Origin of the sequence: Dickeya sp. ws52 (assembly GCF_007210685.1) — a bacterium.
Classification (GTDB): domain Bacteria; phylum Pseudomonadota; class Gammaproteobacteria; order Enterobacterales; family Enterobacteriaceae; genus Dickeya; species Dickeya chrysanthemi.
In genome coordinates, this window is the sequence record NZ_SZVX01000011.1 from 1 (window position 1) to 57,671 (window position 57,671).

Here is a 57,671-nt window from a genome sequence, read left to right on the forward strand (position 1 = left end):
AAAAAATGATGAGGCTATTGTCGTCTACCCACTGGATCGTTCAACCGATCATTTGCTTAACCGATCGGTGTTAGCCAATTGGCGGGTTTTTGCTATCACGTGGAAATGTCGTGACAGAATAGCAAGGGCATCATGTCACGCCATTTTCTTATACTTGATGCGATGCGGTTCCAGCGCTTCGGCACCCAGCGTGCGTTTTTTGTATTCTTCGTATTCCGTGAAGTTGCCTTCAAAGAATTCCACTTTACCTTCATCCTGGTAATCGATGATGTGGGTAGCGATACGATCCAGGAACCAGCGGTCATGGGAAATCACCATCGCACAGCCGGGGAATTCCAGCAGGGCGTTTTCCAGCGCGCGCAGGGTTTCGATATCCAAATCGTTGGTCGGTTCGTCGAGCAGCAGCATGTTGCCGCCGACTTGCAGCAGCTTGGCCAGATGTACGCGGCCGCGCTCACCACCGGAGAGTTCCCCGATCCGCTTACCCTGATCGACGCCTTTGAAGTTAAAGCGGCCGACATAGGCGCGGCTTGGGAGCTCGAAATTACCGATACGCATAATGTCCTGACCGCCAGAGATTTCTTCCCATACGGTCTTGCTGTTGTCCATTTTGTCACGGAACTGGTCTACTGACGCCAGTTGAACGGTTTCACCCAGTGAGATAGCACCGGAGTCCGGCTGCTCTTGGGAAGACAACATGCGGAACAGCGTCGATTTACCTGCGCCGTTGGGGCCGATAATCCCGACGATGGCGCCTTTCGGAATCGAGAACGACAGGTTATCGATCAATACCCGATCACCGTAGGATTTAGTGAGGTTCTCTACATCCAGCACCTTGTCGCCAAGACGCGGACCCGGCGGAATAAACAGCTCGCTGGTTTCATTACGTTTCTGATATTCCACGCTGTTGAGCTCGTCAAAGCGGGCCAGACGTGCTTTGCCTTTAGCCTGACGCCCTTTCGGATTCTGGCGTACCCACTCCAGCTCTTTTTCAATCGACTTGCGTCGGGCGGCTTCGGTCGAGGCTTCTTGCGCCAGGCGCTGGTCTTTCTGCTCCAGCCAGGATGAATAGTTACCTTCCCATGGAATCCCTTCGCCACGGTCCAGTTCCAGAATCCAACCGGCGACGTTATCAAGGAAGTAACGGTCATGGGTGATAGCAACGACGGTGCCTTCGTAGTCGTGCAGGAAACGTTCCAGCCAGGCGACGGATTCCGCATCCAGGTGGTTGGTCGGTTCGTCGAGCAGCAGCATGTCGGGTTTTTCCAACAGTAAGCGGCAGATAGCGACACGACGGCGTTCACCACCGGAGAGGTTGGCGATTTTGGCATCCCACGGCGGCAGGCGGAGCGCATCGGCAGCGCGTTCCAATTGGTTATCAAGGTTATGGCCGTCGTGAGCCTGAATAATGGCTTCCAGCTCGCCTTGTTCTTTCGCCAGCTTATCGAAGTCGGCATCCGGATCGGCGTAAGCCGCATAAACTTCGTCCAGACGAGTCAGAGCACGCTTCACTTCGCTGACGGCTTCTTCAATCGCTTCGCGGACGGTATGTTCCAGATTTAACTGGGGTTCCTGGGGGAGATAGCCGATCTTAATCCCCGGCTGCGGACGCGCTTCGCCTTCGATGTCTTTATCAATGCCCGCCATGATGCGCAGCAGGGTGGATTTACCCGCCCCGTTTAAACCCAGTACGCCGATTTTGGCCCCCGGGAAGAAACTAAGGGAGATGTTTTTCAGGATATGGCGCTTCGGCGGGACAACTTTACCGACGCGATGCATGGTGTAAACGTATTGAGCCACGTTGCTCTGAGCCTCTTTCTGTCCAGTTTAGCGTTATGCCATTAAAAGCATGGCGCCTATAGGGGCATGATGCCGGAAGATCATGGATGCTCCGCCGACAAAAGGAAATTATTGTCGACGGAGTTTAGCTGTTTTCGCCTCATGATCCCAGCTATCCGGTTATTGTGTTGCCGACTCTGCGAAGCGGCTTGCGCCTTTATTGGCACAATCGCGACGAGTATCAACAGAAACGTCGAGCTCTGTTGATAAAAAGAAAAAAACACGGTGAATTTCGCTCTGTTTTAAGGCGCTTTCGGCGTATCGTTGCCGTGCCGGATATGCCACACTGATTTAATTGAAAAAAGCCTGAAGTAGTCGGTGTACGGCGGTCGTAGTGACCGGATGGATGGTTGAGAGCATTGATGACGGCATCAGATTTGGCAGCAAAACAGAAACGATAACGAGTGAGGTCTGGGCAGTATGTTCAAAATAGGGTATTGGCGATATGTGGCCGCCGTGCTGTGTCTCGTTGGAGCCTCCTGCCAGGTGTTGGCAGATTCGCTGGATGAGCAGCGGCAACGTTACCAGCAAATCAAGTCCGCCTGGGATAACAATCAGATGGACGTGGTTTCGCAATTGATGCCGACACTCCGTGATTACCCGCTTTATCCTTATCTGGAATACCGTGCGTTGACGCAGGATCTGTCGACGCTCAGCGCCGCTCAGGTCAGGCAGTTTATCGCCGCACACCCGACGCTGCCTGCTGTGCGTACGCTCAATAACAGCTTTATCAATGAGCTGGCCCGCCGTCAGGATTGGAATGGCTTGCTGGCCTTCAGTCCGAACCAGCCAAAACCGGTCGCTTCACTCTGTAATTACTTGTACGCCAAAGTTATGGTCGGGCAGTCGCAAGGCGTCTGGGAGCAGACGCGTGACATCTGGCTGACCGGTCGCTCTTTGCCGCCTACCTGCGACAAGCTGTTTTCCAATTGGCAGCAACAAGGTGGGCAGACATCAATCATGGTGCTTGAGCGGATGAGGCTGGCGATGGATGCCGGCAGTGCAGGTCTGGTCAATCATCTCGCCAGACAACTGCCGGCAGAGTACAGAACCATCACCGATGCGTTGCTGAAATTACAAAACAACCCTAAAACCATTGAGCGATTTGCCCGGTCGGTCGGCCCGACGGATTTCACCCGCAGGGCGGTATTGTCGGCGTTTGGCCGTATTGCGCGTCAGGACCCGGATGAGGCTCGTGCGCTGTTGCCGCAGTTGGTTCGTCTGCAGAAAATGCGCCCGCAGGAGCGCCAGAGTATGGAGGAGGATGTCGTCTGGCGCATGATGGGGAGCGATGTCACCGATGAGCAGGCCCGCTGGCGCGATGCGGTGATTTTGCGTAGTACTTCCGCCCCACTGCTGGAGCGGCGTGTTCGTATGGCGTTGGGGCAGGGAGATAAAGCCGGCCTGGCGCAATGGATAGCCCGACTGCCGGCCGATGTGCAACAAAAGGATGAGTGGCGCTACTGGCGAGCCAGCTTGTTGCTCGATCAGGGGCAACAGCAAGAAGGTGAAAACCAATTGCGCGAGCTGATGAAAATCCGTGGTTTTTATCCGATGGCGGCGGCGCAGAAGCTGAATGTCAATTATCCATTGACGGTTGTTATTGCCGCTAAACCAGAGCGAACGATTGGGCAGTTACCTGAGGTGGCGCGGGTACGCGAACTGATGTTCTGGGGCTTGGAAAGTTTGGCTCGCTCTGAATGGTCTGGCTTGGTCGCCAGCCGGGAACGGCCGCAACAGGAAGCACTGGCGCGTTTTGCCTTTGAACAGCGTTGGTATGATTTGAGTGTGCAGGCCACCATTGTGGCGAAGCTGTGGGATAATCTCGAAGAGCGTTTCCCGCTGGCATGGAATGACGATTTCCGCCAGGCAACGCAAGGTAAAGGAATCAGCCAAAGTTATGCGATGGCGATTGCGCGTCAGGAAAGTGCCTGGAATCCACAGGCGCGTTCTACTGTGGGCGCGTCTGGGTTGATGCAACTCATGCCGGCTACCGCCCAGCATACCGCCGAGATGTTCAACATCGCCAGTTATACCAACAGCAGCCAACTGCTGGACCCGCAGATGAATATCCAGATTGGCACCAGTTATCTGGACTATGTTTATAATGCATTTGGTCAAAACCGTATTCTGGCGTCGGCCGCTTATAACGCAGGGCCGTCACGAGTGAGCAGTTGGCTGAAAGACAGCAACGGCCAGATTGATGCCATCGCGTTTGTGGAAAGTATTCCGTTTTCCGAGACGCGCGGATATGTTAAGAACGTGCTGGCGTATGATGTTTTTTACCGTAGTTTGATGCAGCAGCGTCAGACAGCCCTGTTGATGGATAACGAGTGGCGGCGGCGCTACTAAGCGGTTATTGAGCGACAGCAGTGACGAGAAACGTTTTAATGGCGATGAGCGTCGTCATACAGAGCGTGATTCTCTGAACCTCCGCCTTGCCGAGGCGGAGGTTATCCTGTTTTCTATGCTTTTTTTCTTCATGAAGAGTATGTTATGCTGATTGTACTAGTTTAATAGTATGGTGACTTTATGACATTACCTTCATCGCACGACCCCGGTTTTTCCGAACAAGATGATGTGCACTGGCAAGCTTTTGTCAGCCTGTTGCAGCAGGCGATAGCAGAAGGGTTGGAGCAGCCACTGCTGCTGTTGTTGTTAACACCGGATGAGCGAGCCTCTTTGGGAACGCGAGTACGCATTATTCAGGAGCTGATGCGAGGTGAAATGAGCCAGCGTGAATTGAAAAATGAGCTGGGCGCGGGTATCGCCACCATCACCCGAGGCTCCAACAGCCTCAAATCTGCTCCAGCCAGACTAAAAATATGGCTGGAGGAGCAACTGTTGCCGGAGAATAAGGCGTAGCGTTTGGGGCGCTATCACACGGATGCCGTGTGAATGGGGTGTTGATAAACCGGGTTATGAAAAGGCACCAAAGCCAGTAACAGCGCCTGATAATACACGCTGGTTCTGGAGAGTTTGCCATCTGTGAATACCCCGATCGCCCCTCCCTGACGCTTGATATCCTGAATGCCGGTAATGCGTGCCATTTCATCACCTAATTCACGGCCTTCGCCAATACCCCGCAAAATACTTTCAGGTAATACCAAACTGGCTGAGCGTGATTCACCGCGAATAGTGGCGTTTTCAATCACCATCCAGGCGAACGTCATACTTTCCTCGATACCGGCTTCCACCCCAACCCAGAAGTCGGCTTCCGGGCGAACCTGGCGAGCTCTCATCACGCGATTTCTTGCACCTGTTCGGGTTTCAACCGATCCGAGTGGTTGACTGGGGACGCCACTGTCTACATCAACCCCTTCTATACGGCAATTATCTGCACCAAATACGTCGGCAAATGCTAAAGTGATAGCACTAATCTTGGCCGGGTTGGTCGTAGATGCGACAACATGGTACATAGTGTTTCCCTACCTTGTAGTTAGTTTGACGCAGTATAACGGAAAAAGATCATGTTACAGGTATATCTTGTTCGCCACGGTGAAACTGAGTGGAATGCGGCGCGACGCATTCAGGGGCAATCGGACAGTCCGTTAACCCTTGGTGGTGAACATCAGGCTCGGTTGGTGGCGGACCGGGTTAAAAAATTGGGCATTACCCATATTTTTACCAGCGATCTCGGACGTACCAGACATACAGCCGAGATTATCTCGCAGGCATGCGTCGGTTGTTCGGTCATTCTGGAACCCGGTCTGAGAGAGCTTAACATGGGGGTGCTGGAGGAACGGCTGATTGATTCGCTGAGCCCGGAAGAGGAACGCTGGCGTAAGCAATTGGTGGACGGTACGCAAGATGGCCGTATTCCAGGTGGAGAGTCGATGTCGGAGCTGGCCCGTCGTATGCATCTTGTGCTGGAAAGATGTCTTGCTTTGCCGGAAGGTAGTCGGCCACTGTTAGTGAGCCATGGTATTGCGCTGGGCTGTCTGTTAAGTACGTTGCTGGGATTGCCTGCCTGGGCGGAGCGTCGTCTGCGGCTACGCAACTGTTCGCTGTCTCGCGTTGATTATCAACAAAGCCCTTGGCTGGCGCCGGGATGGATAGTGGAAACGGCCGGAGATGTCTCGCACCTTGACGCTCCGGCGTTGGATGAACTGCAACGTTAACGCTGGATGGGAATCAGATATTCACAGCGTATGATTTTAGGGGGCTCGGCGTCGGCGTCCCCTTTGGGATGAAAACGTTCGGCATCGAACCCTTTGCGCCGGGTCAGTTTATAGGTCGGCAGGCAGGTGTCGTACAGCGTGATGATGAAATCCTGCAAATCGTCTGCCGGGCCTTCGTAGATAAACAACGCGTAATCGCCGCCAGGAAATGTTACCGGTTCGCCGGGGTGTACGCCTTCCGGTACATGATGAGGTTCCAGCGCGGTGGTATACAGCACTTCGTGTTCATCATCCTTCTCCGTACTTGGGCGAGAATGATGCAACCCGTACAGTACTGGTGGCACCTGTTTCACTTCTCCCAAATACTGGCGCCAGAAATGAATGCGTATTTCAGTGCGAAAACAGGTAATTTCCTCCAGATTACAGGTATAGCTCTGCGTCAGGCCAACTAACTGCGTCTCTGGCATGGTGATGAATTGCGGTTGCGGCATGGTAAACGTCCCCAACCGAATCGGTGGGTGGATACCAAAGGTATTCCAGTCATCCGCGCGGCGGTAGGAGGCTGGTGTCTGTGCAAATTGCTTTTTGAACGCCCGGGTAAACGTCTGTTGCGAGTCAAAACGGTACTGTAAGGCGATATCAAGAATAGGGCGGCTGGTTAGACACAGCGCAACAGCCGCTTTGGTGAGCCGACGGGCACGAATATAGGAGCCGATGGCATGACCCGTTACGTCCTTGAACATTCTCTGCAAATGCCATTTGGAATAGCCGGCCTTGGCTGCAACATTATCCAGCGATAAAGGCTGGTCCAGATGACCCTCCAGCCAGTTGAGCAGGTCACGTATGATACTGGCTTGATCCATAGATCGTCCTCATAGAACACACCGAGAGCTAAGCGTATAAGCCCGGCATGATAGCAACTTTTTTCCTGTGGCACTTACCAAGTTTTTGTGCCTTATGCATAAAGAATTTGATTAACATAGGCCGCTAAAGAACTCTATCCGACAAACGGTCTTTGGACCACAGAAACTACACCATGGGCAACAAAGTGAGGGAAAGGCAATGATGAAAAAGCGAGTTGTGTTGACGTTTGCGGCCTTGCTCTGCGGCGTGACGTCAGCCTGGGCCGAGGAGATAGGCTCAGTGGATACGGTTTTCAAATTGTTAGGGCCGGACCATAAAATTATCGTAGAAGCGTTTGACGATCCCGATGTGGCGAACGTGACCTGCTATCTGAGCAGGGCGAAAACGGGGGGAATCAAAGGGGGGCTTGGTCTGGCGGAGGATACCTCGGACGCTGCGATTTCCTGTCAACAGGTGGGGCCCATTACCCTGAGCGATAAGATCACCGGCAGTAAGGGAAAAGGCAACGTGGTGTTTCAGCAGCGTACCTCGCTGATTTTCAAAAAATTGCAGGTAGTACGTTTTTACGATGCTAAACGCAACGCGTTGGTTTATCTGACTTATTCCGATCGCTTGGTCGAGGGCTCGCCAAAAAATGCGCTCAGCGCGGTGCCGATTCTGCCTTGGAGCAAGTAACAAGCGCTCTTAACGTGCATAAAAAAGCCGGGAGGGTATCCCGGCTATTGCATGTGCTGTAAGGTGCGGGTAATCAGTCTTCCAGATCGCCGCAGAAGCGATAACCTTCACCATGAATGGTGGCGATGATTTCCGGCGTATCGGCGGTAGACTCGAAATGTTTACGGATACGACGGATGGTCACGTCTACCGTACGATCGTGCGGTTTCAGCTCACGGCCGGTCATTTTCTTCAGCAGCTCGGCACGCGACTGAATTTTCCCCGGATTTTCGCAGAAATGCAGCATGGCGCGGAACTCGCTACGCGGCAGCTTGTACTGTTCGCCGTTCGGGCTGACCAGCGAGCGGCTGTTGATATCCAGTTCCCAGCCGTTGAAACGGTAGCTTTCTACCAGACGGCGCTCTTCCGTGCCACCGCCCAGATTCATGGTGCGAGACAGCAAATTGCGCGCGCGGATGGTCAGTTCACGCGGGTTGAACGGTTTGGTGATATAGTCATCTGCGCCGATTTCCAGGCCCAGAATCTTGTCGACTTCGTTATCGCGCCCGGTCAGGAACATCAGTGCGACGCTTGCCTGCTCGCGCAGTTCACGTGCCAGCAATAAGCCATTCTTGCCCGGCAAGTTGATATCCATAATGACCAGATTGATATCATGCTCGGATAAGATGTTATGCATCTCGGCACCGTCGGTGGCCTCGTGAACAACATATCCCTCAGCCTCAAAAATGCTTTTGAGAGTGTTACGAGTTACCAACTCGTCTTCGACAATAAGAATGTGGGGGGTCTGCATGTTTGCTACCTAAAATTGCCAACTAATATAGAGATTCGAAAGTACAGAAGTCCTGGTTCTCTCGGGCGCTTTGGGAAATCGTGTTCACCGTTTTTTCGCCGACTGACTCAAGTACGTAAATACGTTTTGATGCACTTGTTTCCACCTGACGCGCGGCCTGATAACAGGTGGCGATGAGGCTTTTCAACAGAGCCTATTGTGGCGCACAGTTTAACCTTATTAACAGCAACATAACAGTGAGCACTGATTTCGCCGACTGGCAAATCTACGGTTCCATTGACATATATCAAACTTCATTGTAGCACGTTAGTAATTTGTGGAAAACGCGCTGCGAATGCCGCTATCTATCACAATTTAACATTTTTATATTCACCACGGCATAATAAATGCTGATAGCTGAAGCGTTTCCATTTTCGCCGTGTCATTCGACGGCAGTCGTGTGCCAGGACGGCGTTTCAGGTCATCGGCCGGAGGCGTCAAATCCCGGTATGGACTTATGTTCCAGCGTAAATCATCGCTACATTTTGAATCGTCAGCGCACCTGCCAGGTGCCGGCTGGGAGGTTGTGTGCAGTTTTATATCATTTTGGTGGCGCCTGCCCGGGCCGAGAACGTGGGAGCGGCGGCACGAGCTATGAAAACCATGGGATTTGGCCGGTTGCGGATTGTGGATAGCACCGCGCATCTTGAACCTGCGGCGCGTTGGGTGGCGCATGGCTCCGGCGATATTCTTGACGGTGCGGAGGTCTTCCCGACGCTGACCGACGCTCTGGCGGATGTTGAGTTCACCGTGGCGACTACCGCCCGTAGCCGGGCGCGTTTTCATTACTATTGTTCGCCGGCGCAACTGTTGGGGGTGCTGGAGGAAAAACGGCAATGGGTGAAGTCTGCTGCGCTAGTGTTTGGTCGTGAAGACTCCGGGCTGACCAACGAGGAGTTGGCGCTGGCGGACATTCTGACCGGCGTGCCGATGGCGGCGGATTATCCTTCATTGAATCTGGGTCAGGCGGTAATGGTGTATTGCTATCAACTGGCCTCGTTGATGCAGGTTGCAGCGGCCGAGCCGACACCGGCTGAGTCTGGGCAATTGTCTGCATTGCGCGATCGGTTTGCGCGTTTGCTGGTTCGGGTCGGTGCGCAGCAGGATGAAAAACTGCGCGACTGGTTACAACAGCGTCTTGGTTTGCTGGAGCAACGGGATAACGCCATGCTGCATACGCTATTGCATGACGTGGAAAAAACGTTGTCGGCAGAAGATAAGGAAGAATGAAGCTAATGCGGCGAAACATTTTGGTGTGCTGATTTTTCTGAATTATTGTCCGGTTTTTTGTTTTTTATGTAGAGATTTTGTCCGGCAAGATTGGTGCGGCGCGAGCAGCGAAATGAAGAAATCCGTTGACTTAGCAAGGCGATTGCCCTAACTAATAGGGCAGATAATTTTTCGGTTTACGAGAACGTTACGCAATGCATTACATCAGCCTGGTTACCACCACCATTATTATTACCACCGGTACTATCAGTAACGGTGCGGGCTGACGCGTAATAGATGAATCCAGAAAAAGCCCGCACTTCACAGTGCGGGCTTTTTTTTTAACAGTTACTGCGGGTTTAATTTTGGCCCGTCAACGATACAAGGCCGTTTGCAAACGGTTTTCAAAAACGCTACCGGCGTTTTTGGTCACTGAAAATTCAGGAGAATAGACAAAAATGCGAGTGCTGAAATTTGGCGGGACCTCGGTAGCCAACGCAGAACGATTTGCGCGTGTCGCCGATATCATCGAAAGCAATGCACGTCAGGGACAGGTCGCTACGGTACTGTCGGCACCGGCGAAAATCACCAACCACCTGGTAGCCATGATTGAAAAAACTGTGGCTAAACAGGATATCCAGCCAAATATCATCGAAGCGGAAGTCATTTTTGCCGATTTATTGCAGGGGTTGGCGCAATCTCAGCCCGGTTTTGCGTATGACCGGCTGAAAGCGCGAGTGGATGAAGAATTTGCCCAGCTCAAACAGGTACTGCATGGCATTGCCTTGCTGGGGCAGTGCCCGGATAGCGTTAATGCCGCTATTATTTGCCGCGGCGAAAAACTCTCCATCGCCATTATGGAGGCGGTATTTCAGGCGCGTGGCTATCAGGTGTCGGTCATCGACCCGGTGCGCCGCTTATTGGCGCAGGGGCATTACCTGGAGTCTACGGTAGATATCGCCGAATCTACTCGTCGGATTAACGAACAAGCGATCCCTGCTGACCATGTCATCCTGATGGCGGGCTTTACCGCCGGTAATGATAAGGGCGAACTGGTGGTGTTGGGGCGTAACGGCTCCGATTATTCAGCGGCGGTGCTGGCGGCGTGTCTGCGGGCCGATTGTTGTGAGATCTGGACTGATGTTGACGGCGTCTACACCTGTGACCCGCGTCAGGTGCCGGATGCGCGATTGCTGAAGTCGATGTCCTATCAGGAGGCGATGGAATTATCCTACTTCGGCGCCAAAGTTCTCCACCCCCGCACTATCGCCCCCATCGCTCAGTTCCAGATTCCCTGCCTTATCAAGAATACCGAAAACCCTCAGGCCCCCGGCACGCTGATTGGGCTGGAAAGCAACGATACGCAATATCCGGTCAAAGGTATCACCAACCTCAATAACATGGCGATGATCAACGTCTCCGGCCCTGGTATGAAAGGCATGGTCGGGATGGCGGCGCGCGTATTCGCCGCGATGTCCCGCGCCGGTATCTCGGTGGTGCTCATTACCCAGTCTTCTTCTGAATACAGCATCAGCTTCTGCGTATCCCAGAATGAGTTGCCGCGTGCGCGCAAAACGCTGGAAGACGAATTCTACCTGGAACTGAAAGAAGGCGTGCTGGAGCCGCTCGATGTGGTGCAGCGGCTGGCGATCATTTCGGTGGTGGGTGATGGTATGCGCACGCTGCGTGGCCTGTCGGCGCGTCTGTTTACCGCGCTGGCCAGCGCCAATATCAACATTGTCGCCATCGCGCAGGGCTCATCCGAGCGCTCGATTTCGGTGGTGGTGAATAACGATGTCGCGACCACCGGCGTGCGGGTAGCGCACCAGATGTTGTTCAACACCAATCAGGCGCTGGACGTGTTCGTGATTGGCGTCGGCGGCGTCGGCGGCGCGCTGTTGGAGCAGATCCAACGTCAGCAGTCGTGGCTCAAGCAAAAACATATCGATGTGCGGGTATGCGGCATCGCCAACTCCAAAGCGATGTTGACCAACATGCACGGCATTCCTATGGATCGCTGGCGTGACGAGTTGGCGCGTGCGCGTGAACCGTTCAGCCCGGCCGCGCTGAGCCGTCTGGTAAAAGAGTATCACTTGCTGAACCCGGTGATCATTGACTGTACCTCCAGTCAGGCGGTTGCCGACCAATACGTCGATTTCCTGGCGGAAGGTTTCCACGTCGTCACGCCCAACAAAAAAGCCAACACCGGCACGCTGCGTTATTACCACCAGTTGCGCCAGGTGGCGGCGAAGTCACGCCGTAAATTCCTGTATGACACCAACGTTGGCGCAGGCTTGCCGGTGATCGAAAACTTACAGAACCTGCTGAACGCCGGTGACGAGTTGATTCGTTTCAACGGTATTTTGTCGGGTTCGCTGTCCTTTATCTTCGGCAAACTGGATGAGGGCATGTCGCTGTCCGCCGCAACGCTGCTGGCAAAAGAAAAAGGCTTTACCGAGCCGGACCCGCGTGACGATCTGTCCGGTATGGATGTGGCGCGTAAGTTGCTGATTCTGGCGCGTGAAGCGGGTTATGAGTTGGAGCTGGACGACATTCAGGTCGATTCTGTGCTGCCGCCGGAGTATGCGCAAGGCGATGTCGCCGGTTTCCTGTCGCGCCTGCCGGAGTTGGACGCCGAGTTTGCCCGTCGGGTTGAGGCGGCGCGCGCAGAAGGTAAAGTGTTACGCTACGTCGGTAAAATCGAAGACGGCAAATGTCAGGTAACGATCAGCGCCGTAGGCAGTAACGATCCGCTGTTTAAGGTGAAAGACGGTGAGAATGCGCTGGCGTTTTATAGCCGCTACTATCAGCCGTTGCCGCTGGTGTTGCGGGGGTACGGGGCAGGTAATGATGTGACGGCGGCCGGGGTATTTGCAGATCTGCTGCGTACGCTGTCGTGGAAGGTGGGAGTGTGAGAATGGTGAAGATTTATGCCCCGGCATCCATCGGGAATGTCAGCGTGGGGTTTGATGTGCTGGGTGCGGCGGTATCGCCGGTGGACGGCTCGCTGCTGGGCGATTGCGTCACCGTGCGGCAAGCGGATCTGTTCAGCCTGCACAATGAAGGGCGTTTTGTCAGCAAGCTGCCGGATAATCCGAAAGAAAACATCGTTTATCAATGCTGGGAACGCTTTTGTCAGGAGATTGGCAAGACTGTGCCGGTCGCGATGACGCTGGAAAAAAATATGCCGATTGGCTCTGGGCTAGGTTCCAGCGCCTGCTCGGTGGTTGCCGGGCTGATGGCGATGAACGAATTCTGCGGCAAGCCGCTGGATGATACCCGGTTGCTGACGCTAATGGGTGAACTGGAAGGGCGCATTTCCGGCAGTGTGCATTATGACAACGTGGCGCCGTGCTTTCTGGGCGGAATTCAACTGATGGTGGAAGAGATGGGCATCATCAGTCAGCCGGTGCCGGGATTCGACGACTGGTTGTGGGTGATGGCCTATCCGGGCATCAAGGTATCCACGGCTGAAGCGCGGGCGATTCTGCCGGCACAGTATCGTCGGCAGGACTGCATCAGCCACGGCCGTTATCTGGCGGGCTTCATCCATGCCTGCCATACCGGCCAGGCGGAACTGGCGGTGAAACTGATGAAAGACGTGATCGCCGAGCCGTATCGCACACGTCTGTTGCCCGGTTTTGCCGAGGCGCGTCAGGCCGCCGATGAATTAGGCGCGCTGGCCTGCGGCATTTCCGGTTCCGGGCCGACGTTGTTTTCCGTGTGCAATGACATGGGCGTTGCGCAGCGTCTGGCAAGCTGGCTGCGGGAAAACTATCTGCAGAACGACGAAGGTTTTGTTCATATTTGCCGTCTGGATACCGCAGGCGCGCGACAATTGGGATAACGCATGAAACTGTACAATCTGAAAGATCACAATGAACAGGTGAATTTCGCCGAAGCGATCCGCAAAGGGCTGGGAAGCAATCAGGGCCTGTTTTTCCCGTTGGAACTGCCGGAATTCGACCGCACCACGATTGATGAGCTGCTGGAGCAGGATTTTGTCACTCGCAGTAGCCGTATTCTGTCGGCGTTCATTGGTGATGAAATGTCCGAGGAAACCGTCTACCAGCGCGTTAAAGCGGCGTTCCGTTTCCCTGCGCCGGTGGTGCCGGTGAGTGAGGACATCGCCGCGCTGGAGCTGTTCCACGGCCCGACGCTGGCATTCAAGGATTTCGGCGGCCGCCTGATGGCGCAGATGCTGGCGGAAGTGGCGGGCGATCAACAGATCACGATTCTGACCGCGACCTCGGGCGATACCGGTGCCGCCGTCGCGCACGCGTTTTACGGCCTGAAGAATGTACGGGTGGTGATCCTGTATCCGAACGGCAAGATCAGTCCGTTGCAGGAAAAACTGTTCTGTACGCTGGGCGGCAACATTCACACCATCGCTATCGACAGCGATTTCGACGCCTGCCAGGCGCTGGTGAAGCAGGCGTTCGATGATGAAGAACTGAAACGCACCATTGGGCTGAATTCCGCCAACTCTATCAACATCAGTCGTCTGCTGGCGCAGATCAGCTACTATTTCGAAGCGGTGGCGCAGTTACCGCAGGACGCGCGTAATCAACTGGTGGTATCGGTGCCGAGCGGTAACTTCGGCGATCTGACCGCCGGCCTGCTGGCGAAATCGCTGGGCTTGCCGGTGAAACGCTTTATCGCCGCCACCAACGCCAATGATACCGTACCGCGCTTTCTGCGAAGCGGCGCCTGGCAGCCGAACCCAACGGTGGCGACGCTCTCCAACGCTATGGATGTGAGCCAGCCGAACAACTGGCCACGCGTGGAAGAGCTGTTCCGCCGTAAGAACTGGCAACTGAAAGAGCTGGCGTTCGGTGCGGTGAGCGATGAAACCACCAAAACCACCATGCTGGAACTGGATGCGCTGGGCTATACCTCTGAGCCACATGCGGCGATCGCTTACCGTTTGTTGCGCGATCAGTTGCAGCCGGGTGAATACGGCCTGTTCCTGGGAACCGCCCATCCGGCGAAATTCAAAGAGAGCGTGGAAGCGATTCTCGGTAAAACATTGCCGTTACCGCCGGCGCTGGCCGAGCGTGCCGAACAGGCGTTGCTGTCGCACTACTTCGCGCCGGATTTTGCGCAGTTGCGTAAATTCCTGATGGAACTGCCGCGCTAACGCTGCAAGGTTGCTCAGTCGGAAATGTAATACGGCCGGAAAACGGGAAACCGCGTTCCGGCCGTATTCGTTTATGGCGCTGCGCGCCGGTGTTATTCGGCGTTGCGCTCGTGTCGCCTGAAGATCAGTTCGTCCGCCGAGGAAGCGGCGGCATCAAAGTAATAACCTTCGCTGTCGAATTCTTTGAGTTGTTCCGGTTGCGTCAGACGATTTTGAATGATGAAACGGCTCATCAGGCCGCGTGCTTTCTTGGCGTAAAAACTGATTACCTTAAACTTGCCGTTCTTTTCATCCAGAAAGACCGGTTTTATCAGCCGAGCCTGAAGTCTGGCCGGTTTGACGGATTTAAAGTATTCGTCTGAGGCCAGATTGATCAGCACATCGTCGTTCTGTGCGGCTAACGCCTGATTGAGCGTTTCGGTAATGGTATCGCCCCAAAACTGATACAGGTCGTTGCCCACGTCGTTTTTCAGGCGGATACCCATTTCCAGCCGGTAAGGCCGCATCAGGTCTAGCGGCCGCAGCACGCCGTACAAGCCGGACAGAATACGTAAGTGTTGCTGGGCAAAATCGAAATCCGCTTCGCCGAACTCTTCCGCCGCCAGCCCGGTGTAGACATCGCCTTTGAATGCCAGCAGCGCCTGACGCGCGTTATCCAGCGAAAATTCCGGATCCCATTCCTGAAAACGAGCGGCATTCAGGTCTGCCAGTTTGTCGCTGATCCCCATCAGCGAGGCGATCTCCGCCGGCGTCAGTTGTTTGCAGTGCTGTATTAATCGCAGGGAATACGCCAGCAGAGCGGGCTGCGTGTAGCGTTGAGTAGGCAGCGGACTGGTGCAATCCAGCGTTTTGGCAGGTGAAAGCGTGATAAGCATAGACGTATCCCGTTGGTGTCTTGAATGGCCTTACTGTAGCAAAAGTCGGTAAAAAAGGGGCGATGGCTGTGACAGGCGCCATAAATCAGCGTTGTTTGAGGCATCGTGCGATTTTTGGTTAAAAACAGGAAATAATAAAAATGAATAGCATTTATTTTATTGATTTTTAATCTTAATTTTTTATTTATTCACCTTTTCGGTTTTTTGCTGGTCCGCTTGCGCGGTCTTGGGCGCGTGTTATTATCAGGCTCTGGCGACAGTTCCTGCCACCAGTTCATGCACAAACAATGAGAAAGGCCAACATGACGGATAAACTGACTTCCCTACGCCAATTCACCACCGTAGTGGCGGATACCGGCGATATCGCGGCAATGAAGCTTTACCAGCCGCAGGACGCCACTACCAACCCTTCCCTGATTTTGAATGCCGCGCAGATTCCGGAATACCGTGCGCTGATTGATGACGCGGTGGTCTGGGCCCGCGCGCAGAGCAGCAAACGCGAGCAGCAGCTTGTTGATGCGACTGACAAACTGGCGGTTAATATCGGTCTGGAAATTCTTAAGCTGATTCCGGGCCGTATCTCTACCGAAGTTGACGCCCGTCTTTCCTATGATACCGAAGCTAGTGTCGCCAAGGCGAAACGTCTGATCAAACTGTATAACGACGCCGGTATCAGCAATGACCGTATTCTGATCAAGCTGGCATCCACCTGGCAGGGGATCCGCGCGGCTGAGCAACTGGAAAAAGAAGGCATCAACTGTAACCTGACCCTACTGTTCTCGTTCGCCCAGGCACGTGCTTGCGCAGAAGCCGGCGTATTCCTGATTTCTCCGTTCGTGGGCCGCATCCTGGACTGGTACAAGGCCAATGGCGACAAGAAAGAGTTTGCCCCGCACGAAGATCCGGGCGTTATCTCAGTGACCGAGATTTATGAGTACTATAAAGAACACGGTTATGAAACCGTGGTTATGGGAGCCAGCTTCCGTAACGTCGGTGAAATTCTGGAACTGGCGGGCTGCGACCGTCTGACCATTGCGCCGACCCTGCTCAAAGAACTGGCGGAAAGCCAGGGCGACGTAGTGCGTAAACTGTCTTATCAGGGCGAGGTGAAAGCGCGTCCGGCTAAGTTGACCGAATCCGAGTTTTACTGGCAGCACAACCAGGATCCGATGGCGGTAGACAAACTGGCCGACGGCATCCGTAAGTTTGCCGTAGACCAGGAAAAACTGGAAAAAATGATCGCCGAACTGCTGTAAATTTGACGTCAGACGGCAGAAAACGGTCAGCCAATGCTGGCCGTTTTTGTTTCCGTCATATCCTGCCAGGCCAGCGTGGGCGGCGTGGTGATGGTACAGTTGCGCGTTCGCTTTGCCCGATACAGGTTGACGTCCGCACGGCGGATGATTTCATCCAGCTCTTCATCCGGCAATTCGGCAGCCACCAGCCCGATGCTGACGGAAATTCCCGGCGATATTGATGAAGCGCTTTGCCCGAATTCGTAGATACCTTCTCTGACGCGCTCTGCCACACGTATTGCATTTTCCTGCGTGATGTTGGGCAATACGACGGCGAATTCGTCGCCGCCCAGTCGGCAAATAATGTCGCGATTGCGAAATGAGTGCCGAATGATATCCGCAACGGCTTTTAACGCCTTATCGCCAGCCGCATGTCCCAGCGAGTCGTTCACCTGCTTGAAGTGGTCGATATCAATCAGCATCGCGCAGAGAGGCGAGTTTTCCTGATCCGCGGTTTTCAGCGCCCGTTGAGATAACTGATAAAATGCATCCCGGCGCAGAAAACCGGTGAGATCGTCATAACGCGCGGTGGCAGGGAGTTCAATCAAATATTTTTTCGCCACCAGCGACAACAGGCTGCCCATAACGGCAATCATCAAGCTAATGCAGCCCAGCGTGATGATTTCAGGAGAGGACGTGAGGAGCGTGCCAACGCCGGGAGCGGGGCTTAATGTGGTGATGCGTATACGTGCGCCAATCAGTTTATCGGTTGGCGATAGAATCGGCATGATGGTAATGAGTTGATCTTTTTCCTGCGCATTACCGGATGAAGACAACAGATTCTGACAAACCCGGATGATCGCCATGTCGCTGAGCGGCAGGTTGAGCTCCGACAAGCGGTTGATGCATTCATGGCTGGCGTCACGCGTGTTGAACGCCATAGTACGCACCTGCGATAACATCGCGTTGCCGACTTTGTAGTATTGGTCGCTTTCAGTGACGTCGCTAACGGCATTATAGGATTCATACAGCCGAATAATATTGTCGAAATTGCGCTTTTCTTCCTGCCAGTCTTTTTGATGGGAGTTAAGCAACAACAGGCTAATCAGGGCAACCGAAAACAAACCGAACAGCACGAAAGCGGAAAACGGATTGGCAAACAATCTTACAACGTGACTTTTAATTATATTCATTCACTTTTCCTGCTCTGCCCGGAAACCCGGAATGGCTTGCAGAGTCTGCCCGTGAAGGTGTTGTGCCTGCCGGATAGCATTCGGGTGGCACCCGGAATCAACACACGGTATTCACGTTGTGGTTTCCGTTCACTTTCCCTGTTCAATCTGGCTGCGACAATCATGCAGTCTGGGATAGACTCTTAATTATTGTTATGGTCAGAAATATTAACCAGTAATTTAGGATTAACTCCTTGAATCATTAGATATTGTGTATGGTTGTATCGCGCTGTTTTTGGGGGCCGCGCAGATCTTGAGCATTGTCTCATTAGTAAGCAAATTTTTGAATGGATTTAATGCATCGGATAATTAATCGGGCTGATAGAATAAATTTTTTGATAAACAAGAGGGGCTTATGAACGGTCTACGTGTTGGTTTGGTATCCATTTCTGATCGCGCGTCCAGTGGTGTCTACCAGGATGAGGGGATCCCGGCTCTACAGGCATGGTTGACGGAAGCACTGACGACGCCTTTTGAGGTACAAACACGCCTGGTGCCGGATGAGCAGCCGCTGATTGAACAGACGCTGTGTGAGCTGGTGGATGAATGTGGCTGCCATTTGGTCTTGACCACCGGCGGTACCGGTCCGGCGCGGCGGGATGTGACGCCGGACGCCACTCTGGCGGTAGCTGATCGTGAAATGCCGGGGTTTGGCGAGCAAATGCGGCAGATCAGCCTGCGTTTTGTTCCTACGGCGATTTTGTCGCGTCAGGTCGGGGTTATTCGCAAACAAGCGTTGATTCTCAACCTGCCCGGACAGCCGAAGTCTATCCGTGAAACCCTTTCCGGTCTGAAAGACTCAACGGGGCAGGTTATCGTGCCGGGTATTTTCGCCAGTGTTCCTTACTGCATCCAACTGTTGGAAGGACCTTACATCGAAACCAATCCGGATGTGGTAGCGGCTTTTCGTCCTAAAAGCGCGATACGCGATATAAAAGACTGAAATTATCCCGTTTTGTTTGTAATCATCGTGCGGTGCTGGTGTGTCGAAAATCTTCCGCTATAGTAATTTTTTATTTACACGATAATATGAATTTATTTTCTTATTCGTACTGGTATTGCGCGGTGATTTATGGCTGGTGAACAGCATCGTCGATTGAATCGACACGATTATCAAACCCTTTCTTTGGCGGCGTTGGGCGGCGCGCTGGAGTTTTACGACTTCATCATCTTCGTCTTTTTTGCCGCTGTTATCGGCGATCTCTTTTTTCCAGCCGACATTCCCGAGTGGTTGAGACAGGTACAGACCTTTGGCATCTTTGCCGCCGGTTATCTGGCCCGTCCGTTGGGCGGTATCGTAATGGCGCATTTCGGCGATCGGGTTGGCCGCAAGAAAATGTTTAGCCTGAGTATCTTGCTGATGGCCTTGCCTACGCTGGGGATGGGGATGTTGCCGACGTACGCTTCCATCGGCATCGCCGCGCCATTGCTGTTGTTGTTGATGCGGGTGCTGCAAGGGGCGGCGATTGGGGGGGAAGTGCCGGGAGCCTGGGTATTCGTCGCGGAACATGTTCCCCGTTCACGTATCGGTATCGCCTGCGGCACGCTGACCGCCGGCCTGACGCTCGGCATCCTGTTTGGTTCGATGATTGCTACGTTGCTCAATACCCTGTTGCCGCCTGCGCAAATCTCTGCCGGTGGTTGGCGCATCCCATTCTTTATCGGAGGGATTTTCGGGCTGGTTGCGTTGTATCTGCGTCGCTGGTTACAGGAAACGCCGATTTTTCGCGAGATGCAGGCACGCAAGGCGCTGGCTGCCGAATTGCCGCTGAAGACCATCGTATTTCGTCATAAAAAAGCGGTGCTGGTCAGCATGTTGTTGACCTGGATTCTGTCTGCCGGGATCGTGGTGGTGATCCTGATGGCGCCGGTGTATTTGCAGAAGTTGCACGGCATCCCGGCGGCGTTGACATTACAGGCCAACAGTCTGGCCACGGTGACCTTGATGGTCGGCTGCATTCTTGCCGGGGTGGCGGCGGATCGCCTTGGCGTCGGCCGCACCTTTGTCATCGGTAGCCTATTGTTTGCCGTAACGAGTTGGTTCTTTTATTCCTATGCCGCACAGAGTCATTACTTGCTGTTTATCAGTTATGCGTTGGCGGGATTGGGCGTCGGTGTGGTCGGTGCCGTGCCTTACGTGATGGTGCGGGCGTTTCCGGCAGCGGTGCGTTTCTCCGGTATCTCTTTCTCGTACAACATGGCGTACGCTATTTTTGGCGGCATGACGCCTATTTTCGTCACGTTACTGATGAAATTAACGCCGCTGGCACCTGCGCTCTATGTGCTGGCGTTGTGTTCATTAGGGCTGGTGCTGGGGATTTATCTGCAAAGTCACACCCATCGAGAAGTAGAAGCGAAGGCGGAGATGGCATCCCCTGCAAGCGTATAGGCGCGATGCGGGTGTGATGTAACAAAAAAAGAGAGGCACGAAAAGGCGCCTCTCTTTTTTATGTCATGGCGTTAGCCGTGTTTGTCCGTCAGTGTGCGCCGCGTGCGCCAATCGGCAGTACGGTGCGGCCATACTGTTCGTTCAGCACTTCAGCCATCGCCAGGTAGATGGCGCTGGCGCCGCAGATGATGCCTTCGTAACCGGCGAAGGTCAGCAGCGCGTGGTTACCCGTGATGTTACCGATCGCCAGCAGGGCGAACAGTACGGTCAGGCTGGCGAAAACAAACTGCAGCGCGCGGTTGGCGCCCAGCGTGCCGAAGAACATGAACAGGGTGAAGATGCCCCACAGGGCCAGGAATACCCCCAGGAACTGGGCATCAGCGGCTTCCGCCAGGCCCATTTTCGGCAGCATGATGATGGCGACCAGCGTCAGCCAGAATGCGCCGTAGGAAGTAAAGGCGGTGACGCCGAAGGTATTGCCTTTTTTATATTCCAGCAGGCCGGCCAGGATCTGGGCGATACCGCCGTAGAAAATGCCCATGCTCAGAATAATAGAAGTCAGTGGGAAAAAGCCTGCGTTGTGCAGGTTTAACAAAATGGTGGTCATCCCGAAGCCCATCAGTCCCAATGGGCCCGGATTCGCCAACGTTTTCTCGTGCATACATCCTCAGCAATAACAAAATGGTCAATGTGTTGTTGTGTCTCAAGGGTTGCCCGGCGGACGCGCCTCTGAGATGAACGGCGCGTCGCCGTTACCCGCTGCCAGGCTGGGTAAATCCCTTTTCTGTGGCGAGCGCGGCATCATAACGGGCGGCAATGGGCGATACAACCAGATAGGTTGCGAATAATTTGATCAAAAACCGGGAAGATGCAGTTTTTTTTGGTTAGTCCCCCTTGATGCCGGGATTGTCGTCCCCATCTTAGAGTCATCAAAGCGGTTTGACTGAAAAAATAACGACGATTTTGGAGTGTTGAAAAGCAGCATTTCGCCCGCATAGTAGGTTAAACCACCACACCGGATATGACTTTTAAGTGGAGATGTTTAGATGGGTAAGATTATTGGTATCGACTTGGGCACAACCAACTCTTGTGTAGCGATTATGGACGGTACGCAGGTTAAGGTACTGGAAAACAGCGAAGGTGATCGCACCACGCCTTCCATTATTGCTTATACGCAAGATGGTGAGACTCTGGTTGGCCAACCGGCTAAACGTCAGGCGGTGACTAACCCGAAAAATACGCTGTTTGCTATCAAGCGTTTGATTGGTCGTCGTTTCCAGGATGAAGAAGTACAGCGCGACACCAACATCATGCCGTACAGAATTATTCCGGCCGACAACGGTGACGCCTGGGTCGAAGTGAAAGACCAGAAACTGGCTCCGCCGCAGATTTCCGCTGAAGTGCTGAAAAAAATGAAAAAAACAGCGGAAGATTATCTGGGTGAAACCATTACCGAAGCGGTAATCACCGTACCGGCTTACTTCAACGATGCCCAGCGTCAGGCGACCAAAGATGCCGGTCGTATCGCGGGTCTGGAAGTGAAGCGTATCATCAACGAACCGACGGCGGCGGCTCTGGCTTACGGCCTGGACAAAGGCGTTGGTAACCGCACTATCGCCGTGTACGACCTGGGCGGCGGTACGTTCGATATCTCCATCATCGAAATCGATGATGTGGACGGTGAAAAAACGTTTGAAGTGCTGGCGACCAACGGTGATACCCACCTGGGTGGGGAAGACTTCGACAGCCGCATGATCAACTATCTGGTTGACGAATTCAAAAAAGAGCAGGGTTTTGACCTGCGCAACGATCCGCTGGCGATGCAGCGTCTGAAAGAAGCGGCGGAAAAAGCCAAGATCGAGCTCTCTTCCGCGCAACAGACCGATGTGAACCTGCCGTACATCACGGCGGACGCGACTGGACCGAAACACCTGAATATCAAGGTGACCCGCGCCAAACTGGAATCGCTGGTTGAAGATCTGGTAACCCGTTCGCTGGAGCCGCTGAAGGTAGCGCTGCAGGATGCCGGCCTGTCCGTGTCCGAAATCCATGACGTGATCCTGGTCGGCGGCCAGACGCGTATGCCGTTGGTTCAGAAGAAAGTCGCTGATTTCTTTGGTAAAGAACCGCGTAAAGACGTGAACCCGGATGAAGCTGTGGCAGTCGGTGCTGCGGTGCAGGGCGGCGTGTTGGCCGGTGACGTGAAAGACGTGCTGCTGCTGGACGTAACGCCGTTGTCTCTGGGTATCGAAACCATGGGCGGCGTGATGACTCCGCTGATTACCAAGAACACCACCATCCCGACCAAACACAGTCAGGTGTTCTCGACGGCGGAAGATAACCAGTCTGCGGTAACGATCCACGTATTGCAGGGTGAGCGTAAACGCGCTCACGACAACAAATCGCTGGGCCAGTTCAACCTGGACGGCATCCAGCCGGCGCCGCGCGGTATGCCGCAGATTGAAGTTACCTTTGACATCGATGCCGACGGTATTCTGCATGTGTCCGCTAAAGACAAAAACAGCGGTCGTGAGCAGAAGATCACCATCAAAGCCTCTTCCGGCCTGAACGAGGAAGAAATTCAGAAGATGGTGCGCGATGCTGAAGCCAACGCTGAAGCGGACCGTAAGTTCGAAGAACTGGTACAGGCACGCAACCAAGGGGATCACCTGCTGCATAGCACCCGTAAGCAACTGGAAGAAACCGGCGACAAACTGGCCGCTGCTGATAAAACCGCTATCGAAGATGCATTGAAAGCGCTGGAAACCGCGCTGAAGGGCGAAGATAAAGCGGACATCGACGCGAAAATCCAGAAGCTGGCGGAAGTCTCTACCAAATTGCTGGAGGCGGCTCAGCAGCAACAGGCTCAGGCCGGTGCCGCCGGCGCCGACAATGCCGCCCGTCAGGATGATGATGTCGTTGACGCTGAATTCGAAGAAGTCAAAGACAAGAAATAATCGCCCTTAAGCGGGCGCAGTAGCGGTAGCTCATACTGTTGCTGGCAACCAGCACGGGCGTCGGGGAAACTCTGCGCCCGTGCACGCATGTTGAGGGCAGGAAAAAAAGAATGGCGAAGCAAGACTACTACGAGATTCTGGGTGTTGCGAAAGGCGCTGATGAACGCGACATCAAAAAGGCTTATAAACGGCTGGCGATGAAATACCACCCGGACCGCAATCCCGGTGATAAAGAGGCTGAAGCCAAATTCAAGGAAGTCAAAGAAGCCTATGAGATTTTGACCGATGCTCAGAAACGCGCCGCCTACGATCAGTATGGACATGCCGCGTTTGAGCAGGGTGGCATGGGCGGCGGCGGTGCCGGTGGTTTCGGCGGCGCTGATTTCGGGGATATTTTCGGCGATGTGTTTGGCGACATCTTTGGCGGCGGCCGCCGTCAACGTGCAAGCCGCGGCTCTGATTTACGCTATACCATGGAGCTGACGCTGGAAGAGGCGGTACGCGGCGTCACCAAAGAGATCCGTATCCCGACGTTGCAGGAGTGTGATGTTTGTCATGGCAGCGGTGCCAAACCCGGCAGCAATGCGGTGACCTGCCCGACGTGCCACGGCAATGGACAGGTACAGATGCGCCAGGGGTTCTTCACGGTGCAGCAGACGTGTCCACATTGTCATGGCCGCGGCAAAATCATCAAAGATCCTTGCACCAAATGCCATGGTCACGGGCGTGTTGAGAAAAGCAAAACGCTGTCGGTCAAGATCCCTGCCGGCGTAGATACCGGCGATCGTATTCGTCTGGCCGGCGAAGGCGAAGCGGGAGAGTTTGGCGCTCCGGCGGGGGATTTGTATGTTCAGGTTCAGGTGCGTGAGCATCCGATCTTCCAGCGTGAAGACAATAACCTCTACTGCGAAGTACCGATCAACTTTGCCATGGCGGCGTTGGGCGGCGAAATTGAAGTGCCGACGCTGGATGGCCGGGTCATGCTGAAAGTACCGCCGGAAACACAAACCGGCAAGCTGTTTCGTATGCGCGGTAAAGGGGTGAAGTCGGTACGCGGCGGCGTTCAGGGTGACCTGTTGTGCCGCGTAGTGGTGGAAACTCCGGTCAATCTGAATGATCGTCAGAAACAGCTGTTGCAGGAACTGCAGGAAAGCTTCGGCGGGCCGACGGGTGAAAGCAATAGCCCACGCTCCAAAAGTTTCTTCGACGGTGTGAAGAAATTCTTTGATGACCTGACGCGCTGAGCCTCTGTTTAGCCAGTCTTAATAAAAACCAGCCAGGTTAACTCCGGCTGGTTTTTTTACAGACGTTTTCTGAAGGCTCGGCTTTCCCGAGCATTAATCCAGTTTAAAACTGCTTTTAACGATGAGTGGTGTGGCTTAACCTTGCTTCTCATTATCAGGCGGTGATGCCTGCCGATGCAGTAAGGGAGAAAAACGTGATAAAGCTATTTCGCTATTTGACCGGCCAGGAAGCGGCTGCCGGTATGATTCTGATTATTGCAACGCTGCTGGCGCTGCTGGTCGCTAATATACCGGCCACCTTGTCGTGGTATCAGTCATTTTTAGCGATGCCGGTGATAATGGGAATTGGCGCGCTGGAGATTAACAAACCGCTGCTGCTGTGGGTCAATGATGGCTTGATGGCGTTGTTTTTCCTGCAGGTGGGCCTGGAAGTGAAACGCGAACTGGTGATCGGCGCGCTGGCGAGCCGGCGTCAGGCGATTCTGCCGGTGGTAGCGGCGTTCGGCGGGATGCTGGTTCCCGCGCTGTTTTTCCTGTTGTTCAATGCCAGTGAAGCGGAAACCCGCTCGGGCTGGGCGATCCCTACGGCGACGGATATTGCTTTTGCGGTCGGTATTCTGGTGCTGTTGGGCAAACGAGTGCCGACAGGATTAAAGGTGTTTCTGCTGGCGCTGGCGATTATTGATGACCTGGGCGCGATCGTCATTATTGCCTTGTTCTATACTCAGCAACTTCACTGGATGGCGCTATCCGGAGCGCTGGCGGCGATCGTGGTGCTGGCGTACATGAATCATCAGCAGGTAATGAAAACCTCGGCTTATCTGTTAGTCGGCATAGTGTTGTGGGTGTGTATTTTGAAATCAGGTGTGCACGCCACACTGGCCGGAGTCATCGTCGGATTTTTTATTCCGTTGCGTGTTCCGTCAGGCCATCCCTCGCCTGCCGGTACGCTGGAACACGGGCTGGCGAGTTGGGTCGCGTTTCTGGTGATCCCGCTGTTTGCCTTCGCCAATGCCGGTATTACGCTGCAGGGGGTTGCCGCTGAGCACTTGTTGTCGCCATTGACGTTGGGCATCGCCAGCGGGTTGCTGCTGGGCAAACCGATTGGCGTCTCGTTGTTTAGCTGGCTGGTGATTCGTCTGGGGTTGGGTCGGCTGCCGGCAGGCGTGGATTTTCGTCAGGTCATGGCGGTATCGGTGCTGTGCGGTATTGGGTTCACCATGTCCATCTTCATTACGTTGCTGGCGTTTGGTGAGGTAGCCGAGCAGGATATTCTGTACGCCAAATTAGCGATTTTGCTGACGTCGCTGACCACGGCGGTGTTGGGTTACCTGACGTTGCGCTCGGTGCTGCCTGCCGCACAACGCTGAATGTGAATAGGGGCGCGAACCTATGTCGCACATCAACTTCAATCATCTCTATTATTTCTGGCAAGTGTGCAAGACCGGTTCGGTGGCGGGGGCCGCCGAACGGCTATTTTTGACGCCGCAGACCATTACCGGGCAAATCAAGTTGCTGGAAGAGCGGCTACAGGGAAAGTTGTTCAAGCGTAAAGGGCGCGGGCTGGAGCCGACGGAGTTGGGGCAGTTGGTGTTTCGCTATGCGGACAAGATGTTTGCACTGAGCCAGGAAATGCTGGATATCGTGAATTACCGTAAGGAATCCAGCCTGCTGTTTGATGTTGGTGTGGCGGATGCGTTGTCCAAACGATTGGTGAGTCGGGTACTGGAAACCGTAGTGAATGAACAAATGCCGATTCACCTGCGCTGCTTCGAGTCGACCCATGAAATGCTGATTGAACAGCTGAGTCAGCACAAGCTGGATATGATCCTGTCGGATTGCCCGGTGGATTCCGGCCAGCAGGCGGGGTTATTTTCCCGCAAGCTCGGCGAGTGCGGCGTGAGTTTCTACTGCCGTCGGCCAGGCCCGGAGGTGCCTTTTCCCGCTTGTTTGTCGCAAAGCAAGTTATTGATCCCGGCTCGCCGTACCATGCTGGGCCGCAAGCTGCTCAGTTGGTTCAGCGAGCAGAATCTACCGGTCGATATTATGGGCGAGTTTGATGACGCGGCGTTGATGACCGCTTTCGGCATGAGTCACGATGCGATTTTTATTGCACCGTCGCTACATGCGGATGAAATGGCGGCTCAGGGCGAGATTATGGAAATCGGCCGCATTGATAATATTCAGGATGAGTATTACGTTATTTTCGCAGAGCGGATGATTCAGCATCCGGCGGTGCAGCGTGTCTGCAACGAGGATTTCTCTTCCCTGTTTCGTGAATAACGCGTTTTGCCGGGGGGGGGGGGGGGGTACAAAAAAACCGGCCTGAGCCGGTTTCTTTAGCGATTCATCACGTAAACGTGATTATTGCATCGCGTTGATCTGCGCAGTCAGATTGGATTTATGACGAGCAGCTTTGTTTTTGTGGATCAGACCTTTGCTGGCCTGACGGTCCACGATCGGTTGCATGTCATTAAATGCTTTCTGCGCAGCTTCTTTATCGCCGGTGGCGATAGCCGCATACACTTTCTTGATGAAAGTACGCATCATGGAGCGACGGCTTGCATTGTGCTTGCGGCGCTTCTCAGACTGTACGGCGCGTTTCTTAGCTGATTTGATATTAGCCAAGGTCCAACTCCCAAATATATTCTATCGAGGACAATTCAAAGGCCGAGGAATATGCCCTTTTAGCCTTCTTTTGTCAATGGATTTGTGCAAATAAGCGCCGTTTGTACGCCAGCGCTTGGTACGTTGTGATGGCGCGGGATTTTAGCAGCTTAAGCGTCGGGAATACAGCCTTTCGCGTCATAAATTCACCCTTTGCCGCCTTTGTTGCGTCAAGCGTTTGATTACGGGTTAAAAGCCGAGTGCCCGGCGATACGCCGGATTTTTGCGTACATGAAAAATTCTCATTGACGCAAGGCGGTGAAATCCGCCGGAGCGGCAATAAAAGGCATGAATCGCGGGTTAACCTTGTTCGCTGTACAAGGTATAATCCGCCGATTTCCACTGTTTTGAGCCAGTTATGCAGCTAATACGCGGTATACACAATCTTCAGGCCTGCCATTACGGCTGTGTGCTAACAATTGGTAACTTTGACGGTGTCCACCGCGGGCATCAGGCACTGCTCGAACGCCTGAAGCAAGAGGGGCAAGCACGTGGGTTGCCGGTTATGGTGATGATTTTCGAACCTCAGCCGCTGGAATTGTTTGCCCCGGAAAAAGCGCCCGCGCGTCTGACCCGGCTGCGCGATAAGGTGAAATATCTGGCGCAGGCCGGTGTGGATTATCTGTTGTGTGTGACCTTTGACGCCGGCTTTGCCGCTAACCATGCCGATACGTTTATTTCCAGCCTGCTGGTAGAGAAGCTGGGGGTGAAGTTTTTGGTGGTGGGCGATGACTTCCGCTTCGGGGCTGGCCGCGAGGGGGATTTCCTGTTATTACAGAAAGCGGGTGCCGAGCAGAATTTCGAGGTGATCAGCACCGCTACATTCTGCAGCAGCGGTAAGCGCGTGAGCAGTACCGCCGTACGCGAGGCGTTGGCGCAGGACAACCTGGCGCTGGCGCAGGAGCTGTTAGGGCATCCATTCAGCATTTCTGGTCGAGTGGTGCATGGTAATGAGCTGGGGCGCACCATCGGTTTTCCAACGGCTAATTTGCCGCTAAAACGTCAGGTGTCGCCGGTCAGCGGCGTGTATGCGGTTCAGGTGTATGGGCTGGGCGAGACGCCATTGCCCGGTGTCGCCAATATCGGCACGCGTCCTACCGTAACAGGCGATAAACGCCAGCAACTGGAAGTACATTTACTGGATGTCACGCTGGATCTGTATGGCCGACATATAGATGTGGTGATGTGTAAAAAATTACGTAGTGAGCAGCGGTTTGCTTCGCTGGATGCGCTGAAGCAGCAAATCGCCGACGATGTGGTGGCCGCCCGTGAGTTCTTTGGGTTGAAGGCACCGGTTTAATTTTTCTCTAGCCGAAAACGAAATCGAGAAGCGAATGAGTGACTATAAAACTACCCTGAATTTGCCGGAAACAGGGTTCCCGATGCGTGGCGATTTGGCCAAGCGCGAACCTGACATGCTGAAACGTTGGTATGAGCAGGATTTGTACGGGATTATTCGTGGCGCCAAGAAGGGTAAAAAAACCTTTATCCTTCACGATGGCCCGCCGTATGCAAACGGCAATATTCATATTGGTCACTCAGTTAACAAGATTCTCAAAGACATTATTATCAAGTCCAAAGGTCTGTCGGGCTATGACTCGCCGTATGTGCCGGGCTGGGACTGCCACGGTCTGCCGATTGAGCTGAAAGTGGAACAACTGGTCGGTAAGCCCGGCGAGAAAGTCAGCGCCGCGCAGTTCCGTGCAGAGTGCCGCAAATATGCTGCCGAGCAGGTGGCCGGGCAGAAGAAAGATTTTATCCGTCTGGGCGTGCTGGGCGACTGGGATCGTCCCTACCTGACGATGGATTTCAAAACCGAAGCCAACATCATTCGCGCGCTGGGCCGCATCATCGAAAACGGCCATCTGCACAAAGGCGCCAAGCCGGTGCACTGGTGCGCCGACTGTGGTTCCGCGCTGGCGGAAGCGGAAGTGGAGTATTACGACAAAACTTCTCCGGCCATTGATGTGGCGTTCAATGCGGTTGACCGTGCCGCCGTGCTGGCGAAATTCGGCCTGACGGCTGATGCCGTCGACGGCGATGTGGCGTTGGTCATCTGGACGACGACGCCCTGGACGTTGCCGGCTAACCGCGCGATTGCCCTGAATGCCGACATTGATTACGTGCTGATTCAGGTTGCCGGTAAAGCGATTATCGTTGCGCAAGGGTTGGCCGACGCGGTGATTAAACGTGTTGCCGGAAATGACGCCAGCCTCCTGTTGGGCCATACCGTCAAAGGTAGCGATCTGGAGTTGTTGCGCTTCCGTCATCCGTTTATGGGGTTCGATGTGCCGGCTATTCTGGGCGATCACGTCACGCTGGATGCCGGTACTGGTGCGGTACATACCGCCGGTGGCCACGGTCCGGACGACTATGTCATCAGCCAGAAATACCAACTGGAGATCGCTAACCCGGTCGGGCCGAACGGCTGCTATCTGGCGGGGACCTTCCCGGAACTGGATGGTTTGTTTGTGTTTAAAGCCAACGACAAGATCGTTGAGTTGCTGCGTGAACGCGGCGCCTTGCTGCACCATGAAAAGCTGCAACACAGCTACCCGTGCTGCTGGCGTCACAAGTCGCCGATCCTGTTCCGTGCTACGCCGCAGTGGTTCGTGAGCATGGACCAGAACGGCCTGCGTAAGCAGTCGCTGTCCGAAATCAAGGGCGTGCAGTGGATCCCGGATTGGGGCCAGGCGCGTATTGAATCGATGGTGGCGAACCGTCCTGACTGGTGTATTTCCCGTCAGCGTACCTGGGGCGTGCCGATGTCGCTGTTCGTGCATAAAGAAACGCAAGCGTTGCATCCTCGCACGGCGGAGCTGATTGAAGCCGTCGCGAAACGCGTTGAACAGGACGGTATTCAGGCATGGTGGGATCTCAACCCTGCCGATTTGCTGGGCGCGGAAGCCGCCGAGTATGAAAAAGTGCCGGATACGCTGGATGTCTGGTTCGATTCCGGATCGACCCACGCTTCGGTGGTGGATGTGCGTCCTGAATTCAGCGGCCATGCGGCGGATATGTACCTGGAAGGTTCCGACCAGCATCGCGGCTGGTTCATGTCTTCCCTGATGATTTCTACCGCTATCAAAGGCAAGGCGCCGTACCGCCAGGTACTGACCCACGGCTTCACCGTGGACGGCCAGGGCCGCAAAATGTCGAAATCCATCGGCAATACCGTCAGCCCGCAGGATGTGATGGATAAGCTGGGGGCGGATATTCTGCGTCTGTGGATCGGTTCGACCGACTACTCCGGCGAGATCGCGGTCTCCGATGAGATCCTCAAGCGTTCCGCCGATGCCTATCGCCGTATTCGTAACACCGCGCGTTTCCTGCTGGCCAACCTGAACGGTTTCGACCCGGCGCAGCACAGCGTAAAACCGGAAGACATGGTGGTGTTGGATCGCTGGGCGGTGGGCTGCGCCAAAGCGGCGCAGGATGAGATCGTCGACGCTTACGAAAGTTACGATTTCCACCATGTAGTGCAGCGTCTGATGCAGTTTTGTTCCATTGAGATGGGCTCGTTCTATCTCGATATCATCAAGGATCGTCAGTACACCGCGAAACACGATAGCGTCGCGCGCCGTAGCTGTCAGACTGCGCTGTTCCACATCGCCGAAGCGCTGGTGCGTTGGATGGCGCCGATCATGTCGTTTACCGCTGATGAAATCTGGGCGTATCTGCCGGGTGAGCGTGCGCAGTTTGTCTTCACCGAAGAGTGGTATGACGGTTTATTCGGGCTGGCCGACAGCGAGTCGATGAACGACACCTTCTGGGCTGAAATGCTGAATGTGCGTGGTGAAGTCAACAAAGTGATCGAACAGGCGCGTAATGACAAGCGTATCGGTGGTTCGCTGGAAGCGGCGGTGACATTGTATGCCGATGACGCGCTGTTTGCGCAGCTCGGCCGTTTGCAGGGCGAACTGCACTTTGCTTTGCTCACCTCTAAAGCGCATTTGGCGCATTATGAAGATGCGCCGGCTGATGCCCAGCAGAGTGAATTACCGGGCCTGAAAGTTGTCCTTACTAAAGCTGACGGGGAAAAATGCCCGCGTTGTTGGCACTATGAAACGGATATCGGCAGCGATGCCGCGCATCCGGATGTATGCGGTCGCTGTGCGACCAATGTTGGCGGCAATGGCGAAGAGCGTAAATTTGTCTGATGAGTAAATCTACTGGAACAACGGCAACAGGTCTGCGCTGGCTATGGCTGGCGGCACTGGTACTGGTGGTCGATCTCGGCAGCAAACAGTGGGTGATGACTCACTTTCAACTGGGCGAGTCGATACCACTGGTGCCGTTCTTCAATTTCACCTACGCCCATAACTATGGTGCGGCGTTTAGCTTTCTGGCCGATAAAGGCGGCTGGCAGCGCTGGCTGTTTGCGGCGATCGCACTGGTGATTATCGTGGCGCTGCTGGCGATGATGTATCGCTCCAGCGCCAGCCAGAAGTTGAATAACATTGCCTATTCGCTGATTATCGGCGGCGCGATCGGCAATCTGGCGGATCGGTTGGTACACGGGTATGTGATCGATTTTCTGGATTTTTATGCCGCCGGGTGGCATTACCCGACCTTTAATCTGGCGGATAGCGCGATTGTTGTCGGCGCACTGCTGATTGTGCTGGAGGGGTTTTTGGCCTCTCCGCAAAAAAAGCAGGCGGAAGGTAAATAACGCATGACGGAATTCGTGACGAACGGCAGTGGCGTGCTGGTGCATTTTACGCTGATGCTGGAAGATGGTTCTGTGGCGGAAGCCACCCGCGACAGCGGTAAACCGGCGATGTTTCGGCTGGGAGACGGTAGCCTGTCGGCGGCGCTGGAGGCTCAACTGCTGGGTTTGCAGGCCGGCGATAAGCGTCAATTCAGTCTGCCGCCTGAGTCCGCTTTTGGTCCATCGAATCCCGATTTGGTCCAGTTCTTCCTGCGTCGCGATTTTGCCCAAACCGGTGTGCCCGAAGTGGGCACCATCATGTTGTTCAGCGGTATGGCCGGTAATGATATGCCGGGCATCATCCGCGAGGTCGCGGAAGAGTCGGTGACGGTGGATTTCAACCATCCGCTGGCCGGACACACCATCACGTTCGACGTGGAGGTGCTGGAGATTCATCCCCCCTCTGACGGAGGCAATGCATGAAAATCCTGCTGGCTAATCCTCGTGGGTTCTGCGCTGGCGTCGATCGCGCCATCAGTATTGTCGAGCGGGCGTTGGAAGTGTATGGCGCGCCGATTTATGTCCGCCATGAAGTGGTGCATAACCGCTATGTGGTGGAAGGGTTGCGCGAACGCGGCGCCGTCTTCATCGAACAAATCGAAGACGTGCCGGATGGCGCGATTCTGATTTTTTCCGCGCATGGCGTATCGCAAGCCGTGAGGGCGGAAGCCAAAAGCCGCGAACTGACGATTTTCGATGCCACCTGTCCGTTGGTGACGAAAGTGCATATGGAAGTGGCGCGCGCCAGCCGTAAGGGAACGGAAGCTATCCTGATTGGGCACGCCGGGCATCCTGAAGTCGAAGGGACCATGGGGCAGTACAACAATCCTGACGGCGGTATGTATCTGGTGGAAGGGCCCGAAGATGTCTGGTCGTTACAGGTAAAAGATGAAACCAATCTCTGTTTCATGACCCAGACGACGCTGTCGGTAGACGATACGTCGGCGGTGATCGATGCACTGCGTGCGCGTTTCCCGCAGATTATCGGGCCGCGTAAAGATGATATCTGTTACGCCACGACCAATCGTCAGGAAGCGGTACGTAATCTGGCGGCGGAGGCCAACGTGGTGCTGGTGGTCGGCTCGAAAAACTCTTCCAACTCCAATCGCCTGGCCGAGCTGGCGCAGCGTGTCGGTAAGCCGTCATACCTGATTGATTCTGCTGATGATATTCAGGAACAGTGGCTGAAGGATGTCGCCTGCGTCGGGGTGACGGCAGGTGCCTCCGCGCCGGATGTGCTGGTTCAACAGGTGATTAAACGCTTGCAAGCCATGGGGGGGAAAGTTGCCATGGAGATGCAAGGGCGTGAAGAGAACATCGTGTTCGAAGTGCCGAAAGAATTGCGTATGGATGTGCGTGAAGTGGAATAAGCCCTTCGCGTTATCATGATGAGACGATGCCAGACGATGAAAATCGTCTGGCATTTTTTTGGAGAAAGCGCATGAATCGACTCCCCATTATTCTGGATACCGACCCCGGCATTGATGATGCCGTCGCCATCGCCGCAGCATTGTTCGCTCCTGAGTTGGATCTGCAACTGATCACGACGGTCGCTGGCAATGTGGATGTGGAAAAAACCACCCGCAATGCGCTGCAATTGCTGCATTTTTGGGATGCCGAAGTGCCGGTGGCGAAAGGGGCGGCGACGCCGCTGGTGCGTCCGGTGCGCGACGCCGCTTATGTTCACGGCGAGTCAGGGATGGAGGGCTACGACTTTGTGGCGCATGAGCGCACTGCGCTGGAAAAATCCGCGGTACAGGCAATCTATGACTGCCTTAACCGTAGCCCGGAGCCTGTTACATTGGTGACCATCGGGCCGCTCACCAATATTGCCTTGCTGTTAACCCTCTATCCGCAGTGTAAAAAACAGATCAAACGCCTGGTGATGATGGGCGGTTCGTCAGGACGCGGCAACTTTACGCCGAATGCGGAATTCAATATCGCGATTGACCCGGAGGCGGCGGGGCGCGTGTTTGGCAGCGGAATCGATATCGTGATGTGTGGCCTGGATGTGACGAATGACGCCATGCTGTCGCCGGAGTATCTGGCGGCATTGCCGGGAATGAACCGTACCGGTGCCATGTTACATGCGTTGTTCAGTCACTATCGTAGCGGCAGTATGGCGACCGGTTTGCGTATGCATGACCTGTGCGCTATTGCTTATCTGGTGAAACCGTCATTGTTTACCCTGCAGCACTGTTTTGTCGCGGTGGAAACGCAGGGGGAATATACCGCCGGCACTACGGCGGTGGATCTCGAGCATCGGCTGAATCGACCGGCTAATGCGCAAGTGGCGCTAGCGCTGGATGTAGCGGGTTTCCGCGCCTGGGTTGCGCAGGTGTTGGCTTTGGCGCCTTAACAGGCCGCCGTGCCGGCCTATACGCGGTCGCGGAGTTTCTGCTGGGCAGCGGCCGGGATGTCTTTACTAAACGATAGCTTTTACTGATATCCCGGCTGTTTTGTCGTAAATTTCTAATTATGGGTGTTTTCGGCTGGCAGCGCTTGTGCGGGCTGGTTAACCTGAGAGCCTTTTCTCATTCATCAACAGATAAAGAGTACGAATATGCGTGATGCACAAATCCGCGTCGCCATCGCGGGAGCGGGTGGTCGCATGGGGCGGCAGTTGATTCAGGCTGCGTTGCAGATGGAAGGCGTCGTACTGGGTGCGGCGCTGGAGCGTGAAGGGTCGTCGTTGCTCGGCAGTGATGCAGGGGAACTGGCTGGTGCCGGGAAAACGGATGTTACCGTACAAAGTAGCCTTGAGGCGGTGGTGAACGATTTCGATGTCTTTATCGATTTCACTCGTCCGGAAGGGACGCTCAAGCACCTGGCTTTTTGTCGTCAGCACGGCAAAGGAATGGTAATCGGCACCACCGGTTTTGACGAACAGGGCAAAGCGGCGATCCAGCAAGCGGCGACCGACATTGGGATTGTGTTTGCCGCAAACTTTAGCGTTGGGGTTAATGTGTTGCTCAAGCTGCTGGAAAAAGCGGCTAAAGTGATGGGTGATTACACGGATATTGAAATCATCGAAGCACACCACCGCCATAAAGTGGATGCGCCGTCGGGCACGGCTCTGGCGATGGGCGAGGCGATTGCCGGCGCGTTGGGACGCGATTTGAAAGAATGTGCGGTTTATGCACGTGAGGGGTACACCGGCGAACGTGATCCGAAAAGCATCGGTTTTGCCACTATTCGGGCCGGCGATATCGTAGGAGAACATACCGCGATGTTTGCGGACGTTGGCGAGCGTATAGAGATAACGCACAAGGCTTCCAGCCGGATGACGTTCGCAAATGGCGCTGTCAGGTCTGCATTGTGGGTAAGTGCCAGAAAGCATGGTCTTTTTGATATGAGAGATGTGCTTGGGCTTGATGATATATAACAGAAAATTATTTTTATTTTTTTAATTTGTTGATTTTAATGGCGCTAAATTTGGCGCCATTATGTTTTTATAAAAAATACCGGTTTCGTGATTTATTTTTTACTAATCTATTTTTTATTGCTGTTATCTGTCCTTTTCTTATCTGTACGTCAGACATTTATCATTCCATCTACCGATTTTGGTGTGATTTTAATCGTTTCATCACTCATTGACGCTGGCAACCGTTTACTTTCGATAGTTGATGTGTGTTTTTGCGGGTATAGCTGTGTATTATCTTCTTAAGCCATAAAATAGTGAAAAAAAATTCGGTTTGGCTAGACAACGGTCAGGGGCCTCATTAAAATGCGCGCAATTTGCCAAAAATTTGCCTTACAGGTGGTTTTTGCATTGATTTAGTGCGTCAAATCTGAATTAATATGCAAATAACATGATTTTTTATTCCTTGGAGGGTGTTTTGATTAAGTCAGCGCTATTGGTTCTGGAAGACGGAACCCAATTCCACGGTCGGGCCATTGGGGCAGAGGGAGCGGCAGTGGGGGAAGTCGTTTTCAATACGTCAATGACCGGTTATCAAGAAATCCTCACTGATCCTTCCTATTCCCGCCAGATTGTCACTCTTACTTATCCCCATATCGGAAATGTCGGCGCCAACAAAGCCGATGAAGAATCCCCCGCCGTTCATGCTCAGGGCTTGGTCATCCGCGATTTACCGTTAATCGCCAGTAACTACCGCAGCGAAGAAAGCCTGTCTGATTACCTCAAACGCAACAATATTGTGGCGATTGCCGATATCGACACCCGCAAACTGACGCGCTTGCTGCGCGAAAAAGGCGCGCAGAACGGTTGCATCATCGCGGGCGATGCGCCGGATGCGGCGCTGGCGCTGGAAAAGGCCAAAGCGTTCCCTGGTCTGAAAGGGATGGATCTGGCGAAAGAAGTCACCACCCGTTCCAGCTATAGCTGGTTGCAAGGCAGTTGGACGCTGGAAGGCGAGCTGCCGGCGGCGAAAGAAGAGAGCGAACTGCCGTATCACGTGGTGGCGTATGACTACGGTGTGAAGCGCAATATCCTGCGTATGCTGGTGGATCGCGGCTGCCGCCTGACGGTAGTGCCGGCGCAAACCCCGGCGGAAGAGGTGCTGAAACTCAATCCGGACGGCGTTTTCCTCTCCAACGGCCCTGGCGATCCGGAGCCGTGCGATTATGCCATCAAGGCGATTAAAGCCTTCCTGGAAACCGATATTCCGGTATTCGGCATTTGTCTGGGCCACCAGTTGCTGGCGCTGGCCAGTGGCGCGAAAACCGTCAAAATGAAGTTCGGCCACCACGGCGGCAACCACCCGGTGAAAGATCTGGACGGTAATCGTGTGATGATCACCGCGCAAAACCACGGCTTTGCGGTAGATGAAACGTCGCTGCCCGCCACACTGCGCGCGACGCACAAATCACTGTTCGATGGTTCGCTGCAGGGCATTCACCGCACCGATAAAGCGGCATTCAGCTTCCAGGGGCACCCTGAAGCCAGCCCCGGCCCGCATGACGCCGCGCCGCTGTTTGATCACTTCATCGAGCTGATTGAGTCTTACCGTAACACCAAATAATCAGAATCCGTTTAGTCACGCTGCGATAAAAGAACAAGGCGAAAGCGCCGGCGCGGCGGTGAGTAAACGGGTTCGCAGGAGCGAAAAATGCCAAAACGTACAGACATAAAAAGTATCCTGATTCTCGGTGCCGGCCCGATCGTGATCGGTCAGGCGTGCGAGTTTGACTACTCCGGCGCTCAGGCGTGTAAAGCGCTGCGCGAAGAAGGCTACCGCGTGGTTCTGGTGAACTCCAACCCGGCCACCATCATGACCGACCCGGAAATGGCCGACGCCACCTATATTGAGCCGATCCACTGGGAAGTGGTGCGCAAAATCATCGAAAAAGAGCGTCCGGACGCAGTACTGCCGACCATGGGCGGCCAGACGGCGCTGAACTGCGCGCTAGAGCTGGAACGTCAGGGCGTGCTGGCGGAGTTCGGCGTGACCATGATCGGCGCGACCGCCGATGCCATCGATAAAGCGGAAGATCGTCGCCGTTTCGACATCGCGATGAAGAAAATCGGCCTGGAAACCGCGCGTTCCGGTATCGCGCACAATATGGACGAAGCGCTGGCGGTGGCGGCGGATGTGGGTTATCCCTGCATTATCCGTCCGTCCTTCACCATGGGCGGCACCGGCGGCGGCATCGCTTACAACCGTGAAGAATTTGAAGAAATTTGCACCCGTGGTCTGGACCTGTCGCCGACCAAGGAACTGCTGATCGACGAATCGCTGATCGGCTGGAAAGAGTATGAAATGGAAGTGGTGCGGGATAAAAACGACAACTGCATCATTGTCTGCTCGATCGAAAACCTCGATGCGATGGGCATCCACACCGGTGACTCCATCACCGTAGCGCCGGCGCAAACCCTGACCGACAAGGAATACCAGATCATGCGTAACGCCTCGATGGCGGTACTGCGTGAAATCGGGGTGGAAACCGGCGGTTCCAACGTGCAGTTTGCAGTCAACCCGAAAACCGGCCGTCTGATCGTTATCGAAATGAACCCGCGCGTGTCTCGCTCCTCGGCGCTGGCTTCCAAAGCGACCGGCTTCCCGATCGCCAAGATCGCCGCCAAACTGGCGGTGGGTTATACGCTGGATGAACTGATGAACGACATTACCGGCGGGCGTACCCCGGCGTCGTTCGAACCGTCCATCGACTACGTGGTGACCAAGATCCCACGCTTCAACTTCGAGAAATTCGCCGGTGCCAACGATCGTCTGACTACACAGATGAAGTCGGTGGGCGAGGTGATGGCGATCGGCCGTACCCAGCAGGAGTCGTTGCAGAAAGCGCTGCGTGGCCTGGAAGTGGGCGCGACCGGTTTCGATCCTAAAGTGAGTTTGGACGATCCGGAAGCGCTGACTAAAATCCGTCGCGAATTGAAAGACGCCGGCGGCGATCGTATCTGGTATCTGGCGGACGCGTTCCGCGCAGGCATGTCGGTTGACGGCGTATTCAACCTGACCAACATCGACCGCTGGTTCCTGGTGCAAATTGAAGAACTGGTGCGTCTGGAAGAGCAGGTGGCGGAGCAGGGCGCCAACGGCTTGACGCTGGAGTTCCTGCGCGTGCTCAAACGCAAAGGCTTTGCCGATGCCCGTCTGGCAAAACTGGCCGGCGTGTCTGAAGGTGAAATTCGCAAACTGCGTTACAAATACAACCTGCACCCGGTCTACAAGCGCGTGGATACCTGCGCTGCCGAGTTCGCCACCGATACCGCCTACATGTACTCCACCTATGACGAGGAGTGCGAGGCCAACCCGAATCAGGACCGTGACAAGATAATGGTGCTGGGCGGCGGTCCGAACCGAATCGGCCAGGGCATCGAGTTCGACTATTGTTGCGTGCACGCGGCGCTGGCGCTGCGTGAAGACGGCTATGAAACCATCATGGTCAACTGTAACCCGGAAACCGTCTCTACCGATTACGACACCTCCGATCGCCTGTACTTCGAGCCGGTAACGCTGGAAGACGTGCTGGAGATTGTACGTATTGAGCAGCCGAAAGGCGTGATCGTGCAGTACGGCGGGCAGACGCCGCTGAAACTGGCGCGTCAGCTTGAAGCCGCCGGTGTGCCGGTGATCGGCACCAGCCCGGATGCCATCGACCGCGCAGAAGACCGTGAACGCTTCCAGCAGGCGGTCAACCGTCTCGGTCTGAAGCAGCCGGCCAACGCCACCGTCAGCACTATCGATCAGGCGGTGGAAAAAGCGGTCGGTATCGGTTATCCGCTGGTGGTACGTCCGTCTTATGTGTTGGGCGGCCGGGCAATGGAAATCGTGTATGACGAAGTCGATTTGCGCCGTTACTTCCAGACCGCCGTCAGTGTTTCCAACGATGCGCCGGTACTGCTGGACCGTTTCCTGGACGACGCGGTGGAAGTGGATGTGGACGCTATCTGCGACGGCGAGCGCGTGCTGATTGGCGGCATCATGGAGCATATCGAGCAGGCCGGCGTGCACTCCGGCGACTCCGCCTGTTCGCTGCCGGCCTACACCCTGAGCAAAGAGATTCAGGACGTGATGCGCCGTCAGGTGGAAAAACTGGCGTTCGAACTTTCCGTACGTGGCCTGATGAACGTGCAGTTTGCGGTGAAGAACAACGAAGTGTACCTGATTGAGGTTAACCCGCGCGCCGCTCGTACCGTGCCGTTTGTTTCCAAGGCGACCGGTGTGCCGCTGGCGAAAGTGGCAGCCCGCGTGATGGTTGGGCAAACGCTGGCTCAGCAGGGCGTCACCAAAGAGGTGATTCCACCGTACTATTCCGTTAAGGAAGTGGTGCTGCCGTTTAATAAATTCCCGGGTGTTGACCCGATCCTCGGGCCGGAAATGCGTTCCACCGGTGAGGTGATGGGGGTGGGGCGTACCTTTGCCGAAGCCTTTGCCAAGGCGATGCTGGGCAGCAACTCGCCGATGAAGAAAACCGGTCGCGCGTTGCTGTCGGTGCGTGAAGGCGACAAGGCGCGGGTGGTGGATTTGGCCGCTAAACTGCTCAAGCACGGTTTTGAACTGGACGCCACTCACGGTACCGCGGTAGTGCTGGGCGAAGCGGGTATTAATCCGCGTCTGGTGAACAAGGTGCATGAAGGCCGCCCGCACATTCAGGATCGCATCAAGAATGGCGAGTACACCTACATCGTCAACACCACGGCGGGCCGTCAGGCGATTGAAGATTCCAAACTGATTCGCCGCAGTGCGCTGCAATATAAAGTGCATTACGACACCACCATGAACGGCGGTTTCGCGACGGCCATGTCGCTGAATGCCGACCCGACCGAGCAGGTGATTTCCGTTCAGGAAATGCATGGCCGTATTCAGGGATAACGCGTAAAAAAACCGTGCCGAAACCGGCACGGTTTAGCGAGAAGTAAAACCGGGCGGTGTCATCTGTCCGGTTTTTTTTCGCCTGTATTTAACCAGGGGGATATTTAGCTTAAAGCGACTTTGATGCCGAGAGTGATAAGCACGCCGCCAAGCAGTTTGTCGATCAGTTTTTGGGCCTTACTCAGACCGCGACGCACTGGTTCGCTTTGGATAAGGACAATCAGCAACGGCCACCAGATCAGCGTCAACCCCAGGATAATCCCGGCATACCACAGTTTTTCGCCCATGCTGGAGTCCAGCCCCAGCACTTGGGTAAAGACTGCCAGAAAGAACAGCGTGGCCTTCGGGTTCAGCAGGTTACAGAGGTAGCCCTGCATAAACGCTTTCCAGAGGCCGATGCGTTGCGGCGTCAGGCCGGATAAATCCAGTTTGCTGCCGCCACGCGAGCGCAGCGCCTGAATGCCCAGCCAGATCAGGTAGGCGGCGCCGACGTATTTCAGCAGGCTAAACAACCAGGGCGTAGTGGTGATGACGACGGCCAGGCCGGCGACACAGTAGGCCATGTGTGTGGCAACGCCGGCAATCACGCCGATGGCGGTCATCATGGCGGCCAGTCGCGGGTAGCGTATCGCGTTTTTGATCACCAGAAAGAAGTCCGGGCCGGGAGAAATCATTCCCAGTGCGGCGATGGTCGCCACGAATAAAGAGGTCTCAAGCATGATGGATTACGTATGACAATCAAGGATTCGTCGGAAAAAGGTGGGCATAATACCGTCAGTGGCATGTTTTCGCACTATCAATCATCGATTTGAAATGTTAATAAACTTATAAAAACCACGCATATAGTGGTTGTATTTGAGGCAGGGGACGGGAACGTAACATGGTAAATGAAACCACACAGCAGCGGGATATCACCCGGTTGTGTATTCAGTGCGCGCTGTTGCTGTTACAACATGGCGCGGAAAGTATGTTGGTCGAGCAGCTGTCATCGCGGCTCGGCGTTGCGCTGGGGATGGACAGTGTGGAGAGTTCTATCTCGGCCAACGCGATAGTGCTGACCACCATTATGCAAGGGCATTGCCTGACCTCCACCCGTAAAAATGTCGATCGCGGCATCAACATGCACGTCGTAACGGAAGTGCAGCATGTGGTGATCATGGCTGAACATAAGCTGCTGGATGTGGCCGGAGTGGCAAAACGCTTTAGTCATATCAAGCCGTTGCGTTATCCACGCTGGCTGATGGTCACGATCGTGGCGTTATCGTGCGGCTGTTTTAGTCGTCTGAACGGCGGTGGTTGGGACGCGTTTCTGGTGACGCTGATTGCCAGCGGCATGGCGATGTATGTCCGACAGGTGCTGACTGCCCGGCATCTTAATCCGTTGATTAATTTCTGTATTACCGCCTTTGTGGCGACGTCGGCGTCCGGGCTGCTGATGCGCGTGCCCGGTCTGGAACAGAGTTCCTCCGTGGCGATGGCCGCCAGCGTGTTGCTGCTGGTGCCGGGATTTCCGCTCATCAATGCGGTGGCGGATATGTTCAAAGGCCATGTCAATACCGGGCTGGCGCGCTGGACGATGGCCAGCCTGCTGACGCTGGCGACCTGTATTGGTGTGGTAACGGCAATGGCGATATGGGGGCTGCACGGATGGTCATTGAACTGATTTGGGCGCTGATTCAGGACATGGTGCTGGCAGCGGTCCCGGCGGTAGGGTTTGCGATGGTATTTAACGTACCGGTAAAAGCATTGCCGTATTGCGCGCTGCTGGGCGGACTCGGGCATGGTGTGCGTTTTCTGATGATTCGTTTCGGCATCCCTATCGAATGGGCGACATTTGTGGCATCGATCATGGTGGGTATCATCGGTATTCGCTGGTCCCGCTGGTTTCTGGCCCATCCCAAAGTATTTACCGTCGCCGCCGTTATTCCGATGTTCCCCGGTATTTCGGCCTATACGGCGATGATTTCGGTGGTTCAGCTTTCCCATCTGGGGTACAGCGAAGCGTTGATGCAAACGTTGATCACCAACTTTTTGAAGGCCAGTTTTATCGTTGGTGCGCTTTCAATCGGGCTATCGCTGCCGGGGATCTGGATCTACCGTAAACGTCCGGGAGTATAGCGATTGAGGTGTTCTCTTAAATAGTGGTCGGCGTTCCGGTAATCATATCGACGCCTGCTCGGGCTTTCCGTATAGTGGCACCAATTTTGTAGCCTGTAGGGTTTTACCATGGTGATTAGTTTGATTGCCGCACTGGCAGTGGATCGTGTTATCGGAATGGAGAATGCCATGCCGTGGCATCTGCCGGCCGACCTGGCGTGGTTTAAGCGCAATACGCTCAACAAACCTGTGATTATGGGGCGCAATACGTTCCGCGCCATCGGCCGACCATTGCCGGAACGGCTGAATATTGTCGTCAGCAGCCAACCGGGCGACGATGAGCGTGTCACTTGGGTGACATCGCTTGCGGCGGCGCTGGCTGCCGCCGGTGATGTAGATGAAGTGATGGTGATCGGCGGCGGCAGCATTTATCAGCAGATGTTGCCGCAAGCCAGCCGCCTCTATCTGACGCATATTGATGCTGAGATTGAAGGTGATACCCATTTTCCGGATTACGAGCCGGATGAGTGGGTGTCTACCTTCAGCGAATTCCATGATGCAGATGATAAAAACTCCCACAGTTATTGCTTCGAAATCCTCGATCGTCGCTGATCTCTTCTTCTAAAACCCGCTCCATCAAGCGGGTTTTAGTGTATCTGTATGTGTGGCCTGACACCTTAATCGCCTGTCTATCTCAGTTGAGCCATGCCAGAAGGAATATTGTCTAACTAAAATTGTTGATAGCACTAATCATGCAACTTAGCCCTTATTTCAATAGGTGCTTACTCATCAAGGTGTCTGAAACCAGGGAGTAAATAGGTTGATGGTGTTATACCCGTCATACTTCAAGTTGCAGATGCGTTGGCTTTCCTCGCTCACCCCAGTCACTTACTTGTGTAAGCTCCTGGGGATTCGCTGCGTCGCCGCTTTCCTGCAACTTGAATTATTTAGGGTGTATATATTATTTTTTCAATATTTTACAATATTACTGACATTTATTTTGAGGCACTATTTTAATACCTTGCCAAATGACCTATAAAAAGCAGTAAATCAGGAACAAGGTCGTTCGGGGATAGATATATGAAAATCACGTCAATTCAGTATTTGCGCGGCTTTGCTGCCTTACTTGTAGTCGTAGCGCATAATTCTTCCCTGTTGGTGGGTAACTGGACAAAGCATATCCCTGGGGCTCTTGGTGTGGATGTTTTTTTTATAATTAGTGGTTTTATTATGACATTCATTACCCACCATACGCCTGATGGTCCGGTTACATTTATAGTTAAACGCTTCTTTCGCATATGGCCCGTCTTTTTTCTCGTTTGGCTGCTTTCGTTTATCTTCGTGTACCATGAAAGAAGTTTCAGTCAGATGGCGTGTACACTTTATTTTTGTCTTCAGGACTATAGCCAGCCGGGTCCAACCTTTGGTTACAGCGCTCTTGGCCCGCCATGGACGTTATCCTACGAAATAATGTTTTACTTCATTTTTGCCGTTTCAATGAGCATTAGCTACCGCTATCGCAGCTACATCTGCACATTGATTTTCGTGGCTGCCATGACAGGTTTTCAATGGTATTACAACGGTAGCTTTGATTTCTCATCACAGGTATCGCCAAATATGAGTGTGATACACTGGTGGCAGGCTTGGATTAAGTTGATAAGTAATACAATCGTGTTTGAATTCATCGCCGGTATGCTGCTGGCTGAATTCATGATCAGGAGTAGAATCAGCCAGTTTCTTTATCGAAGAATAGTGGCAAAAATAGTATTTACTATTGCAACGGTAAGTGCCGTTATTATTGGCCCACAGGTTTTCGGCTTAAGCGGTGGTTTCTGGCTGGCGTTGATTATCATGATTTCGGCAATTCTATTGAGTGATAATAATGAGGCCAAATATCATCGGATACTGACTTTTTTTGGGGATATCTCCTATTCACTTTATCTCATTCACTATCCTGTAATGGTTTTTTTCAGAAACTATTTATCAGACACTACGGCATCCACCGAAAGAGTGACAATATTTATCCTCTCTATTGCTATCAGTATCGTAATATCATCAGTGATGTTCATATGGGTTGAAATGCCTTCAATTCGGTCAGGGAAAAAGCTAGCGGGAATTTTATCTACGAGGATGAGATCTTATCAGCCTTGAGCTTTAGCTATATTGGCTTGGGGCAGGGAGGATATAGGTAGCTGGTGACGGGTTAGCCTTCCATGGCTCGCAGGCGAGCTTTGGCCGCTGCGTTTTGATTACCTTAAAGGTGTTGCTGATGTGTTCCAACTGCTCTGAGATGTCTGGTATGCACTTTCTGTCCACCTTAGTATCCACGTTCGCGAAAATGTCCATGGTAGGTGACAAGACGAGGAATGAAAGGTGGCCTGAACAAGGCGATTACCTATATGTAACTATTTGGTCACATTAATTGCATAACCTATGTCTGTATTTGTCATCATTGCGTGAGTACCGAACGGGGAGTCGCGCGAGAATCGGAATGAGAGCAAGAGGACATAGTCGAGCATGACTGACAAGATTAAGCACCTGAGCGCCGATGCGCTGAATGTCGATCGCCTGAGTAATCCCGCCCGTCGTAAATTGTTAGGCAATGCGGGCGCGCTGGGCCTGACAGGTTTCCTGGGCGGCGGTATCTGGTCTTTTCCGGTAACGGGATTGGCGGAAGGCCAGCCGGCTGGCAGCAAACTGTTGGGTTTCAAGGGGATTGCGGCTTCCGCCGAGGATCATATCGTCATTACGCCCGGTTACCGGGCTGAGGTGTTGATCTCCTGGGGCGATCCGCTGGTAGATGGCGCTCCGGCGTTTCATGCCGAAGGCAAGAACAGTGCTGCCGATCAGGAAAAACAGTTTGGCGATAACAACGACGGCATGAGTTTTTTCCCGATTGATGATCGTCACGGCGTGATGGCGATCAACAACGAGTATGTGAACGAGCAATACCTGTTTGCGCATGGCGGCGCCAAAGCCGCCAGCCTGGAAGATGTCCGTAAATCCCAGGCGGCGCACGGTGTATCGGTTGTAGCAGTGAAACGCGTCGCGGAATCGGCACGTTGGGAAGTGGAGCGCCCTTCACGTTATAACCGGCGCATCACGGCAAATACGGCGATGACGTTCAGCGGCCCGGCGGCGGGTCATGCATTGCTGAAAACCGCCGCCGACCCTCAGGGGATAAATGTGTTAGGCACCTTCGGCAACTGCGCCAACGGTAAAACGCCCTGGGGCACTTATCTGACTTGTGAAGAGAATTTCGATACTTATTTCGGTACCCGACAAGCCGATTACCAGACGACGCCGGAACAGAAGCGCTATACGCTCAAAGTTCATGAACCGGAACGCAACTGGGTGGATTTTGACGAGCGTTTTGATGTCGCGAAGCACCCCAACGAATTCAACCGGCATGGCTGGATTGTGGAGATAGACCCGCTGAACCCAACGTCCACCCCCGTGAAACGTACTGCGCTGGGGCGCTTTAAGCATGAAAACGCGGCGGTGACGGTGGCGAAGAGCGGCCATTTGGTGGTGTATATGGGGGATGATGAACGCGGTGAATTCATCTACAAATACGTGTCCAACGGCAAGGTGGATCACGCCAATCCCTCGGCTAATTCTCGTTTGCTGGATGACGGCGTGCTGTACGTGGCGCAGTTTGACGGCGATGCATCCGGTACGCCGCTGAAAGGCAAAGGGCGCTGGGTAGCGCTGGAGTTCGGCAAGAATGGATTAACGCCGGAGAACGGATTCAACAGTCAGGCTGAAGTACTGATCTTTGCCCGTAAGGCGGCTTCGCAGGTGAATGCGACGCGTATGGATCGCCCGGAATGGATTGCGGTTAATCCGCATGATGGCCGCGCCTATTGTACGCTGACCAATAACAGCAAACGCGGTGAAGAAGGTATGCCGGTTAATGCAGCCAATCCCCGACCGAACAACATCTATGGTCAGATCATTCGCTGGGACGAAAACGGCGATGCGACAGCGGAGGTATTCGGCTGGGACATGTATGCATTGTGCGGCAACCCGGCAGCGCATCCGGACGGCATTAATCGCGGTACGCCGAATATCACAGTAGAAAACAGTTTCAACAGCCCCGACGGGTTGGGGTTCGATCACGATGGCCGTTTGTGGATCCTGACCGACGGTAATTACAGCAACAAAGGTGATTTCGTCGGGCAGGGTAATAATCAGATGCTGGCGGGCGATCCGACCAGCGGCGAGATCCGTCGTTTTATGGTCGGGCCTAAATCCTGTGAGCTAACCGGCATTGCATTTACGTCTGATTACCGCACGATGTTCGTGAATGTGCAGCACCCCGGCGAAAAAGGGGATTCGCATTTCCCCAATAACAGCGTGCGGCCCCGTTCATCGGTTGTCATGATCACCCGTGAAGATGGCGGCGTGATCGGGGCGTAATGGCGTGAGGCGTGTTTCACCGGCGGCAATGCCGCCGGTCGTATCAGATAATGGCGGAGGCCGCATCGGCCTGCGGCGCCGTCAGCGACGGCTGGGTAAAATAGCGCTGATCTTCCCAGCGCAGACAGGTGAGCGCCCCGCCCCAACAACAGCCGGTATCCAGCGCGTAGATGCCTTCCGGCGTGCCTTTTCCTTCCAGCGATGCCCAATGGCCGAACGCGATGGCGTATTCGGCAGGAACCGGGCCCGGCAGATCAAACCAGGGTTTGAGTAGCGACGGCGCCTGTGAGGGGGCCTCTTTACACAGCATATCGAGCTGACCGCCGGAAAAGCAGTAGCGCATACGGGTAAATACGTTGGTGCTAAAGCGCAGGCGCGCCAATCCGCTCAGTTCCGGGCTCCAGTGATTCGGCATATCGCCGTACATGGCATCCAGAAACAGTGGGTAACTGTCGCTGCTGAGGATCGCTTCCACTTCCCGAGCGCACATTTTGGCGGTATCCAGATCCCACTGTGGCGTAATGCCGGCATGGGCCATCACCAGTTTGCGTTCCTCATCCACCTGTAACAGCGGCTGACGGCGCAACCAGTTGATCAGGTCGTCCGCGTCTGGCGCCGACAACAGCGGATCCAAGCGATCCTTGGGTTTATTACGGCTGATACCGGCGTAGACCGCCAGCAGGTGCAAATCGTGGTTGCCGAGTACCAGGCGTACCGCATCACCCAGCGAACGGACATAGCGCAGCACGTCCAGTGAATCCGGGCCGCGGGCAACCAGATCGCCGGTCAGCCACAGTACGTCGCTCTCAGGGTTAAAGGAAACTTGCGCCAACAGCGCTTTGAGCTCGACGGCGCAGCCGTGAACGTCGCCAACAAGATAGGTCGCCATAATCTTTCAGTGTATCAGTGAAGGGATGGCCAGGCGGAATACCGTAATAGGAACCTGAAATGTTTCACCCTGATGGTCAATCATCTGGTAGTGGCCTTCCATGGTGCCCATCGGGGTTTCCAGAATAGCACCGCTGGTGTATTGGAATTCGCTGCCCGGTTGAATAACAGGCTGCAGGCCGATTACGCCTTCACCCTGGACTTCGGTTTGCTTGCCGTTACCGTTGGTAATCATCCAGTAACGGCTAAGCAGTTTGACGTCATGACGACCCAGATTGCGGATAGTGATGGTATACGCGAAGACGAAACGACCTTCTTCCGGCTGAGATTGTGCTTCCACATAGAAGCTCTGAACCTGTATACACACTCGGGGCGCATTCATCATGACGACAACTCCAGCTTATTCCTGCGATGTGGGATGCGCGGTCAGCCACTCGGCCAGACGGCAGTATTGCGCAATGGTGACGTTTTCCGCCCGGGCGTTCGGATCAACTTCCAAAGCGGTTAATTGCTCCGGTGTGAACAGGTTACCCAGGCTGTTACGCAATGTTTTGCGTCGCTGATTAAAGGCTTCCGTGGTAATCCGGCTCAAAATACGGGTATCGACGGTCGGATAAGGCGACGTCGTGTGCGGCACCAGTCGCACTACCGCAGAATCCACTTTCGGTGCCGGTTTGAAGGCGGTCGGCGGTACTTCAAGCACCGGAATAACCTGGCAATAGTACTGCGCCATGACAGTCAGACGACCATAAGCCTTGCTGTCCGGCCCTGCCACCAGCCGATTGACCACCTCTTTTTGCAACATGAAGTGCATGTCGCGAATAGCCTGAGTATAGCTGAACAGGTGGAACATCAGCGGTGTCGAAATATTATACGGCAGGTTACCAAAAACCCGCAGCGGTTGTCCCGCTTGTTGTGACAGTGCGGCAAAATCTACGGTCATCGCATCCTGCTGGATGATGGTCAGTTTATCCCTGAGCGTTGGGTGGACTTCCAGTCGGGCGGCCAGATCGCGGTCGAGTTCCACCACGGTAAAGCTGTCGATACGTTCGCCGACCGGGATGGTGAGTGCCCCCAGGCCGGGGCCGATTTCCACTATCGCCTGACCCGGCTGCGGGTGGATGGCGGAAACAATACTGTCGATCACAAACTGATCGTTGAGAAAATTTTGGCCAAAACGCTTACGGGCGAAGTGACCTTGATGGACGCGATTATTCATTACGGTTAGCAATCATATGTAGAGCGAGGTTTAATGCGGTGCGGAAGCTACCCGGATCGGCCTGGCCGCTACCGGCAAGTTCCAGCGCGGTGCCATGGTCGACGGACGTGCGGATAAACGGCAGCCCCAGCGTAATATTGACGGCCCGGCCGAAGCCTTGATATTTCAGCACGGGCAGGCCCTGATCATGATACATCGCCAGTACGGCGTCGGCGTGTTCGAGATACTTGGGTTGGAACAAGGTATCGGCCGGCAACGGGCCGACTAACTGGATGCCGGACTGACGCAGTTCATCCAGCGCCGGAATAATGACATCCAGTTCTTCACGTCCCATGTGGCCGCCTTCGCCGGCGTGCGGGTTCAGCCCACAGACGTAGATGACCGGTTGGGCGAGGCCGAACTTGCGCTGCAAGTCCTGATGCAGAATGGTGATGACTTCGTGCAGGCTATCGCGGGTGACGGCATCCGATACCGCTTTTAGCGGCAGATGGGTCGTCGCCAGCGCGACGCGCAGTTCTTCGGTCGCCAGCATCATCACTACGCGCGCGCACTGGCTGCGCTCGGCGAAAAACTCGGTGTGACCGGAAAACGCAATACCCGATTCATTGATAATGCCCTTGTGCACCGGGCCGGTAATCAACGCGGCGAAGTCGCCATTCAGACAACCGTCGCAAGCACGGGTTAGCGTATCCAGCACATAGCGGCTGTTCGCCACGTTCAGTTGCCCCGGCACCACGGTGGTGTCGGTGGAAACAGGCAGCAGCGTTAACGTTCCTGCGATTTGTGGCTGCGCCGCCTGCTGTGGCTGAAATTCACGCAATGTCAGCGGCAGTTTCAGCGCCAGCGCGCGGCTCAACAGCAGCTCTGCGTCAGCACACACCACCAGCTCCACCGGCCAGTCTTGCTGAGCCAGCTCCACCACTAAATCAGGACCAATCCCGGCGGGTTCGCCGGGGGTGATCACCACTCGCCGCACCTGCATTTCAGTTGGCATCAGTTCTGGCCATTCAGGATTTTCACATAAGCCGCGGCGCGTTTTTCCTGCATCCAGGTTTGCGCTTCCTCGGCGAATTTACGGTTAAACAACATGCGGTAGGCCCGCTCTTTCTGCGCTGAGTCGGTCTTGTCTACCTCACGGGTGTCCAGCAGTTGAATCAGGTGCCAGCCGAAAGAGGAGTGTACCGGCGTGCTGATTTCACCTTTTTTCAGTTGGGTTAACGCGTCGCGGAACGCCGGGTCATACATCTCCGGCGATGCCCAACCCAAGTCGCCGCCCTGATTGGCGGTACCCGGATCCTGTGACAGCTGTTTGGCGGCATTGGCGAAACTGAGTTTGCCGCTCTTGATTTGGCCGGCTACCTCTTCCAGTTTGGCTCTTGCTTGCGCGTCATTCATGACTACCGACGTCGTCAGCAGGATGTGACGGGCATGTACTTCGGTTACGGAAACGGCTTGAGCACCGCCGCGGGTATCGTTCACGCGCAGAATATGGAAGCCGACGCCGGAACGAATCGGCCCGACGATCTGCCCCTTCTGCGGATTGGTCAAACGCTCGGCGAACAGCGTCGGCAATTCCTGCGGACGCCCCCAGCCCATTTGCCCGCCTTTCAACGCTTGCGGATCGGCGGAGTAGGTGATGGCCAGTTTGCCGAAATCAGCGCCTTGAGACGCTTCTTTTACCAGACGATTAGCCAGACTTTCTGCCTTATCAACCTGATCCTGCGTGGGATTTTCCGGCAACGGCAGCAGAATCTGGCTCAGATTGACCTCCGGGCCGTTTGCTCCCTGGCTGGCGAGCTGCTGCGCCAGTGAGTCCACTTCCTGCGGCAGCACGGTAACGCGGCGGCGCACTTCGCTGTTCCGCACGTCGGCAATGATCATGTCTTTACGGATTTGGCCGCGGTAAGTGTCAAAGCTGACGCCTTCAGCCGCCAGACGGCTGCGCAATTGGTCGATGCTCATACGGTTTTGCGCCGCAATGTTGGCAATGGAACGATCCAGTTGTTCATCAGTGACTTGTACGCCCATCTTCTGCGCCATTTGCAGGATAATATTATCCATGATCAAGCGCTCCAGAATCTGATGACGGAGCGTAGCGTCGTCCGGCAACTGCTGGCCGGCTTCTTGCGCGTTCAGTTTGACGGACTGCAGCAGGCTATTGATATCGCTTTCCAGAACCACACTGTTGTCGACGACCGCGGCGATCTTGTTGACCTCCTGCGGGGCCGCAAACGCCATGTTGGCACTCAGTGCCAGTCCCAGAACAAGCGCTCTCCAGTTCTTCATACCTTTCCCGTTAATTTTATCCGCCAGGGCGGGTTAAATGTTTAATCGCTACCGGTCATTAGACGTTTCTTGTCGCCAGAGTTCCCGGCGTTACATCATCAGAACGCACGCTGGTAAGGCAAAATACCGGTTTTCAGCATTTTTTCCGTTCCCAGGCTGTAATTGCTGCTCAGACCGCGGAGTTCAAAGCTAAAGCCGATCTTATTGTCGTAAAGGCTTTTGCTGGTGACATTGTCCCATTTGGTGATTTTGCGCTCATAACCAACATTGACGGCCCAACAGCAGGTATTGTATTGCAAGCCCACTAACTGGTCGGCCGGCTGGTTCGCCTTGGTATCATAGTAGTAGGCGCCGACGATGGCCCAACGATCGGACAACGGCCAACTGGCGGTTGCGCCTACCTGAGAAATGCCTTGCTGGAAACCGGGGTTGGTGACGGTTGGCAGCATTGCCTGAATATATTTCGAGCTGGCGAAACGATAGTTCAACTGGAACATACGTTCGCCGCCGCCGCGGTATTCCAGTACCGCATCGCCGAGCGTGAAGTCTTTCAGGCGTTCATCGTACTGCGCGCCGCCGCGGATGCCCCAATTATCGGCAAACTTCCAGTAACTGTCGCCCGCCCAATTCAGGCTGCCGCGTTCGTCGTTCTGATCGATGCTTGAATTGGAACCTGTGCGCGGGTGTTCAAAGTAATAAATCTGCCCCAGAGAGGCGTTGAATCGTTCTGTTAACGTATCGTCATACAAACGCGTCGTCACACCGCTTGATACCTGATTAGCGGAGGCGATGCGATCCAGACCGCTGAAGGTACGGTCGCGGAATAAACCGGCATAATCGGCCTGCAGCAGCGTAGAGTCATAAGCACGAACCGAAGACTGGTCACGGTACGGTATATACAGGTATTGCATCCGTGGTTCCAGCGTCTGGGTGTAGCCTTTCGCCCAATCCATATCGCGTTCAAACACCATCTTACCGTCAGTTTTAAACTGCGGCATGACACGGTTAACGCTGTCTCTTAATTGCTGTGCTTCCAATTGCTGGGCAGCGGTATTATTCGGATTGGATCTGTAGGTATCCAGGTTTTCCTGCTGATAGTGAGTCGCCATCAGCTTGGCTTCGGTATTCAGACTGGCCCACTGATTGGACATGGGCAACGACAACGTCGGCTCTATGTGGAATCGTGTGGCGTCCGGCAGGCTCGGATTAACGTTGGTAAATTTGGCGGCCTGGCCATAAAGGTATAAATCAAAGGGGCCGATGTCATTCTGGGCGAAATTGATATCCAACTGCGGTATAGCACGGTACACATCGCGATTAGCCAGGTTGCTGAATATTTGATACTGGCGAGTTGATACTGTGGCATCCCAGTTACGGGTGGCGTAACCCAGGCTGAATTTCTGGGTGGCATAGCCGTCAGTGGTGTTTCCGTAGACGGAGTCCAGATCAGTGAAATAGTTTTGATCACTGACCTTGGTATAATCGACATTGATACGCCAGACCTGATCGACGACCCCAGTATGTTGCCAGTGGAACAACCAGCGAGTGTAATCGTCGTCAGGGGCGTAGCCCGATTTTCCAGACAGCACATCGTTTTTATACTGTTTATCGTTTTGCAACCAGTCGAATTCGACCACGCTAAAACCAAAACGAGACAGATTACGGAATTCGTTCTGCCACTGAGTGCCGCGATTGGTTTGTACATGCGGCGTAATGGTGGCGTCGTAGTCAGGCGCGATATTCCAGTAATAAGGCGTAACCAGCTCAAAGCCGTTACTATTGCCGTATTTGGCGTTGGGGATCAGGAAGCCGGAACGGCGCTTATTGCCAATCGGCATTTGCATGTAAGGGCTATAGAACACCGGAACACCGGCGATGCGGAAACGGGCGTTCCAGATTTCCGCCACTTCTTCCTGTCTGTCCTGGATCACTTCCGAACCGACCACGCTCCAGCTATCATCACCGGGCAGACAGGACGTAAATGAACCATGATCCAGAATGGTGTAACGGTTATTTTCGCGCTGTTTCATTTTGTCGGCGTCGCCACGGCCCTGACGCCCAACCATCAGATAGTCGCCGTTTTCGACGTCGGTATCTTTGGTATTGAGGTTGGACCAGGCGCGCGGACCTTTCAGGATGACCTGATTGTCATCGTAGTGCACGTTACCGATGGCCGTTACGGTGCGAATCGGGTCAGCCTGACCGGCCTGTTGCTGTTGATGCAACTGCACCTGATCTGCGGTCAGCACACGGTTACCTTGCTCAATATTGACGTTACCCGTAAAAACGGCGCTATCCGGGTAGTTCGCCTGAGACTGATCGGCTTTGATGTGCACCGGCAACTGACTGGTATCTCCGGTCACCAGCGGGCGATTATATACGGGAACGCCCGACATACACTGAGAGGCGAGATCGGCCAGCGCCTGCTGGCTGTACAGCGCCGACCCAATTAATGAGGCCAGCAGGGTTGGAAAACTTTTTTTCATACGCGGTATCAGGTGTTCCGTCATCAAGGGCATCATGCCGGCAAACGGTCAGAGACTATATCAGTCGCCAGCGTGGTGCCAGCGCAAAATCCCCGCCATTTTCTATGCGTTGCCGTTAGGAGCAAAGATAAATGACGGGTATGATAAAGCAATTTTTGGCCGACGGCATGGGGATTTGAGGAGTATATGCGGTATTGGGGAAAGTTGCTGGGACTCGCGTTGGGGATTGCGTCCAGCGCCGGTGTCGGCGGGTTGATAATCGGGCTCCTGCTGGGTCATTTGCTTGACAGAGTCCGTGCATCCCGTCAGCGCGACTTTTTTTCCGCGCAAGCCACCCGGCAGGCGCTGTTCTGCCTGACGACCTTTCAGGCGATGGGGCACCTGGCGAAATCGAAAGGGCGGGTGACGGAGTCTGATATCCGTATCGCTACCTCCATGATGGACCGGTTGGAACTGCATGGCGAGGCGCGTAATGCCGCACAGCAGGCGTTTCGTGAAGGCAAGGCCAGCCAGTTTCCGGTACGCAATAAATTACGCAAGTTACGTGATGCCTGTATCGGGCGTTTCGATTTAATCCGCATGTTTCTGGAGATCCAGTTACAGGCTGCGTTTGTGGACGGTGCGTTACATCCGAACGAGCGGCGGCTGTTGTATGTTTTCGCTGATGAGCTGGGGGTGACCCGTGAACAGTTCGAACTGTTTATACGCAGCATGGAGCGCAACACTCATCAATCATCAAAACAAAACAGTAATAATGGCTACCAGTCACGGCAGGGGAACACCTACCAGTCGCGACAGGGGAGCAGCCATCAGTCCCGGCAGAATAGCCAGCAATCATCGTGGCAGGGCAATAAATCTTATCAGCGACGTAATCAATCCTATGGCGGGCAGTCCTACGGTCAGCGGCCGCCGATATCGTCGCGTGGGCCGACGCTGGAAAGCGCCTGCCGTACATTAGGGGTTCGTAGCACGGATGACGCCGCGACGGTAAAACGTGCTTATCGTAAGCTGATGAGCGAGCACCATCCGGACAAAATGATGGGTAAGGGCCTGTCGCCGCGCATGATTGAGATGGCCAAGCGCAAAGCGCAGGATATTCAGGCCGCCTATGAGTTTCTGAAGATCAATAAGTTTTCTCGCTGACTTCTCTTGTTTCCCGAACACTTGCTTTCTTCTTCCGATTGCCTGCGCTTTCAACGCAGCCCTTTCTAAAGAATCACCGTTTTCAGAAAGAGGAATACGTGCCTGAAGAAGGGCTTGGAAGTCTGCTTCGCAGCGAATTAGAAATCTGCTTCGCAGCGAAAATGCATCGGTGTGTTAAAGACCGGATGGGTGATCGCCAGTTCCTGTGCATGAAGTAATAAACGGGGAGCCAGCGCTTTAGCTTCTGGGTGGGCGTAAAATCCGTCGCCCAGAATCGGATGGCCGAGCGCCAACATGTGGACGCGCAACTGGTGTGAACGCCCGGTGATCGGCATCAGCTTCACGCGGGTGGTACCGTCGTTGTCTCGTGATAACACGGTATAGTGGGTTTGGGCGGGTTTGCCCTGTTCAAAACAAACTTTTTGTTTTGGGCGGTTCGGCCAGTCGCAAATCAGCGGCAGATCGACCAGCCCGTCATCCTGCGTCAGGTGCCCCCAGACGCGTGCGATATAGGATTTCTTCGGTTCCCGTTCACGAAACTGGCGTTTCAATTCCCGTTCAGCCGCCTTGGTCAGCGCCACCACCATTACGCCGCTGGTGGCCATGTCCAGACGATGGACGGATTCGGCCGCGGGAAAGTCGGCCTGAATGCGGGTCATGATGCTGTCTTTATGTTCTTCGGCACGGCCGGGAACGGAGAGCAATCCGCTGGGTTTGTTCACCACCATGATGTGCTGATCCTGGTACAGGATGTGCAGCCAGGGATCGCGGGGCGGGTTATAGGGTTCCATGAAGGCTCCGGCATCGCGGCAAGGGTAGACCCTGCCGCGAAGTAGGTAGATAACCGATGGGGCTTACTGGTGCGCCACCATCACCAGACGGATGGCATCCAGACGCCAGTTGGCCTGTTGCAGATTCAGCAGTACCTGTTCGCGCTGTTCTTCCAGCGCTTCCAGCTCGTCGTCACGGATGTTCGGGTTGACGGCTTTGAGCGCCTCCAGTCGTTCCTGTTCACGGCGCAACTGCGTTTCGGCATTACGCTGCGCATCGGCGATCAGTTCCTGCGCCTGCGCTTCCACCAGCGGCTGGGCCTTCTGCAACATGTCGTGTACCTCGTCCTGCACCGCGTTCACCAGCTTGCTGGAGGTGTGGCGATTAACTGCGCTCAGTTGACGGTTGAAGCTCTCGAATTCCACCTGTGCCGCCAGATTAGTGCCTTTGCGATCCAGCAGGACGCGAATCGGCGTCGGCGGCAGGAAACGGGTCAATTGCAGTTTCTTCGGCGCCTGCGCTTCCACCACATAGATCAGTTCCGCCAGTAGGGTGCCGACCGGCAATGCCTTGTTTTTCAGCAGCGAGACGGCGCAACTGCCGGTGTCGCCGGACAGGATCAGATCCAGTCCGTTGCGGATCAGCGGATGCTCCCAACTGACGAACTGCGCGTCTTCGCGTGACAATGCCTGATCGCGATCGAACGTAATGGTGCAACCGTCCTGCGGCAGGCCAGGGAAATCCGGCACCAGCATATGATCCGACGGCGTCAGCACGATCAGGTTATCGCTGCGGTCGTCCTGATGAATGCCGATAATGTCGAACAGGTTGAGGGCGAAATTCACCAGATTGACGTCGTTATCCTGTTCGGCGATCGCCCCGGCCAGCGCCTGCGCCCGCTCGCCGCCGTTGGAGTGCATCTCCAGCAGGCGATCGCGACCTTGCTCCAGTTGGGCTTTCAGCGCGTCATGTTGCTGGCGACAGGTATGAATAAACTCATCCAGCCCGGTTTGTTCAGACGGTTTCGCCAGCAAGTTGATCAACTGCTCGTAGTGGTTATCATAAATCGCTCGACCGGTTGGGCAGGTGTGCTCGAACGCATCCAGCCCTTCGTGATACCAGCGCACCAGCAGCGCCTGAGCGGTATTTTCCAGATAAGGCACCAGAATCTGAATATCGTGGCTCTGACCGATACGATCCAGACGGCCGATGCGCTGTTCCAGCAGATCCGGGTTAAACGGCAGATCGAACATGATCAGATGGCTGGCGAACTGGAAGTTGCGCCCTTCGGAACCGATCTCGGAACAGATCAACACCTGTGCGCCTTCCTCTTCCGAGGCGAAGTACGCGGCGGCGCGATCGCGCTCGAGGATCGACAACCCTTCGTGGAACACCGCGGCGCGGATGGCTTCGCGGGTGCGCAGCACCTGTTCCAGTTGCAGTGCGGTGGCGGCTTTGGCGCAGATCACCAGGACTTTTTCGTCGCGGTGGCTGGTCAGAAATTCCAGCATCCATTCGACGCGCGGATCGAAACTCCACCAGGTGGCGTTATCGTCTTCGAACTGCTGATAAATCTGCTCCGGGTAGAGCATGTCGCGTGCGCAATCTTCGGCGGATTTACGGGCATTCATAATGCCGGATACACGGATCGCCGTCTGATACTGCGTGGGTAACGGCAGCTTTACCTGATGCAGTTCGCGTTTCGGGAAGCCTTTTACGCCCTGACGGGTGTTACGGAACAGCACGCGGCTGGTGCCGTGCCGGTCCATCAACATGGTAATCAGTTCCTGACGCGCAACTGCGCTGTCTTCACTGTTGCTGGCGATGGATTTCAGCAGCGGTTCGATATCTTGCTCGCCCAGCATCTCGCCGAGTGCATTACGTTCGCTGTCGCTGATACGGTTGCCGCTGAGCAACAGCGTGACCGCGTCGGCGACTGGGCGGTATTGCTGCTGTTCGGCGATAAACTCGTGGTAGTCATGGAAACGGTTCGGATCGAGCAGACGCAGACGAGCGAAGTGGCTCTCCTGACCTAATTGTTCCGGCGTCGCCGTCAGCAGCAGCACGGCGGGGAT

General features: G+C 54.6%; 47 protein-coding genes, 1 pseudogene and 1 other annotated feature (1 of these 49 running past the window's edge). Of the genes and pseudogenes, 30 read left to right on the forward strand and 18 right to left on the reverse strand.

Going from position 1 to position 57,671, the window contains the following annotated elements; translation table 11 throughout:
- Positions 1–135: 135 nt before the first annotated feature.
- Positions 136–1,800, reverse strand: a complete 1,665-nt coding sequence (gene ettA / locus FDP13_RS11960) for an energy-dependent translational throttle protein EttA (RefSeq protein WP_033575396.1) — start codon at positions 1,798–1,800, stop codon at positions 136–138.
- A gap of 459 nt (positions 1,801–2,259) precedes the next feature.
- Here ettA and sltY point away from each other — a divergent pair, with 459 nt between their 5' ends.
- On the forward strand, positions 2,260–4,191 hold the full coding sequence (gene sltY / locus FDP13_RS11965; protein WP_143839527.1) for a murein transglycosylase: 1,932 nt from the start codon (positions 2,260–2,262) through the stop codon (positions 4,189–4,191).
- Between the two features lie 180 nt (positions 4,192–4,371).
- Positions 4,372–4,704 carry a trp operon repressor gene (trpR, locus tag FDP13_RS11970; protein ID WP_012768290.1) on the forward strand — a complete coding sequence of 111 codons (333 nt, stop codon included), beginning with the start codon at positions 4,372–4,374 and terminating at the stop codon, positions 4,702–4,704.
- Between the two features lie 14 nt (positions 4,705–4,718).
- On the opposite strand, the gene yjjX is transcribed toward trpR, so the two are convergent.
- The gene (gene yjjX, locus FDP13_RS11975) at positions 4,719–5,258 is read right to left on the reverse strand and encodes an inosine/xanthosine triphosphatase (RefSeq protein ID WP_012768291.1); all 540 of its coding nucleotides are present in this window, start codon (positions 5,256–5,258) and stop codon (positions 4,719–4,721) included.
- Between the two features lie 51 nt (positions 5,259–5,309).
- Between yjjX and gpmB the strand changes: the two genes are divergently transcribed.
- On the forward strand, positions 5,310–5,960 hold the full coding sequence (gene gpmB / locus FDP13_RS11980) for a 2,3-diphosphoglycerate-dependent phosphoglycerate mutase GpmB (protein WP_033575398.1): 651 nt from the start codon (positions 5,310–5,312) through the stop codon (positions 5,958–5,960).
- On the opposite strand, the gene robA is transcribed toward gpmB, so the two are convergent.
- Positions 5,957–6,823: an MDR efflux pump AcrAB transcriptional activator RobA gene (robA, locus tag FDP13_RS11985; RefSeq protein ID WP_012768293.1), complete on the reverse strand. Its 867-nt coding sequence runs from the start codon at positions 6,821–6,823 to the stop codon at positions 5,957–5,959. The genes gpmB and robA overlap by 4 nt on opposite strands.
- Before the next feature lie 199 nt (positions 6,824–7,022).
- Here robA and creA point away from each other — a divergent pair, with 199 nt between their 5' ends.
- The gene (gene creA / locus FDP13_RS11990) at positions 7,023–7,499 is read left to right on the forward strand and encodes a protein CreA (protein ID WP_012768294.1); all 477 of its coding nucleotides are present in this window, start codon (positions 7,023–7,025) and stop codon (positions 7,497–7,499) included.
- 73 nt (positions 7,500–7,572) lie between these two features.
- Here creA and arcA read toward each other — a convergent pair whose 3' ends face one another.
- Positions 7,573–8,289 carry a two-component system response regulator ArcA gene (gene arcA / locus FDP13_RS11995; protein ID WP_012768295.1) on the reverse strand — a complete coding sequence of 239 codons (717 nt, stop codon included), beginning with the start codon at positions 8,287–8,289 and terminating at the stop codon, positions 7,573–7,575.
- Positions 8,290–8,856: 567 nt separating this feature from the next.
- Here arcA and FDP13_RS12000 point away from each other — a divergent pair.
- The 4 genes from FDP13_RS12000 (at position 8,857) to thrC (ending at position 14,677) form a co-directional block, all read left to right on the forward strand.
- Positions 8,857–9,558, forward strand: coding sequence for a tRNA/rRNA methyltransferase (locus tag FDP13_RS12000; RefSeq protein WP_012768296.1), 702 nt, complete (start codon positions 8,857–8,859; stop codon positions 9,556–9,558).
- Positions 9,559–9,759: 201 nt separating this feature from the next.
- Positions 9,760–9,880, forward strand: a sequence feature (Thr leader region).
- Positions 9,881–9,995: 115 nt separating this feature from the next.
- Positions 9,996–12,452, forward strand: coding sequence for a bifunctional aspartate kinase/homoserine dehydrogenase I (thrA, locus tag FDP13_RS12005; protein ID WP_012768297.1), 2,457 nt, complete (start codon positions 9,996–9,998; stop codon positions 12,450–12,452).
- A 2-nt stretch (positions 12,453–12,454) separates the two neighbouring features.
- Entirely contained in the window at positions 12,455–13,384 is a 930-nt protein-coding gene (gene thrB, locus FDP13_RS12010) for a homoserine kinase (protein WP_012768298.1), read from the forward strand.
- A gap of 3 nt (positions 13,385–13,387) precedes the next feature.
- The gene (gene thrC / locus FDP13_RS12015) at positions 13,388–14,677 is read left to right on the forward strand and encodes a threonine synthase (RefSeq protein WP_027710838.1); all 1,290 of its coding nucleotides are present in this window, start codon (positions 13,388–13,390) and stop codon (positions 14,675–14,677) included.
- Positions 14,678–14,769: 92 nt separating this feature from the next.
- Here thrC and yaaA read toward each other — a convergent pair whose 3' ends face one another.
- Positions 14,770–15,552: a peroxide stress protein YaaA gene (gene yaaA, locus FDP13_RS12020; RefSeq protein WP_143839528.1), complete on the reverse strand. Its 783-nt coding sequence runs from the start codon at positions 15,550–15,552 to the stop codon at positions 14,770–14,772.
- 302 nt (positions 15,553–15,854) lie between these two features.
- Between yaaA and tal the strand changes: the two genes are divergently transcribed.
- Complete coding sequence (tal, locus tag FDP13_RS12025) at positions 15,855–16,808, forward strand: transaldolase (RefSeq protein ID WP_143839529.1); 954 nt, start codon at positions 15,855–15,857, stop codon at positions 16,806–16,808.
- A 26-nt stretch (positions 16,809–16,834) separates the two neighbouring features.
- Here tal and FDP13_RS12030 read toward each other — a convergent pair whose 3' ends face one another.
- Positions 16,835–17,980 (reverse strand): GGDEF domain-containing protein, encoded by a 1,146-nt coding sequence (locus FDP13_RS12030; RefSeq protein ID WP_143839530.1) that lies wholly within the window; start codon positions 17,978–17,980, stop codon positions 16,835–16,837.
- A 394-nt stretch (positions 17,981–18,374) separates the two neighbouring features.
- Between FDP13_RS12030 and mog the strand changes: the two genes are divergently transcribed.
- A complete protein-coding gene (gene mog / locus FDP13_RS12035; protein ID WP_012768303.1) occupies positions 18,375–18,962 on the forward strand; it encodes a molybdopterin adenylyltransferase in 588 nt (195 codons plus the stop codon).
- 129 nt (positions 18,963–19,091) lie between these two features.
- Positions 19,092–20,408, forward strand: coding sequence for an MFS transporter (locus FDP13_RS12040; RefSeq protein ID WP_143839531.1), 1,317 nt, complete (start codon positions 19,092–19,094; stop codon positions 20,406–20,408).
- Positions 20,409–20,496: 88 nt separating this feature from the next.
- Here the strand turns inward: FDP13_RS12040 and satP are convergent, their stop codons facing one another.
- Positions 20,497–21,069, reverse strand: a complete 573-nt coding sequence (gene satP / locus FDP13_RS12045; protein WP_012886224.1) for an acetate uptake transporter — start codon at positions 21,067–21,069, stop codon at positions 20,497–20,499.
- Positions 21,070–21,454: 385 nt separating this feature from the next.
- Here satP and dnaK point away from each other — a divergent pair, with 385 nt between their 5' ends.
- From dnaK to nhaR, 4 genes are all read left to right on the forward strand, one after another.
- On the forward strand, positions 21,455–23,365 hold the full coding sequence (gene dnaK, locus FDP13_RS12050) for a molecular chaperone DnaK (protein ID WP_033575403.1): 1,911 nt from the start codon (positions 21,455–21,457) through the stop codon (positions 23,363–23,365).
- Positions 23,366–23,475: 110 nt separating this feature from the next.
- Positions 23,476–24,609 (forward strand): molecular chaperone DnaJ, encoded by a 1,134-nt coding sequence (gene dnaJ, locus FDP13_RS12055; RefSeq protein WP_012768307.1) that lies wholly within the window; start codon positions 23,476–23,478, stop codon positions 24,607–24,609.
- Between the two features lie 194 nt (positions 24,610–24,803).
- Positions 24,804–25,979, forward strand: coding sequence for a Na+/H+ antiporter NhaA (gene nhaA / locus FDP13_RS12060; RefSeq protein WP_143839532.1), 1,176 nt, complete (start codon positions 24,804–24,806; stop codon positions 25,977–25,979).
- A 22-nt stretch (positions 25,980–26,001) separates the two neighbouring features.
- Positions 26,002–26,892, forward strand: a complete 891-nt coding sequence (gene nhaR / locus FDP13_RS12065; RefSeq protein WP_012768309.1) for a transcriptional activator NhaR — start codon at positions 26,002–26,004, stop codon at positions 26,890–26,892.
- Between the two features lie 81 nt (positions 26,893–26,973).
- Here the strand turns inward: nhaR and rpsT are convergent, their stop codons facing one another.
- Positions 26,974–27,237, reverse strand: coding sequence for a 30S ribosomal protein S20 (rpsT, locus tag FDP13_RS12070; protein WP_012768310.1), 264 nt, complete (start codon positions 27,235–27,237; stop codon positions 26,974–26,976).
- Positions 27,238–27,634: 397 nt separating this feature from the next.
- On the opposite strand from rpsT, the gene ribF reads away from it, so the two are divergent.
- The 9 genes from ribF to carB all read left to right on the forward strand — a co-directional run bounded on the left by ribF (position 27,635) and on the right by carB (position 40,284).
- A complete protein-coding gene (gene ribF / locus FDP13_RS12080) occupies positions 27,635–28,576 on the forward strand; it encodes a bifunctional riboflavin kinase/FAD synthetase (RefSeq protein WP_012768311.1) in 942 nt (313 codons plus the stop codon).
- A gap of 34 nt (positions 28,577–28,610) precedes the next feature.
- Positions 28,611–31,436, forward strand: coding sequence for an isoleucine--tRNA ligase (gene ileS, locus FDP13_RS12085; RefSeq protein ID WP_033575405.1), 2,826 nt, complete (start codon positions 28,611–28,613; stop codon positions 31,434–31,436).
- Positions 31,436–31,948 carry a signal peptidase II gene (lspA, locus tag FDP13_RS12090; protein WP_143839533.1) on the forward strand — a complete coding sequence of 171 codons (513 nt, stop codon included), beginning with the start codon at positions 31,436–31,438 and terminating at the stop codon, positions 31,946–31,948. The genes ileS and lspA overlap by 1 nt, the downstream gene beginning before the upstream one ends.
- A gap of 3 nt (positions 31,949–31,951) precedes the next feature.
- Positions 31,952–32,410, forward strand: a complete 459-nt coding sequence (gene fkpB, locus FDP13_RS12095) for an FKBP-type peptidyl-prolyl cis-trans isomerase (protein ID WP_012768314.1) — start codon at positions 31,952–31,954, stop codon at positions 32,408–32,410.
- Positions 32,407–33,357 carry a 4-hydroxy-3-methylbut-2-enyl diphosphate reductase gene (gene ispH / locus FDP13_RS12100; protein WP_012768315.1) on the forward strand — a complete coding sequence of 317 codons (951 nt, stop codon included), beginning with the start codon at positions 32,407–32,409 and terminating at the stop codon, positions 33,355–33,357. Before fkpB ends, ispH begins: the two co-directional genes overlap by 4 nt.
- 71 nt (positions 33,358–33,428) lie before the next feature.
- A complete protein-coding gene (gene rihC, locus FDP13_RS12105) occupies positions 33,429–34,346 on the forward strand; it encodes a ribonucleoside hydrolase RihC (protein WP_143839534.1) in 918 nt (305 codons plus the stop codon).
- A gap of 204 nt (positions 34,347–34,550) precedes the next feature.
- Positions 34,551–35,372, forward strand: a complete 822-nt coding sequence (gene dapB, locus FDP13_RS12110) for a 4-hydroxy-tetrahydrodipicolinate reductase (RefSeq protein ID WP_012768317.1) — start codon at positions 34,551–34,553, stop codon at positions 35,370–35,372.
- A 454-nt stretch (positions 35,373–35,826) separates the two neighbouring features.
- Positions 35,827–36,972: a glutamine-hydrolyzing carbamoyl-phosphate synthase small subunit gene (carA, locus tag FDP13_RS12115; protein WP_012768318.1), complete on the forward strand. Its 1,146-nt coding sequence runs from the start codon at positions 35,827–35,829 to the stop codon at positions 36,970–36,972.
- Between the two features lie 87 nt (positions 36,973–37,059).
- The gene (carB, locus tag FDP13_RS12120) at positions 37,060–40,284 is read left to right on the forward strand and encodes a carbamoyl-phosphate synthase large subunit (protein ID WP_143839535.1); all 3,225 of its coding nucleotides are present in this window, start codon (positions 37,060–37,062) and stop codon (positions 40,282–40,284) included.
- A 104-nt stretch (positions 40,285–40,388) separates the two neighbouring features.
- Here carB and FDP13_RS12125 read toward each other — a convergent pair whose 3' ends face one another.
- On the reverse strand, positions 40,389–41,003 hold the full coding sequence (locus FDP13_RS12125) for a LysE family translocator (protein ID WP_012768320.1): 615 nt from the start codon (positions 41,001–41,003) through the stop codon (positions 40,389–40,391).
- 161 nt (positions 41,004–41,164) lie between these two features.
- Between FDP13_RS12125 and FDP13_RS12130 the strand changes: the two genes are divergently transcribed.
- The 4 genes from FDP13_RS12130 (at position 41,165) to FDP13_RS12145 (ending at position 44,532) form a co-directional block, all read left to right on the forward strand.
- Positions 41,165–41,947 carry a threonine/serine exporter ThrE family protein gene (locus FDP13_RS12130; RefSeq protein ID WP_012768321.1) on the forward strand — a complete coding sequence of 261 codons (783 nt, stop codon included), beginning with the start codon at positions 41,165–41,167 and terminating at the stop codon, positions 41,945–41,947.
- Positions 41,932–42,402 (forward strand): threonine/serine exporter, encoded by a 471-nt coding sequence (locus FDP13_RS12135; RefSeq protein ID WP_012768322.1) that lies wholly within the window; start codon positions 41,932–41,934, stop codon positions 42,400–42,402. Before FDP13_RS12130 ends, FDP13_RS12135 begins: the two co-directional genes overlap by 16 nt.
- A gap of 108 nt (positions 42,403–42,510) precedes the next feature.
- Positions 42,511–42,993 (forward strand): type 3 dihydrofolate reductase, encoded by a 483-nt coding sequence (gene folA / locus FDP13_RS12140; RefSeq protein WP_033575408.1) that lies wholly within the window; start codon positions 42,511–42,513, stop codon positions 42,991–42,993.
- A 468-nt stretch (positions 42,994–43,461) separates the two neighbouring features.
- Positions 43,462–44,532 (forward strand): acyltransferase, encoded by a 1,071-nt coding sequence (locus FDP13_RS12145; protein WP_143839536.1) that lies wholly within the window; start codon positions 43,462–43,464, stop codon positions 44,530–44,532.
- A 69-nt stretch (positions 44,533–44,601) separates the two neighbouring features.
- On the opposite strand, the pseudogene FDP13_RS21980 reads toward FDP13_RS12145, so the two are convergent.
- Positions 44,602–44,676: pseudogene (locus FDP13_RS21980) on the reverse strand (IS66 family transposase zinc-finger binding domain-containing protein); the annotation flags it as partial.
- Positions 44,677–44,898: 222 nt separating this feature from the next.
- Between FDP13_RS21980 and FDP13_RS12150 the strand changes: the two are divergent.
- Complete coding sequence (locus tag FDP13_RS12150; protein WP_143839537.1) at positions 44,899–46,803, forward strand: PhoX family phosphatase; 1,905 nt, start codon at positions 44,899–44,901, stop codon at positions 46,801–46,803.
- Between the two features lie 43 nt (positions 46,804–46,846).
- Here the strand turns inward: FDP13_RS12150 and apaH are convergent, their stop codons facing one another.
- From apaH to lptD, 6 genes are all read right to left on the reverse strand, one after another.
- On the reverse strand, positions 46,847–47,692 hold the full coding sequence (gene apaH, locus FDP13_RS12155; protein ID WP_033575412.1) for a bis(5'-nucleosyl)-tetraphosphatase (symmetrical) ApaH: 846 nt from the start codon (positions 47,690–47,692) through the stop codon (positions 46,847–46,849).
- A 6-nt stretch (positions 47,693–47,698) separates the two neighbouring features.
- Positions 47,699–48,076 (reverse strand): Co2+/Mg2+ efflux protein ApaG, encoded by a 378-nt coding sequence (gene apaG, locus FDP13_RS12160; protein WP_012768326.1) that lies wholly within the window; start codon positions 48,074–48,076, stop codon positions 47,699–47,701.
- A gap of 15 nt (positions 48,077–48,091) precedes the next feature.
- Positions 48,092–48,910 (reverse strand): 16S rRNA (adenine(1518)-N(6)/adenine(1519)-N(6))-dimethyltransferase RsmA, encoded by an 819-nt coding sequence (gene rsmA, locus FDP13_RS12165; RefSeq protein ID WP_027710863.1) that lies wholly within the window; start codon positions 48,908–48,910, stop codon positions 48,092–48,094.
- Positions 48,903–49,904: a 4-hydroxythreonine-4-phosphate dehydrogenase PdxA gene (pdxA, locus tag FDP13_RS12170; protein WP_143839538.1), complete on the reverse strand. Its 1,002-nt coding sequence runs from the start codon at positions 49,902–49,904 to the stop codon at positions 48,903–48,905. Before pdxA ends, rsmA begins: the two co-directional genes overlap by 8 nt.
- Positions 49,904–51,196, reverse strand: coding sequence for a peptidylprolyl isomerase SurA (gene surA, locus FDP13_RS12175; RefSeq protein ID WP_033575415.1), 1,293 nt, complete (start codon positions 51,194–51,196; stop codon positions 49,904–49,906). Before surA ends, pdxA begins: the two co-directional genes overlap by 1 nt.
- 98 nt (positions 51,197–51,294) lie before the next feature.
- Complete coding sequence (gene lptD, locus FDP13_RS12180; protein ID WP_143839539.1) at positions 51,295–53,718, reverse strand: LPS assembly protein LptD; 2,424 nt, start codon at positions 53,716–53,718, stop codon at positions 51,295–51,297.
- Between the two features lie 150 nt (positions 53,719–53,868).
- On the opposite strand from lptD, the gene djlA reads away from it, so the two are divergent.
- Complete coding sequence (djlA, locus tag FDP13_RS12185; protein WP_143839540.1) at positions 53,869–54,825, forward strand: co-chaperone DjlA; 957 nt, start codon at positions 53,869–53,871, stop codon at positions 54,823–54,825.
- 137 nt (positions 54,826–54,962) lie between these two features.
- Here the strand turns inward: djlA and rluA are convergent, their stop codons facing one another.
- Together rluA and rapA are read right to left on the reverse strand one after the other, a co-directional pair.
- The gene (gene rluA / locus FDP13_RS12190; protein ID WP_143839541.1) at positions 54,963–55,616 is read right to left on the reverse strand and encodes a bifunctional tRNA pseudouridine(32) synthase/23S rRNA pseudouridine(746) synthase RluA; all 654 of its coding nucleotides are present in this window, start codon (positions 55,614–55,616) and stop codon (positions 54,963–54,965) included.
- 63 nt (positions 55,617–55,679) lie between these two features.
- A protein-coding gene (gene rapA / locus FDP13_RS12195; RefSeq protein ID WP_012768333.1) for an RNA polymerase-associated protein RapA crosses the window boundary here: on the reverse strand, positions 55,680–57,671 show its 3' portion. The gene runs 912 nt beyond the window's last position; only the last 1,992 of its 2,904 coding nucleotides appear in the window; its start codon lies beyond the right edge, outside the window; it ends in the stop codon at positions 55,680–55,682.

Excerpts from the sequence above, each read along its gene's own strand:
- sltY (WP_143839527.1), top strand. The coding sequence starts at position 2,260 with ATGTTCAAAATAGGGTATTGGCGATATGTGGCCGCCGTGCTGTGTCTC.
- trpR (WP_012768290.1), top strand. The coding sequence starts at position 4,372 with ATGACATTACCTTCATCGCACGACCCCGGTTTTTCCGAACAAGATGAT.
- yjjX (WP_012768291.1), bottom strand. The coding sequence starts at position 5,258 with ATGTACCATGTTGTCGCATCTACGACCAACCCGGCCAAGATTAGTGCT.
- gpmB (WP_033575398.1), top strand. The coding sequence starts at position 5,310 with ATGTTACAGGTATATCTTGTTCGCCACGGTGAAACTGAGTGGAATGCG.
- robA (WP_012768293.1), bottom strand. The coding sequence starts at position 6,823 with ATGGATCAAGCCAGTATCATACGTGACCTGCTCAACTGGCTGGAGGGT.
- creA (WP_012768294.1), top strand. The coding sequence starts at position 7,023 with ATGATGAAAAAGCGAGTTGTGTTGACGTTTGCGGCCTTGCTCTGCGGC.
- arcA (WP_012768295.1), bottom strand. The coding sequence starts at position 8,289 with ATGCAGACCCCCCACATTCTTATTGTCGAAGACGAGTTGGTAACTCGT.
- thrA (WP_012768297.1), top strand. The coding sequence starts at position 9,996 with ATGCGAGTGCTGAAATTTGGCGGGACCTCGGTAGCCAACGCAGAACGA.
- thrB (WP_012768298.1), top strand. The coding sequence starts at position 12,455 with ATGGTGAAGATTTATGCCCCGGCATCCATCGGGAATGTCAGCGTGGGG.
- thrC (WP_027710838.1), top strand. The coding sequence starts at position 13,388 with ATGAAACTGTACAATCTGAAAGATCACAATGAACAGGTGAATTTCGCC.
- yaaA (WP_143839528.1), bottom strand. The coding sequence starts at position 15,552 with ATGCTTATCACGCTTTCACCTGCCAAAACGCTGGATTGCACCAGTCCG.
- tal (WP_143839529.1), top strand. The coding sequence starts at position 15,855 with ATGACGGATAAACTGACTTCCCTACGCCAATTCACCACCGTAGTGGCG.
- FDP13_RS12030 (WP_143839530.1), bottom strand. The coding sequence starts at position 17,980 with ATGAATATAATTAAAAGTCACGTTGTAAGATTGTTTGCCAATCCGTTT.
- mog (WP_012768303.1), top strand. The coding sequence starts at position 18,375 with ATGAACGGTCTACGTGTTGGTTTGGTATCCATTTCTGATCGCGCGTCC.
- FDP13_RS12040 (WP_143839531.1), top strand. The coding sequence starts at position 19,092 with ATGGCTGGTGAACAGCATCGTCGATTGAATCGACACGATTATCAAACC.
- satP (WP_012886224.1), bottom strand. The coding sequence starts at position 21,069 with ATGCACGAGAAAACGTTGGCGAATCCGGGCCCATTGGGACTGATGGGC.
- dnaK (WP_033575403.1), top strand. The coding sequence starts at position 21,455 with ATGGGTAAGATTATTGGTATCGACTTGGGCACAACCAACTCTTGTGTA.
- dnaJ (WP_012768307.1), top strand. The coding sequence starts at position 23,476 with ATGGCGAAGCAAGACTACTACGAGATTCTGGGTGTTGCGAAAGGCGCT.
- nhaR (WP_012768309.1), top strand. The coding sequence starts at position 26,002 with ATGTCGCACATCAACTTCAATCATCTCTATTATTTCTGGCAAGTGTGC.
- ribF (WP_012768311.1), top strand. The coding sequence starts at position 27,635 with ATGCAGCTAATACGCGGTATACACAATCTTCAGGCCTGCCATTACGGC.
- ileS (WP_033575405.1), top strand. The coding sequence starts at position 28,611 with ATGAGTGACTATAAAACTACCCTGAATTTGCCGGAAACAGGGTTCCCG.
- lspA (WP_143839533.1), top strand. The coding sequence starts at position 31,436 with ATGAGTAAATCTACTGGAACAACGGCAACAGGTCTGCGCTGGCTATGG.
- fkpB (WP_012768314.1), top strand. The coding sequence starts at position 31,952 with ATGACGGAATTCGTGACGAACGGCAGTGGCGTGCTGGTGCATTTTACG.
- ispH (WP_012768315.1), top strand. The coding sequence starts at position 32,407 with ATGAAAATCCTGCTGGCTAATCCTCGTGGGTTCTGCGCTGGCGTCGAT.
- rihC (WP_143839534.1), top strand. The coding sequence starts at position 33,429 with ATGAATCGACTCCCCATTATTCTGGATACCGACCCCGGCATTGATGAT.
- dapB (WP_012768317.1), top strand. The coding sequence starts at position 34,551 with ATGCGTGATGCACAAATCCGCGTCGCCATCGCGGGAGCGGGTGGTCGC.
- carB (WP_143839535.1), top strand. The coding sequence starts at position 37,060 with ATGCCAAAACGTACAGACATAAAAAGTATCCTGATTCTCGGTGCCGGC.
- FDP13_RS12125 (WP_012768320.1), bottom strand. The coding sequence starts at position 41,003 with ATGCTTGAGACCTCTTTATTCGTGGCGACCATCGCCGCACTGGGAATG.
- FDP13_RS12130 (WP_012768321.1), top strand. The coding sequence starts at position 41,165 with ATGGTAAATGAAACCACACAGCAGCGGGATATCACCCGGTTGTGTATT.
- FDP13_RS12135 (WP_012768322.1), top strand. The coding sequence starts at position 41,932 with ATGGTCATTGAACTGATTTGGGCGCTGATTCAGGACATGGTGCTGGCA.
- folA (WP_033575408.1), top strand. The coding sequence starts at position 42,511 with ATGGTGATTAGTTTGATTGCCGCACTGGCAGTGGATCGTGTTATCGGA.
- FDP13_RS12145 (WP_143839536.1), top strand. The coding sequence starts at position 43,462 with ATGAAAATCACGTCAATTCAGTATTTGCGCGGCTTTGCTGCCTTACTT.
- FDP13_RS12150 (WP_143839537.1), top strand. The coding sequence starts at position 44,899 with ATGACTGACAAGATTAAGCACCTGAGCGCCGATGCGCTGAATGTCGAT.
- apaH (WP_033575412.1), bottom strand. The coding sequence starts at position 47,692 with ATGGCGACCTATCTTGTTGGCGACGTTCACGGCTGCGCCGTCGAGCTC.
- apaG (WP_012768326.1), bottom strand. The coding sequence starts at position 48,076 with ATGATGAATGCGCCCCGAGTGTGTATACAGGTTCAGAGCTTCTATGTG.
- rsmA (WP_027710863.1), bottom strand. The coding sequence starts at position 48,910 with ATGAATAATCGCGTCCATCAAGGTCACTTCGCCCGTAAGCGTTTTGGC.
- pdxA (WP_143839538.1), bottom strand. The coding sequence starts at position 49,904 with ATGCCAACTGAAATGCAGGTGCGGCGAGTGGTGATCACCCCCGGCGAA.
- surA (WP_033575415.1), bottom strand. The coding sequence starts at position 51,196 with ATGAAGAACTGGAGAGCGCTTGTTCTGGGACTGGCACTGAGTGCCAAC.
- lptD (WP_143839539.1), bottom strand. The coding sequence starts at position 53,718 with ATGATGCCCTTGATGACGGAACACCTGATACCGCGTATGAAAAAAAGT.
- djlA (WP_143839540.1), top strand. The coding sequence starts at position 53,869 with ATGCGGTATTGGGGAAAGTTGCTGGGACTCGCGTTGGGGATTGCGTCC.
- rluA (WP_143839541.1), bottom strand. The coding sequence starts at position 55,616 with ATGGAACCCTATAACCCGCCCCGCGATCCCTGGCTGCACATCCTGTAC.